The organism is Flavobacterium olei, assembly GCF_039749035.1.
Classification (GTDB): domain Bacteria; phylum Bacteroidota; class Bacteroidia; order Flavobacteriales; family Flavobacteriaceae; genus Flavobacterium; species Flavobacterium olei.
Map to the genome: position 1 here is coordinate 115,343 of NZ_JBDKWC010000003.1, position 57,671 is coordinate 173,013.

The 57,671-nt window shown below is 34.6% G+C and carries 57 protein-coding genes and 2 tRNA genes (2 of these 59 running past the window's edge); 21 read left to right on the forward strand and 38 right to left on the reverse strand.

The features are described 5' to 3' along the window. The 9 genes from ABEB31_RS08245 to ABEB31_RS08285 all read left to right on the forward strand — a co-directional run. A protein-coding gene (locus tag ABEB31_RS08245; RefSeq protein WP_347050916.1) for a hypothetical protein crosses the window boundary here: on the forward strand, positions 1 to 626 show its 3' portion. It extends 430 nt beyond the left edge of the window; the window shows 626 of its 1,056 coding nt (coding positions 431–1,056); its start codon lies off the left edge, out of view; the stop codon is at positions 624 to 626. 39 nt (positions 627 to 665) lie between these two features. Continuing rightward, on the forward strand, positions 666 to 1,385 hold the full coding sequence (gene rsmI, locus ABEB31_RS08250) for a 16S rRNA (cytidine(1402)-2'-O)-methyltransferase (protein WP_347050918.1): 720 nt from the start codon (positions 666 to 668) through the stop codon (positions 1,383 to 1,385). 144 nt (positions 1,386 to 1,529) lie between these two features. Further along, complete coding sequence (locus tag ABEB31_RS08255) at positions 1,530 to 1,874, forward strand: HopJ type III effector protein (RefSeq protein WP_347050919.1); 345 nt, start codon at positions 1,530 to 1,532, stop codon at positions 1,872 to 1,874. A gap of 217 nt (positions 1,875 to 2,091) precedes the next feature. Beyond that, on the forward strand, positions 2,092 to 3,810 hold the full coding sequence (gene recJ, locus ABEB31_RS08260; protein WP_347050921.1) for a single-stranded-DNA-specific exonuclease RecJ: 1,719 nt from the start codon (positions 2,092 to 2,094) through the stop codon (positions 3,808 to 3,810). After that, entirely contained in the window at positions 3,791 to 5,071 is a 1,281-nt protein-coding gene (locus ABEB31_RS08265; RefSeq protein ID WP_347050922.1) for an MFS transporter, read from the forward strand. Before recJ ends, ABEB31_RS08265 begins: the two co-directional genes overlap by 20 nt. 49 nt (positions 5,072 to 5,120) lie before the next feature. Then, positions 5,121 to 6,035 carry an alpha/beta fold hydrolase gene (locus ABEB31_RS08270; RefSeq protein WP_347050924.1) on the forward strand — a complete coding sequence of 305 codons (915 nt, stop codon included), beginning with the start codon at positions 5,121 to 5,123 and terminating at the stop codon, positions 6,033 to 6,035. A gap of 49 nt (positions 6,036 to 6,084) precedes the next feature. Beyond that, the gene (locus tag ABEB31_RS08275) at positions 6,085 to 6,948 is read left to right on the forward strand and encodes a carboxypeptidase-like regulatory domain-containing protein (protein WP_347050926.1); all 864 of its coding nucleotides are present in this window, start codon (positions 6,085 to 6,087) and stop codon (positions 6,946 to 6,948) included. Positions 6,949 to 7,178: 230 nt separating this feature from the next. Next, positions 7,179 to 7,535 (forward strand): hypothetical protein, encoded by a 357-nt coding sequence (locus tag ABEB31_RS08280; RefSeq protein ID WP_347050927.1) that lies wholly within the window; start codon positions 7,179 to 7,181, stop codon positions 7,533 to 7,535. Between the two features lie 81 nt (positions 7,536 to 7,616). Continuing rightward, complete coding sequence (locus ABEB31_RS08285) at positions 7,617 to 8,828, forward strand: cytochrome c3 family protein (protein ID WP_347050929.1); 1,212 nt, start codon at positions 7,617 to 7,619, stop codon at positions 8,826 to 8,828. Here the strand turns inward: ABEB31_RS08285 and ABEB31_RS08290 are convergent, their stop codons facing one another. The 5 genes from ABEB31_RS08290 to ABEB31_RS08310 all read right to left on the reverse strand — a co-directional run bounded on the left by ABEB31_RS08290 (position 8,829) and on the right by ABEB31_RS08310 (position 11,769). Then, a complete protein-coding gene (locus ABEB31_RS08290; protein WP_347050931.1) occupies positions 8,829 to 9,572 on the reverse strand; it encodes a UDP-2,3-diacylglucosamine diphosphatase in 744 nt (247 codons plus the stop codon). Positions 9,573 to 9,628: 56 nt separating this feature from the next. Then, positions 9,629 to 10,081, reverse strand: a complete 453-nt coding sequence (locus ABEB31_RS08295; RefSeq protein ID WP_347050933.1) for a 6-pyruvoyl trahydropterin synthase family protein — start codon at positions 10,079 to 10,081, stop codon at positions 9,629 to 9,631. A 32-nt stretch (positions 10,082 to 10,113) separates the two neighbouring features. After that, on the reverse strand, positions 10,114 to 10,290 hold the full coding sequence (locus ABEB31_RS08300; protein ID WP_347050934.1) for a hypothetical protein: 177 nt from the start codon (positions 10,288 to 10,290) through the stop codon (positions 10,114 to 10,116). A 196-nt stretch (positions 10,291 to 10,486) separates the two neighbouring features. After that, on the reverse strand, positions 10,487 to 10,678 hold the full coding sequence (locus ABEB31_RS08305) for a hypothetical protein (RefSeq protein WP_430408228.1): 192 nt from the start codon (positions 10,676 to 10,678) through the stop codon (positions 10,487 to 10,489). Positions 10,679 to 11,004: 326 nt separating this feature from the next. Next, a complete protein-coding gene (locus ABEB31_RS08310; RefSeq protein WP_347050935.1) occupies positions 11,005 to 11,769 on the reverse strand; it encodes an enoyl-CoA hydratase/isomerase family protein in 765 nt (254 codons plus the stop codon). A 104-nt stretch (positions 11,770 to 11,873) separates the two neighbouring features. On the opposite strand from ABEB31_RS08310, the gene ABEB31_RS08315 reads away from it, so the two are divergent. Both ABEB31_RS08315 and ABEB31_RS08320 read left to right on the forward strand, forming a co-directional pair. Continuing rightward, positions 11,874 to 11,947: transfer RNA gene (locus ABEB31_RS08315), tRNA-Ala, on the forward strand. Positions 11,948 to 12,311: 364 nt separating this feature from the next. Then, entirely contained in the window at positions 12,312 to 12,710 is a 399-nt protein-coding gene (locus ABEB31_RS08320; protein WP_347050937.1) for a hypothetical protein, read from the forward strand. Positions 12,711 to 12,788: 78 nt separating this feature from the next. On the opposite strand, the gene ABEB31_RS08325 is transcribed toward ABEB31_RS08320, so the two are convergent. Further along, on the reverse strand, positions 12,789 to 12,965 hold the full coding sequence (locus ABEB31_RS08325) for a hypothetical protein (protein ID WP_347050938.1): 177 nt from the start codon (positions 12,963 to 12,965) through the stop codon (positions 12,789 to 12,791). 278 nt (positions 12,966 to 13,243) lie between these two features. Here ABEB31_RS08325 and ABEB31_RS08330 point away from each other — a divergent pair, with 278 nt between their 5' ends. Both ABEB31_RS08330 and ABEB31_RS08335 read left to right on the forward strand, forming a co-directional pair. Then, on the forward strand, positions 13,244 to 13,615 hold the full coding sequence (locus ABEB31_RS08330) for a hypothetical protein (protein WP_347050939.1): 372 nt from the start codon (positions 13,244 to 13,246) through the stop codon (positions 13,613 to 13,615). A gap of 107 nt (positions 13,616 to 13,722) precedes the next feature. After that, the gene (locus tag ABEB31_RS08335) at positions 13,723 to 14,280 is read left to right on the forward strand and encodes a hypothetical protein (protein WP_347050940.1); all 558 of its coding nucleotides are present in this window, start codon (positions 13,723 to 13,725) and stop codon (positions 14,278 to 14,280) included. Between the two features lie 73 nt (positions 14,281 to 14,353). Here ABEB31_RS08335 and ABEB31_RS08340 read toward each other — a convergent pair whose 3' ends face one another. Both ABEB31_RS08340 and mtgA read right to left on the reverse strand, forming a co-directional pair. Next, positions 14,354 to 15,322 carry a lipid A deacylase LpxR family protein gene (locus ABEB31_RS08340; RefSeq protein WP_347050942.1) on the reverse strand — a complete coding sequence of 323 codons (969 nt, stop codon included), beginning with the start codon at positions 15,320 to 15,322 and terminating at the stop codon, positions 14,354 to 14,356. Next, a complete protein-coding gene (gene mtgA / locus ABEB31_RS08345) occupies positions 15,300 to 16,085 on the reverse strand; it encodes a monofunctional biosynthetic peptidoglycan transglycosylase (protein WP_347050943.1) in 786 nt (261 codons plus the stop codon). Before mtgA ends, ABEB31_RS08340 begins: the two co-directional genes overlap by 23 nt. 479 nt (positions 16,086 to 16,564) lie before the next feature. On the opposite strand from mtgA, the gene ABEB31_RS08350 reads away from it, so the two are divergent. Continuing rightward, positions 16,565 to 18,466, forward strand: a complete 1,902-nt coding sequence (locus ABEB31_RS08350; RefSeq protein WP_347050945.1) for a S9 family peptidase — start codon at positions 16,565 to 16,567, stop codon at positions 18,464 to 18,466. Positions 18,467 to 18,652: 186 nt separating this feature from the next. Then, a complete protein-coding gene (locus ABEB31_RS08355) occupies positions 18,653 to 21,094 on the forward strand; it encodes a hybrid sensor histidine kinase/response regulator (protein ID WP_347050946.1) in 2,442 nt (813 codons plus the stop codon). Here ABEB31_RS08355 and ABEB31_RS08360 read toward each other — a convergent pair whose 3' ends face one another. The 12 genes from ABEB31_RS08360 to pdxA form a co-directional block, all read right to left on the reverse strand. Further along, positions 21,095 to 22,450: a sigma-54-dependent transcriptional regulator gene (locus tag ABEB31_RS08360; protein ID WP_347050948.1), complete on the reverse strand. Its 1,356-nt coding sequence runs from the start codon at positions 22,448 to 22,450 to the stop codon at positions 21,095 to 21,097. It abuts the gene before it with no gap. Between the two features lie 129 nt (positions 22,451 to 22,579). Continuing rightward, positions 22,580 to 22,876, reverse strand: coding sequence for a hypothetical protein (locus tag ABEB31_RS08365; protein ID WP_347050950.1), 297 nt, complete (start codon positions 22,874 to 22,876; stop codon positions 22,580 to 22,582). Positions 22,877 to 22,891: 15 nt separating this feature from the next. Continuing rightward, positions 22,892 to 23,185, reverse strand: a complete 294-nt coding sequence (locus ABEB31_RS08370) for a PepSY-like domain-containing protein (RefSeq protein ID WP_347050952.1) — start codon at positions 23,183 to 23,185, stop codon at positions 22,892 to 22,894. A gap of 18 nt (positions 23,186 to 23,203) precedes the next feature. After that, positions 23,204 to 23,494: a hypothetical protein gene (locus tag ABEB31_RS08375; RefSeq protein ID WP_347050953.1), complete on the reverse strand. Its 291-nt coding sequence runs from the start codon at positions 23,492 to 23,494 to the stop codon at positions 23,204 to 23,206. 30 nt (positions 23,495 to 23,524) lie between these two features. Continuing rightward, positions 23,525 to 23,821 carry a hypothetical protein gene (locus tag ABEB31_RS08380; RefSeq protein ID WP_347050955.1) on the reverse strand — a complete coding sequence of 99 codons (297 nt, stop codon included), beginning with the start codon at positions 23,819 to 23,821 and terminating at the stop codon, positions 23,525 to 23,527. A gap of 82 nt (positions 23,822 to 23,903) precedes the next feature. Beyond that, complete coding sequence (locus tag ABEB31_RS08385; protein WP_347050956.1) at positions 23,904 to 24,206, reverse strand: hypothetical protein; 303 nt, start codon at positions 24,204 to 24,206, stop codon at positions 23,904 to 23,906. 358 nt (positions 24,207 to 24,564) lie between these two features. Next, entirely contained in the window at positions 24,565 to 25,914 is a 1,350-nt protein-coding gene (accC, locus tag ABEB31_RS08390; protein ID WP_347050958.1) for an acetyl-CoA carboxylase biotin carboxylase subunit, read from the reverse strand. 108 nt (positions 25,915 to 26,022) lie between these two features. Continuing rightward, complete coding sequence (gene accB / locus ABEB31_RS08395; RefSeq protein WP_347050960.1) at positions 26,023 to 26,508, reverse strand: acetyl-CoA carboxylase biotin carboxyl carrier protein; 486 nt, start codon at positions 26,506 to 26,508, stop codon at positions 26,023 to 26,025. A gap of 23 nt (positions 26,509 to 26,531) precedes the next feature. Beyond that, positions 26,532 to 27,530 carry a beta-ketoacyl-ACP synthase III gene (locus tag ABEB31_RS08400; RefSeq protein WP_347050962.1) on the reverse strand — a complete coding sequence of 333 codons (999 nt, stop codon included), beginning with the start codon at positions 27,528 to 27,530 and terminating at the stop codon, positions 26,532 to 26,534. A 173-nt stretch (positions 27,531 to 27,703) separates the two neighbouring features. Next, the gene (gene rpmF, locus ABEB31_RS08405; protein ID WP_031455170.1) at positions 27,704 to 27,898 is read right to left on the reverse strand and encodes a 50S ribosomal protein L32; all 195 of its coding nucleotides are present in this window, start codon (positions 27,896 to 27,898) and stop codon (positions 27,704 to 27,706) included. 9 nt (positions 27,899 to 27,907) lie between these two features. Then, on the reverse strand, positions 27,908 to 28,450 hold the full coding sequence (locus ABEB31_RS08410; protein WP_347050963.1) for a YceD family protein: 543 nt from the start codon (positions 28,448 to 28,450) through the stop codon (positions 27,908 to 27,910). A 105-nt stretch (positions 28,451 to 28,555) separates the two neighbouring features. After that, positions 28,556 to 29,605, reverse strand: a complete 1,050-nt coding sequence (gene pdxA / locus ABEB31_RS08415; protein WP_347050965.1) for a 4-hydroxythreonine-4-phosphate dehydrogenase PdxA — start codon at positions 29,603 to 29,605, stop codon at positions 28,556 to 28,558. Positions 29,606 to 29,662: 57 nt separating this feature from the next. Between pdxA and ABEB31_RS08420 the strand changes: the two genes are divergently transcribed. Continuing rightward, the gene (locus ABEB31_RS08420) at positions 29,663 to 30,253 is read left to right on the forward strand and encodes a riboflavin synthase (RefSeq protein ID WP_347050967.1); all 591 of its coding nucleotides are present in this window, start codon (positions 29,663 to 29,665) and stop codon (positions 30,251 to 30,253) included. A gap of 32 nt (positions 30,254 to 30,285) precedes the next feature. On the opposite strand, the gene ABEB31_RS08425 is transcribed toward ABEB31_RS08420, so the two are convergent. From ABEB31_RS08425 to ABEB31_RS08445, 5 genes are all read right to left on the reverse strand, one after another. Beyond that, positions 30,286 to 30,549 carry a hypothetical protein gene (locus ABEB31_RS08425; RefSeq protein ID WP_347050969.1) on the reverse strand — a complete coding sequence of 88 codons (264 nt, stop codon included), beginning with the start codon at positions 30,547 to 30,549 and terminating at the stop codon, positions 30,286 to 30,288. A gap of 471 nt (positions 30,550 to 31,020) precedes the next feature. Then, positions 31,021 to 31,094, reverse strand: a tRNA-Ile gene (locus ABEB31_RS08430). 146 nt (positions 31,095 to 31,240) lie between these two features. Further along, entirely contained in the window at positions 31,241 to 31,645 is a 405-nt protein-coding gene (gene mce, locus ABEB31_RS08435) for a methylmalonyl-CoA epimerase (RefSeq protein ID WP_347050970.1), read from the reverse strand. A 6-nt stretch (positions 31,646 to 31,651) separates the two neighbouring features. Further along, the gene (locus ABEB31_RS08440; RefSeq protein ID WP_347050971.1) at positions 31,652 to 34,009 is read right to left on the reverse strand and encodes a hypothetical protein; all 2,358 of its coding nucleotides are present in this window, start codon (positions 34,007 to 34,009) and stop codon (positions 31,652 to 31,654) included. Then, positions 33,969 to 34,973, reverse strand: coding sequence for a hypothetical protein (locus ABEB31_RS08445; RefSeq protein ID WP_347050972.1), 1,005 nt, complete (start codon positions 34,971 to 34,973; stop codon positions 33,969 to 33,971). The genes ABEB31_RS08440 and ABEB31_RS08445 overlap by 41 nt, the downstream gene beginning before the upstream one ends. 173 nt (positions 34,974 to 35,146) lie before the next feature. Here ABEB31_RS08445 and ABEB31_RS08450 point away from each other — a divergent pair, with 173 nt between their 5' ends. Continuing rightward, the gene (locus ABEB31_RS08450) at positions 35,147 to 36,835 is read left to right on the forward strand and encodes an Ig-like domain-containing domain (RefSeq protein WP_347050973.1); all 1,689 of its coding nucleotides are present in this window, start codon (positions 35,147 to 35,149) and stop codon (positions 36,833 to 36,835) included. Here ABEB31_RS08450 and ABEB31_RS08455 read toward each other — a convergent pair. The 5 genes from ABEB31_RS08455 to ABEB31_RS08475 form a co-directional block, all read right to left on the reverse strand. Next, the gene (locus ABEB31_RS08455; protein ID WP_347050974.1) at positions 36,832 to 37,599 is read right to left on the reverse strand and encodes an amidohydrolase; all 768 of its coding nucleotides are present in this window, start codon (positions 37,597 to 37,599) and stop codon (positions 36,832 to 36,834) included. The genes ABEB31_RS08450 and ABEB31_RS08455 overlap by 4 nt on opposite strands. A gap of 38 nt (positions 37,600 to 37,637) precedes the next feature. Then, the gene (locus ABEB31_RS08460; RefSeq protein WP_347050976.1) at positions 37,638 to 38,414 is read right to left on the reverse strand and encodes a DeoR/GlpR family DNA-binding transcription regulator; all 777 of its coding nucleotides are present in this window, start codon (positions 38,412 to 38,414) and stop codon (positions 37,638 to 37,640) included. 147 nt (positions 38,415 to 38,561) lie between these two features. Continuing rightward, positions 38,562 to 39,308, reverse strand: coding sequence for a succinate dehydrogenase/fumarate reductase iron-sulfur subunit (locus tag ABEB31_RS08465; protein WP_347050977.1), 747 nt, complete (start codon positions 39,306 to 39,308; stop codon positions 38,562 to 38,564). 92 nt (positions 39,309 to 39,400) lie between these two features. Further along, complete coding sequence (locus ABEB31_RS08470; RefSeq protein WP_347050979.1) at positions 39,401 to 41,401, reverse strand: fumarate reductase/succinate dehydrogenase flavoprotein subunit; 2,001 nt, start codon at positions 41,399 to 41,401, stop codon at positions 39,401 to 39,403. A gap of 11 nt (positions 41,402 to 41,412) precedes the next feature. Continuing rightward, positions 41,413 to 42,078 (reverse strand): succinate dehydrogenase cytochrome b subunit, encoded by a 666-nt coding sequence (locus tag ABEB31_RS08475; RefSeq protein WP_347050981.1) that lies wholly within the window; start codon positions 42,076 to 42,078, stop codon positions 41,413 to 41,415. Between the two features lie 357 nt (positions 42,079 to 42,435). Between ABEB31_RS08475 and ABEB31_RS08480 the strand changes: the two genes are divergently transcribed. The 3 genes from ABEB31_RS08480 to ABEB31_RS08490 all read left to right on the forward strand — a co-directional run bounded on the left by ABEB31_RS08480 (position 42,436) and on the right by ABEB31_RS08490 (position 46,665). Beyond that, complete coding sequence (locus ABEB31_RS08480) at positions 42,436 to 43,797, forward strand: hydroxymethylglutaryl-CoA synthase family protein (protein WP_347050982.1); 1,362 nt, start codon at positions 42,436 to 42,438, stop codon at positions 43,795 to 43,797. Positions 43,798 to 44,404: 607 nt separating this feature from the next. Continuing rightward, a complete protein-coding gene (locus tag ABEB31_RS08485; protein WP_347050983.1) occupies positions 44,405 to 45,697 on the forward strand; it encodes an aminopeptidase P family protein in 1,293 nt (430 codons plus the stop codon). Between the two features lie 191 nt (positions 45,698 to 45,888). Then, the gene (locus tag ABEB31_RS08490) at positions 45,889 to 46,665 is read left to right on the forward strand and encodes an alpha/beta fold hydrolase (RefSeq protein ID WP_347050984.1); all 777 of its coding nucleotides are present in this window, start codon (positions 45,889 to 45,891) and stop codon (positions 46,663 to 46,665) included. Positions 46,666 to 46,749: 84 nt separating this feature from the next. On the opposite strand, the gene ABEB31_RS08495 is transcribed toward ABEB31_RS08490, so the two are convergent. Together ABEB31_RS08495 and ABEB31_RS08500 are read right to left on the reverse strand one after the other, a co-directional pair. Further along, complete coding sequence (locus tag ABEB31_RS08495; RefSeq protein WP_347050985.1) at positions 46,750 to 47,124, reverse strand: hypothetical protein; 375 nt, start codon at positions 47,122 to 47,124, stop codon at positions 46,750 to 46,752. 22 nt (positions 47,125 to 47,146) lie between these two features. Beyond that, entirely contained in the window at positions 47,147 to 47,467 is a 321-nt protein-coding gene (locus tag ABEB31_RS08500) for a roadblock/LC7 domain-containing protein (protein ID WP_347050986.1), read from the reverse strand. A gap of 288 nt (positions 47,468 to 47,755) precedes the next feature. On the opposite strand from ABEB31_RS08500, the gene ABEB31_RS08505 reads away from it, so the two are divergent. Next, positions 47,756 to 47,899: a hypothetical protein gene (locus ABEB31_RS08505; protein ID WP_347050987.1), complete on the forward strand. Its 144-nt coding sequence runs from the start codon at positions 47,756 to 47,758 to the stop codon at positions 47,897 to 47,899. A 6-nt stretch (positions 47,900 to 47,905) separates the two neighbouring features. On the opposite strand, the gene ABEB31_RS08510 is transcribed toward ABEB31_RS08505, so the two are convergent. The 6 genes from ABEB31_RS08510 to ABEB31_RS08535 all read right to left on the reverse strand — a co-directional run. Then, entirely contained in the window at positions 47,906 to 48,100 is a 195-nt protein-coding gene (locus ABEB31_RS08510; protein ID WP_347050988.1) for a hypothetical protein, read from the reverse strand. 29 nt (positions 48,101 to 48,129) lie between these two features. Further along, positions 48,130 to 48,576: an ATP-binding cassette domain-containing protein gene (locus tag ABEB31_RS08515; protein WP_347050989.1), complete on the reverse strand. Its 447-nt coding sequence runs from the start codon at positions 48,574 to 48,576 to the stop codon at positions 48,130 to 48,132. Positions 48,577 to 48,871: 295 nt separating this feature from the next. Further along, positions 48,872 to 51,634 (reverse strand): PD-(D/E)XK nuclease family protein, encoded by a 2,763-nt coding sequence (locus ABEB31_RS08520; RefSeq protein WP_347050991.1) that lies wholly within the window; start codon positions 51,632 to 51,634, stop codon positions 48,872 to 48,874. Positions 51,635 to 51,697: 63 nt separating this feature from the next. Then, positions 51,698 to 53,161, reverse strand: coding sequence for an OmpA family protein (locus ABEB31_RS08525; RefSeq protein ID WP_347050993.1), 1,464 nt, complete (start codon positions 53,159 to 53,161; stop codon positions 51,698 to 51,700). A gap of 113 nt (positions 53,162 to 53,274) precedes the next feature. Next, the gene (gene kbl / locus ABEB31_RS08530; RefSeq protein WP_347050995.1) at positions 53,275 to 54,468 is read right to left on the reverse strand and encodes a glycine C-acetyltransferase; all 1,194 of its coding nucleotides are present in this window, start codon (positions 54,466 to 54,468) and stop codon (positions 53,275 to 53,277) included. Between the two features lie 81 nt (positions 54,469 to 54,549). Continuing rightward, positions 54,550 to 57,671 carry the 3' portion of a UvrD-helicase domain-containing protein gene (locus ABEB31_RS08535; protein WP_347050997.1) on the reverse strand. Its footprint extends 37 nt past the window's final position, so the window shows 3,122 of its 3,159 coding nt (coding positions 38–3,159); its start codon lies beyond the right edge, outside the window; the stop codon is at positions 54,550 to 54,552.

Genomic DNA, 57,671 nt, shown 5'->3' on the forward strand with positions numbered 1-57,671 from the left:
AACCTCAGCCCGAAGCAGAAGTTGAAAAGACAGAAGAAAAGAATATAGTTGAAGAACTTTCATTTACAACCGTGAACGACCTGAAACCAATTCCGGACTTTAAACCTGCTTTCGAATTAGAAGCTCCGGAAGTGAAAGAAGAAATTAAAGAAGAAATTAAGGAGGAACCAAAAATCGAATCTCCATCAAAACCAATTATTTCTCTACAGGATATTTTAGGGGTTAATTATGCAGATCCTCAATTTGTTAAAGTAGATAGTTTTGAGGCAATTCCTCCGGTAAAAGCCCCTTCAATCCACGATTTTAAAGAAGAAAAAGAGGAAGATAAAAAGTTGGAAACCGCCATTCTTGAAACTCCGTCAACATCAAAACCTGTGAGTTTAAATGATAAACTGGCAAAAGGTTTTCACATTGATCTGAATGACAGAATCGCATTTACAAAAAATCTTTTCGGAAACAGTACAGAAGATTACAGCCGTGTTTTAAATCAGCTTTTAACTTTTGATTCTTACAGCGAAGCCAAAGAATTTATAGAAAATATGGTAAAACCGGATTACAATAATTGGGAAGGAAAAGACGATTACGCAGAACGTTTTCTTGAAATTATTGAGAAGAAATTCTCATAATCCTTTTCACTATTCTCATTTCACATTTTACAAATAATTATGTCAAAATTATATATCGTTCCAACGCCAATTGGCAATCTTGAAGACATGACTTTTAGAGCCATTCGGATCTTAAAAGAAGTCGATTTGATTTTGGCGGAAGATACCAGAACGAGCGGAAAACTCTTAAAGCATTTTGAAATTGGCACGCACATGCACAGCCATCACATGCACAACGAGCATAAAACGACTGAAAATTTAATCGCGCGTTTAAAAGCTGGTGAAAACATCGCTTTGATCTCGGATGCGGGAACACCGGCGATTTCAGATCCTGGATTTTTATTGACTCGTGCCTGCGTTGAAAATAAAATCGAAGTAGAATGTCTTCCCGGTGCAACCGCTTTTGTTCCTGCTTTGGTAAACAGCGGACTGCCAAATGACCGCTTTATTTTTGAAGGGTTCCTTCCGGAGAAAAAAGGACGTCAGACCCGATTTTTGGCTTTAGCCGAAGAAACCCGAACAATGATTTTATACGTTTCTCCACATAAACTGGTTAAAACTTTAGTGGAGTTTATTCAGTATTTTGGCGAAGACAGACAAGTTTGTGTTTCACGCGAATTATCAAAATTACACGAAGAAAATGTACGCGGAACTGCAAAAGAAGTTTTAGCGCATTTTGAAAAAACAGCTCCAAGAGGCGAAATCGTTGTTGTCGTTGCCGGAAAAACAATAGAAAAAGAAGCTAAGAAAAGTAAGTATTCGAAAGACGAAGAGGAATAAATTATTATTTCAGTTACAGATTAAAAAAAAATGAACCACAAATTTCACAAATTTTCAGAAATTAAATTAGCGGAAATTTGTGAAATTTGCGGTTAGAAAAATCATCGATCATTTTAATCTGTGGCAAAAAAACAAACCCATATTATGAGCATACAAGCCTTTTTAGAAAAATTAAGACAAAACCCAACCGAAAATACTTTTCCGGAAACTATTGCAGTAATAGAAGAAAATTACAATTTTACTCCAACTGCTTTCCAAAACGGAACACAGCATAATGCGGCAGGCGAAAATTCTGGTTCCTGCAAATTGTTTTCTTTTGCAAAATTGCAAAATTTATCAAAAGAAGAAACATTAGCTTGTTTTGGTGCTTTTTATTTTGACGAAGTTTTGAGCGATCCAAACGGAACAAACCATCAAAATATTAGAAATTTCATCAACTTAGGCTGGGACGGAATTCAGTTTGAAGGAGATGCTTTGGAAGCGAAATAATTTTAGATTTTAGAGTGTAGATTTTAGATTTTGAAATTCTACATGTTAAACTCTTCAAACTTGCCGAAGTTAAAAACGAATATTCTACCACAAATTACACAAATTATCGCAAATTGAATTAGTGGAAATTTGTGCATTTGCGGTTCAAAAATAAATATCAGATTAAATATTTTTAGATTCCAACATCTAAAATTTAAATCTACAATCTAAAATTAAAATGCGCTGGACTTTAAAACCAAAGCCTTCCGAAGAAAAAATAAAACATTTGGCACAAGCTTTAAATGTAGAAGATTTTGTAGCCACACTTTTAATTCAGAGGGGAATTGAAACTTATGATCAGGCAAAAAATTTCTTTCGTCCGTCTTTAGACCATCTTCATGATCCATATCTGATGAAGGATATGGACAAAGCTGTGGAAAGAATAGAATTGGCGATTGCAAATGAAGAAAATATCATGGTATTCGGAGATTATGATGTCGACGGAACAACCGCCGTTTCCCTTGTCTCCTCCTACTTAAAATCGCATTATTCCAATATCGCTACTTATATTCCGGACCGTTACGACGAAGGTTACGGAATTTCGTATAAAGGAATTGATTACGCAGACGATAACGGGATTTCATTAATTATTGCTTTAGACTGCGGCATTAAATCGATTGATCACATCGCTTATGCGAAAGCCAAAAACATTGACTTTATTATCTGCGATCACCACCGTCCCGGAGAATTTCTGCCGGATGCGGTTGCTGTTTTAGATCCGAAAAGAGAAGACTGCTCCTATCCTTACGACGAATTATGCGGCTGTGGTGTTGGTTTTAAATTGATCCAGGCTTTGGGCAAAAACAGAAATGAAACAATTGAAGATTTAGTTCCGTATCTGGATTTGGTTGCTACAGCAATCGCTGCCGATATTGTTCCGATCACAGGAGAAAATCGTGTTTTGGCCTATTTCGGATTAAAAGTCATCAACAGCGAACCAAGACCCGGAATTAAAGCCTTAGTACATCAGGTAAAAAAGAAAGTACTTGATATTACCGATGTTGTTTTTATTATTTCGCCGCGAATTAATGCAGCAGGAAGAATCAAACACGGCAATCATGCGGTTGAATTATTAACGGAATTTGATTTCGGACAGGCACAGCAATTTGCGTCAGAAATAGAACTTTACAACGCCGACCGAAAGGATTTAGATAAAAGAATTACCAAGGAAGCGTTTCAGCAGATTTTAGAAAATAATGAACAGGAAAGATTTTCGACTGTTGTTTTTCAGGAAGACTGGCACAAAGGCGTAATCGGAATAGTAGCTTCAAGATTAATAGAAACGTATTATCGTCCGACTTTGGTTTTCACTAAAAGCGGAGATAAATATGCGGCGTCGGCACGATCTGTAAAAGGATTTGATGTTTATAATGCATTGGACGCCTGCGCAGAACATTTAGAACAATTTGGCGGCCATATGTATGCTGCCGGAATGACTTTAAAAGCAGAAAATTACAAACCATTTAAAGAAGCATTTGAAAAATGTGTAGAAAGCACTATTCTGCCCGAAATGCGAACGCCTGAAATAGAAATTGATGCCGAAATTAATTTCTCTGATATCACGCCAAAATTCATCCGGATTTTAAAGCAATTTGAGCCATTTGGCCCACAAAATATGACTCCGGTTTTTATGACCAGAGACGTTACAGATACTGGTTATGGCAAAACTTTGGGCGCAGAAGAAGAACATCTGAGACTTTTTGTAAAGCAATCCCGCAGCACGGAGACAAACGGAATTGCTGCCATAGGTTTTGGTCTCGGAAAAAAATTAGATATTACTAAAAATCAAAATAATTTTCACCTTGCCTATTGCATTGCTGAAAATGAGTGGAACGGAACCGTTTCTACTCAGCTTATGCTAAAAGACATTAGAACCAATGACAGCACAATCCAATAAGCCGGATCCATATCAGGCACTTCGCTACAGAGAATTCAACATATTTTTATTATTGCGTTTTGCAATGGTTTTTGCGTGGTCCATGCAGTTTATTGTTATTGAATGGGAAGTATATAGTCTGACCAAGAATCCGCTTTCTTTGGGAATAATTGGTTTAATGGAAGTTATTCCAGCGGTTTCAATGGCACTTTTTGCGGGACATATTGTCGATCAAAAAGAAAAAAAGGGACTTCTGGTAAAATGTATTTTAGGCTTTTCAGTAATTAGTTTCGGATTATTTTTACTAACCTGGCCCAAAATTGTCGGAGGATTTTCGCCAAATGTAATTCTGTATTCTATTTATGCCCTGGTCTTTTTTGGTGGTTTAGTGCGCGCTTTTCTTGGCCCTACCATCTTCTCGCTTTTATCCTTGATTATACCTAAAAAGGTGTATCCCAATGCGGCAACCTGGAGCAGTTCGGTCTGGCAGATCGGAGCTGTAATGGGCCCAGCAATAGCGGGGTTTTCAATCAACTGGATGGGTGTTCACTGGTCTATGTGTCTTGTATTCGGCTTTTCTATTCTTTCTTTAATTGCTTTATCACAAATCAGCAGCAAACCAATTATAAATCCGAAGATTGGAGAATCGATAAAAGACAGTCTAACCGAAGGGTTAACTTTTGTATTTAACAATAAAATTGTTTTAGGAGCCTTATCGCTGGACATGATTGCCGTACTTTTTGGAGGAGCTGTAGCATTACTACCGGTTTTTGCACAGGATATTTTAAAAGTTGGTTCTGAAGGTTTTGGAATTTTAAGGGCCGCTCCTGCCGTTGGAGCTTTTATAACTATGCTTGTCTCAGCTTACGTGCCTTTATATGAAAATGCAGGAAAAAAACTTTTAGTTGCCATATTTGTGTTTGGATTATCTATTATTTTATTCGGACTTTCAACGTCGTTCTGGCTTTCCGTTTTCGCTTTGTTTTTGAGCGGTCTGGCAGACGGAATTTCTGTTGTAATCCGTCAGACTATTTTACAGCTTAAAACTCCAGATCATATGCGCGGACGCGTTGGTGCGGTCAATTCGATTTTTGTAGGATCTTCTAATGAATTGGGTGCTTTTGAAAGCGGCGCAACTGCTAAATTAATGGGAGCTGTAACGTCTGTGGTTTTTGGCGGAAGTGTGACGCTTTTGACTGTCATCTTCACAGCATTGAAATCGCCAACTTTCAGAAATTTAGATCTAAAAAGAGATATGGATGAACATCAGAAACTAGAATAACTTTTTTGTAGAAACCATATAACTGATATAAGTTCATTAAAATGGCTAGATGAGATTAACAGTAACACTTTTATTTTTAGTATTTTCCTTTTTCGCTAAAGGACAAAATCTCTATATCAAAACGTACGGAAACGCAAAAAATAAAACTATAATTTTCATTCACGGAGGACCAGGTGGCAATGCAACTTTATTTGAAGGAACAACGGCTCAAAGCCTAGCCAAACAAGGTTTTTATGTTATTGCTTACGATCGAAGAGGCGAAGGAAGATCAGCAGATCCCAATGCTAAATTTACTTATGATGAAGCTTTTCAGGATTTAAATCTCATCTATAAAAAATATCATTTAAAAAAATCGATTCTACTTGGTCATAGTTTTGGCGGTTTAGTGGCAACACTTTATACCAATAAATATCCCCAAAATGTGAGCGCGTTGGTTTTGGCTGGCGCTTTGTTTTCGCAGCAGGAAACGTATGATCATATTTTAAATTCAATAAAGAAAATTCACGACGGCGATTCTAAAACACTACATAAGATAGCCTGCGTCGAAAAACTTGATAAAAATTCTGCAGTATACAGAAAACATTGTTTTGATTTTGCAAGTGACGAAAATTACTTTAAAATGCCTAAACCTACTAAAGCTTCAAAAAAATTATATGCTAATTATGAAGCGGGCGACTTTTATAAATCTAACATCAGAAATAAAAATGCTCCTTTACTTTTTTATCAAAATGAAAAACAAAATAATATTGACACCAAACCGATATTAAAAAAAATCAAAACTGCCGGAATTCCCATCTATGGGATTTATGGAAAACAGGACGGCATCTTTTCGTCGGCGCAAATTACTTCACTTACATCAATTACTGGAAAAAACAACTTTGCCATTCTGGACAATTGCTCGCATTATTTATTTGTAGATCAGCAAGATGAATTTATTTCTTATGTTAAAAATTGGCTAAAATAAATTTTAGTTTCATTCGTATTTCATTTCTTTATATGAAAAATAACTGCAAATGAAATACACCACTACTCTATTCTTTTTATTCTTTTTTACAAAAAATATTGCTCAGGAAAGAATCATTTCCGGAGAAATTAAAGATTCTAAAACAGGCTCAAATCTTGAATATGTCAATATCGGAATTTTAAATAAGAACAGTGGAACAGTTGCAAATTCTAAAGGAAATTTCAATCTAAAACTAGATCAAAAAGTAGAAGCAAATGATACAATTATCTTTTCTTGTATTGGTTTTGAAACTCAAAAACTAGTGATTAACCAGTTAAAATCTGAACACAATATTATCACAATGATACCTTCCGAAAATGTTTTAAAAGAAGTTGTCGTAAAATTTCAAAAACCAAAACCCAAACAATTTGGGAGAAGTGCAAAAGGATTGGGTTTAATGCATTTCAATTTTTTCTCAATACACGACAAAGATGCCGATGATCGTTTAAGCAGGGAAACTGGAATGAAATTTAAAATCTCAAAAGATTGTAAATTAAGTGATTTCAATATCAATATCACTGCAAACGAATTTAAATCTGTGAAGTTTAGACTAAACTTTTACAGTTTAGAAAACGGACTGCCATCAAAAATTATCGTTGAAAAAGATATTATTTTTGAAGTAAAAGATAATTTCAAAGGCTTGTATACATTGGATTTAAAACCATATAATATTTATTTAGACAAAGAAATTGGCGATATTGCAGTAACAATTCAATGGCTTGAAAGTATTAAAGCCGATGAAAAAAGTAAATTCTTTGCGATTTATACCGCGATGTCTGCAACTGAAACCAGTTTTTTCAGAGACAAAAATTTAAGTAATTGGTACAAAAGCGGTCAGAGTCTTACTTTCTACATTAATTCAATGTGCCAATAATTGTGTTATCATATAAGTCGTATAAGTTCATTTAATAAACTGAACTTTTATTTAAGCGCTAGTTTTCCTCAGCGTTTTTTATGCTCTCCTTTTAGCCTTCAACAAATAAGAAACATTAAATGAACATATATCACTTATATGGTTCCGAAAAATTTTCATTTTTTTTATGATTTTTTTATTTAGAATTAATTTAAATAATATTTATATTTGTTGAAATTAAAGTATTTACGATGAGAGAAATTGAGCAAATATATCATAATAACTTTGGAATAGCTTTTTACTGGAAAGATCACAACACAACAATTTCAGACAAAGTGCAACTGGTTTTTAAAGAAACCGGATTTTATTTTACCGTAGATGAATTAAATCGTTTTTGTGATTTAATTGAAGACAGTATGATTGAAAATGCCTGCTGCGAAGCTTGCGAAATGAAATATTCCTGCCATAAGTTTTTATTAAAAACGCCATGCAATTCTATAGATTTGGCCGTTAATATGACCGAATTAAAATCAATTAAGGATTTAGTTGAAGGTTCTCTATTTAAAATTGAACTTGATGAATATGTCTTTGGAGCGGGCATGAATTAGAAATTTCCACACATTTTAACAGCATCTTTTCATTATTAAAATATATTTTGATTCATTTCAAAAAAAAGTATATTTACAGCAATGAAAAAAGCTGTATTTCTACTTACCATTATTCTTTCGGCAATTTTATTGGCCAGCTGCTCCAATAAATCAGAAGAATATACGGATCCGCGCGGTACCGATTTTGCAGGATCTGAAAGTTGCGTTCAATGTCATAAAACGCAGTCTGAAATGGTATTCAACAGCTCACATTTTAAAGCCACAGCTCCGGCAATTTTAGGAAATGTCTCCGGAGATTTCGATTCTAAAAACCACACTTTCATTTACGACAAAACCACTAAAATAGTCATGGAAAAACATGGCGACAGTTTATATCAGGTTGTATATAAAAATGGAAAAGCCACAGAGAAATATAAATTTGAAATTGTATTCGGAACCAAACACGCTCAAACCTCGGTTTACTGGAAAAACAACAACACTTACGAATTACCGCTTTCTTTTTATCACTCTGTAAACAACTGGGCAACAAGTCCGGGTTTTCCGGCCGACAAACCGTATTTTGATCGTATGGTCGTAAAAGATTGTTATGCCTGCCACAGCTCAAATGTGAGTTCGAGGGTTGTGAACCAAAGTTCTGATGAAAAGAATTTTATGTCGATGGATGTAGAAGACATTATCAATAAAAAAACAATCGTTTACGGAATTGACTGTGAACGTTGTCACGGTCCGGCAAAAAAACACGTTAATTTTCATTTGAAAAATCCGAATGTAAAAGTCGCCAACAGCATTACAAGTTTTAAAACACTAAATCGTCAGCAAAAATTAGATGCCTGCGCATTGTGTCACGCCGGAAATGACGGAATGAAATTAAAATCCCGTTTTGAATTTAAGCCCGGGGATAATTTATTAGAATATTTTCGTGAGACCAGAAGTATTAACGATACGGCAAAATTTGACGTTCATGGAAATCAATATCGTTTAATGGCGCAAAGCAAATGTTTTATAAAAAGCGAAAAAATGGATTGTATTACGTGTCACAATCCGCATGAAAATGCTTCTAAAAACCTGGCGTCTTATTCTAAAATCTGCATGACTTGTCATCAGGGTCTCAAACACAATGAAACGACATTAAAAACAATGCCTGAAAAGTTATTGGCCAATAATTGTGTAGAATGCCACATGCCGAAAAAAGCTTCAAACGCAATTAGTTTTCAGCTTTCGAACAACAAACAATTGTCGAATTATATTTTGAGAACACACAAAATCGGGATTTATCCGAGTACAAAAAAGTAATTATTTTTTGAATTCCTTCAATTCAAATTTTTCGCCGTCAAAAACACCATAAGTAAAATAGCCAATCCAGTCGCCCAGATTTACATATTCGGCATTTTCTCCAACAGTGCGGATCATGGGTAGATGGCGATGTCCAAAAACAAAATAATTATAATGTTTCGCTTCCAGCTTTCGCTTCGCGTATAAAATAAGCCACTCTTTCTCTTCGCCCAGGAATTTAATATCCTCATCGCCGGAAATCAGTTTGTTTTTAACCGATAAATATTGCGCCAGACTTACGCCAACATCAGGATGCAGCCATCGGAAAAGCCATTTTGAAAACGGATTTGTAAATACCTTTTTCATTCTTTTATAACCTTTATCGCCGGGACCTTTTCCATCGCCGTGACCAATTAAAAAAGTTTTTCCGTTAAAAGTAAATTCTTTATTATCATGATAAACCGGAATATTCAGTTCGGTTTCAAAATAATCATTCATCCATAAATCATGGTTTCCAACAAAGAAATAAATAGGAATGCCGCTGTCGCGAATTTCTGCCAGTTTTCCTAAAACGCGAACAAAACCTTTTGGCACAACGGTTTTATATTCAAACCAAAAATCGAATAAATCCCCAAGCAAAAAAATAGCTTCGGCATCTTCTTTAACCTCATCCAGCCAGGCCACAAATTTCTTTTCACGCGGCAAACTCAATTCGGGAGTTGGTGCACCAAAATGCTGGTCTGAAGCAAAATATATTTTTTTCATTATTGGGAGATGTGAGATGTGAAATGTTTTTACATTTCACATTTAACTTTTACAAATTACAAATTATCGCTTGCGTACCATTCTGCAAACGAAGATTCTGTTTCCTGAAGTTTAAGTGAAAAAAGTGAAATTCCCTGCGGAAGGCGCGCCACGATTCTTTCAGCAAAATCAACTACCATGTTTTCACTTGTAGGCTGATAGTCAACTAAAATTACATGATGTCCGCGGTTTTTCAACTCATTTGCCAATTCAATATGTGGTGTTGTCTCGTTAAAAACAGTAGCATGATCAAACTGATCGACGATTTCTTCTTTTACAATTTTCTTTAGATCAGAAAAGTCAATCACCATTCCATATTTCACATTCGAACGGTCTGTAATTGGCGAACCTATAACCGTTACCGATAATTTATAACTGTGTCCGTGAACGTTCTTGCATTTTCCGTCGTAACCGTACAAGGCGTGTCCGGTTTCGAAGCTAAATTGTTTTGTAATTCTGATTTTACTCATCGATGTTTATTTTAAGCTTGCAAAATTACAAATTAATAACCGTTTTTGTCTCTTTTTTTAGCGCTGTTATACATCCAAAAAGCAATTGCGATTAAAAACAAAAACGGAATAAAAGATCCAATCACAACGCCAATTTGATAACTGCTGTCTGGTGCGTCTTTAATTTTCTCTGCAACATCGATATTTTGGAATAAGGAAATTAGTTTCATTGCAAACTATTTTATGATTACTAAAGCTGACAATCTTTGTCAAAGTTTTAAACTTTTACAAAGATGCATAAACGTAAAGCGCAATAATATGATATTTGTTAGCAACAAAGATGAAATTAAACACATAGTATGGGTATTGACGCATATTAGAACGGCTTTTTTTGTTTCAAAGACCTCTTTCATGTGGTTCAATTTTTTATTTTTTAAACTGTGTCAATGCATTTCTGGTAAAATCTGACAAAACCAATTTTCCTGTTATTGCGGCACGTTCAAAAAGCAATGATTCCCAGATTTCTGTTCCTTCCCATATCATTTTTTTCATCTCGTATAAAGCTTCCGGATTATAAGCACTTAATCTTTTTGCAAAACTTTCGACTTCAGTATCCAAATTGACAGCTTCGCATAAAACAGAGAAAAGTCCTTTTTGATCACAACGCCAATTTGATAACTGCTGTCTGGTGCGTCTTTAATTTTCTCTGCAACATCGATATTTTGGAATAAGGAAATTAGTTTCATTGCAAACTATTTTATGATTACTAAAGCTGACAATCTTTGTCAAAGTTTTAAACTTTTACAAAGATGCATAAACGTAAAGCGCAATAATATGATATTTGTTAGCAACAAAGATGAAATTAAACACATAGTATGGGTATTGACGCATATTAGAACGGCTTTTTTTGTTTCAAAGACCTCTTTCCTATGTGGTTCAATTTTTTATTTTTTAAACTGTGTCAATGCATTTCTGGTAAAATCAGACAAAACCAATTTTCCTGTTATTGCGGCACGTTCAAAAAGCAATGATTCCCAGATTTCTGTTCCTTCCCATATCATTTTTTTCATCTCGTATAAAGCTTCCGGATTATAAGCACTTAATCTTTTTGCAAAACTTTCGACTTCAGTATCCAAATTGACAGCTTCGCATAAAACAGAGAAAAGTCCTTTTTGAAAAGCCCAATTGGCCGATTTCCATTCGTGTCCTGCCAAAGTCATTTCGGTCATTGCCGTTTTGCCAATTTTACGCGAAACTGCAGGCTCAATTACAAAAGGACCGATTCCAATGGCCAATTCAGACAATTTAATATCGCTTTGCGGAGTTGCAAAAACGTAATCACAGGCGGCAATAATTCCGACACCGCCGCCAACTGCTTTTCCCTGCACGCGGCCCAGTATAATTTTATTGCAATTTCGCATCGCATTAAGTAAATGGGCAAAACCAGAAAAAAATTCTACGCCTTGCTCCTCGTTTTCAACTTGTAAAAGTTCATCAAAAGAAGCGCCTGAACAGAACGTTTTTTCGCCTTCACTTTTTAAGATAATCACTGAAACTGCTTCATTTCGACTTAACTCATTAATTTCGGCAGTCAGCTGGTTTAACAATTCACGCGGAAAAGAATTACTAGCCGGATGCCCAAACTGAACCGTTGCAATTGTATTTTGAAAAGAAGTTTCTAAGCTTCCATTTGCATTTTCTAAACTCATAAAATAAGATTTAAAGGTAAAGTTACACTTTTGAAAAATATTTCTCTTACAACTTCATGAAATTTGCTTTTTGAAAATTAATTGACTTTATTTGCAGTCACTTTGGGGGATTAGCTCATTTGGCTAGAGTACTTGCCTGGCAGGCAAGGGGTGACCGGTTCGAATCCGGTATTCTCCACAATATGAAAACCGGTTCTCCCGAAGTCTCGGGACGGTATTCTCCACAATATGAAAACCGGTTCTCCCGAAGTCTCGGGACGGTATTCTCCACAATAATAAGACCGGTTCTCCCGAAGTCTCGGGACGGTTTCTCCACAATATGAAAACCGGTTCTCCCGAAATCTCGGGACGGTATTCTCCACAATATGAAGACCGGTTCTCCCGAAGTCTCGGGACGGTATTCTCCACTTAAACCGTATCATTTATCTGATGTGTTTTTTTTATATCCAATTCTTATATAAAAAGTCGTAATCTGCAACATTTTAGACTTTAAGAGCCAATTAAAGAATGTCTATCATCGCAATTTTGCAGAAAAATTAATGATGAAAAAGATAGTCCTGCTACTTAGCTTGCTTTTTATTTATTCGTGTACTTCTGAAGAAGAGGAACAAGAAGAACAAGGAAGTCATTTCCAAACAACAATTAGTCCTCCTGAGTGGATTCAGGGCAAATGGAATAACGGACAAGGAACCGAATTTGAGTGTACCAAATCGAATATAATTTGGGATTCCAGCGGAAACATTTACAAAGTCACAGGAGAAATTTGGTATTATACCATACAGGATATAGATCCCGAAATCGTAGAAAAACAAACAGACACCACTTATACATTGCAATATAAGGTTTCTGCTTCCGAAATAAGAAAATTTAATTTTTATAAAATTTCAGATAATAAAATTGAATCGAAAAACTTTTTTAAAGGAATTTACACCAGAAAATAAGGTTTTCTTTTTAAAATAAAACACTAATTAATAACAAACCCGTTTTGCTTGTGCAGGATGGGTTTTGTTATCTGGTAACTATCTTTCATTTACATCATTGTCAGAATCCGGTTCTTCTTCGTCCTGCTTTGTAAAATCATTATTTAACAAATCAGTCAGCTTCTTTTTTTCTCTTTGATTTTTTCGAATTGTAAGTATAACAATTACCAAAACAACCAAAGCTACAATCCCAATTATTACCCAATTGACTTCCATATCATTAATTTTAATTAAAAATAAAGTTTTTCAGTTTTAAACACATTATTAAAAGGTTAAGAGTAATCATTGTTTTTTTTAGAAGCATCCCTTAGTTTTTCAAAAAGACCAGCTGTCCCGCTGTCCTCTAAATCTTTTAGCTGCTAAAGAAGCAGCAAAAAGGATATCGCTCCCATCGGGGCTATTAGAGAACTTTTTATTTTCAAAAGAAGAATTAATTAAGTAAGTTTATACATCATGTCTGGCGGCATCGTTACTTCATAATTAAAATAATTGCTATGAAATTTTCTTTTTGGGTGTATTCTTCCAATCTCCAACAATCATTTGATTATTATCGAAAAGCATTTAATCTCGAAAACCAAATTATAACAAACCAGACAAAAACTTTCTTTGTCAGAATGGATGATACTGTCGAATTAAAAATAAGCAATTTACAGCAACCTCTCAATCAGTTGAATATCGAAGTCAACGAAGCTCCGATTGATAAAATATATGACATCTTTAAAACCAATCAACTAAACCAAACTGAAGAATCGGATCCCATGCAAATGGCTTGCGGAACCTTCTCCGGTCCTTGGGAATATCCCGGTGGACAAGCATTATTTCTAAAAGATCCTGATGATCATGTGATCATTTTCACAGAATGGTAAATTTAGAACAACAAACAATATATCAGTTAATTACAATTATTTTCCATAAGAAAACAAATACCTGCAATTCCCTGTCATCAAAATAATAATTAAAAGGTAAACAAATTATGTCTGAATTAAGCTCGTTATATCTTAAAGTTAAAATTGGAAAATCACAATTAGAAAAGTTTTTAAACAGTAAGTTTGAGAAACCTGCCTTAAACCAAAACTGGATTGACTGGTGGGAAAGCCGTAGAATGTATTCTAAAATGGAACTGAGTTCAGAATTGTTTTGCATACCCGGCCAAAGCAATCAGCAATTTATAAATAGCTGGCTCGAATATCCGCAGGCAATGGCTTTTTCTGATTATAATGAAGTCCTTGAAGAATGGCATTTCGGAATGTTATTTTTTAGCGAAAATTACGAAGAAATGCTTTCCATGTTCGCTTTTATCACCAGTCTGGAAAAATATGTAAACAATGACAGTGAAAATTTCGCTGTGGTTTTTCCTTTCTTTTGGGGCGATGATGACGTTCAGGCTTATATCTATTTTGAAAACGAAAAAGCAATTTTAAGTCCGCAAGTGCAAACCACAGAAGATTTAAATTCTGAAATACTCATGAAAACGCAGCACTATCTCAATACTAAATGGGAAGAACTCTCTAAAAACATGGATGTGGATTAAAATTATTTATTCAAAACATCTAATAAGAGAATAACTTCCAATTAAAACTTGATTTTCGCTTTTATGATTTAAATTATTTCAACAAAAACCCCAACCGAATCGATCCATAAAAATAACCGCGATTGGTATCATTCACATCGCCTTCTAATTCTCTTCCTCGGTAAATGAAAGAATAGGAAATATTAAAATTGTTATAACGGTATTTTAATCCGGCTTCACCATTAAAACGAAGCGGAACCAAATCAAAAGTAACCGGACTTGTATCATTAAACATACTTCCTTCAATAGTGGCGTCATAAAATTGGTAATTGACAATTGGCATCGCGTAAAAATAAAACTCCCTGATATTGGTCTGCAATTCTGAACTTACCGAGGCATCATGAAGATTCGAATCGTAAACAGGAAGAAGCTTTTTAAAACCAATTCTTGCCATAAATCCGGTTGAAACGCCTGTGAAAATAGTTCCCAAATTGGCTTCCGATTGAAAATGCAAATCAACAAAATCATTAGGTTTTGAGGCAAACATTTTTTTTGAATACATGATATGCGCCTGAAATCCCAGCGCATTATGAATCTGGTTTTCCCAACCGTATACTTTTTTGTAACCGATAATCTTATGAAATCCTTCCTGCAATTCCTCTCCTAACGCATTAGGACCTAAAAAACCAAATTGAAAATCTGTTTTTAAAACCGATTCGCTTTGATAAAAAAAGCTTTTTCCTGCCTCGGCAAAAAGATAACCCGCAAAAGGACGATCGTTAATGTCTACCGCTTCCTTATTGATAAATCTTGGATTATAAAGATATTGCCCAACTCTGAATTCAGTTATTTCTTTATTGATTTTCGGATTTTCATTTTTAGATAAAAAACGATAAAAAAGCTCTAAACCGTTCGTATAATACATATCATTTTTCGATGACGTGTATAGATCATTATCCGATATAAATCCTATTTCTGTAGTTTTTCCTTGTCCAAAAGTGAGCGTAACAGTCAATATCAGAAAAGCAAAAAGTGCTTTTTTACTTCTCTTTTTCTTTTCCATTATAATTAATTTTTCCAACGTAGCGCATTTCGCGTACGATTCGTTCTTTTCTTCTGTTGATATAACTTGAAGATCCAGTCGCTTTAAATTTTCTCGGATTAGGAAGTATAGCTGCAATTCCAGCTGCCTGCATAGGTGTTAAACTCGAAGCGTCTCTTCGGTACCAGTGCTCTGTTGCCGCATAGGCACCATAAACGCCGTCGCCCATTTCGATACTATTTAGGTAAACTTCCATTATTCTTTCTTTGCCCCAGATAATTTCTATTAAAACTGTAAAATAAGCTTCCAGACCTTTTCTGAAATAACTTTTTCCCTGCCATAGAAAGACATTTTTGGCAGTTTGCTGCGAGATCGTACTTCCACCACGAATTCTTCGTCCGCGCTCATTACTTTTATAAGCTTTTTGTAGTGCCTTGAAATCGAACCCGTTATGAATTAAAAAAGTTCCGTCTTCACTAGCGATCACGGCTTTTTGCAGATTCATCGAAATTTTATCAATTGGCTCCCAATCGTGATCAAAGTAAACCTCTTTTCCTGCCCATTTATTTTCGATAGCACGAATGAGCATTAAAGGTGTAAAAGGCACCGGAACATATTTAAAAAATATTACAGAACCAATCGAGATTCCGAAAAACCATAGAGCTGCTTTAATAAAAAACCATTTTACTTTTTCTCCAAAAGTACGGTTTGCTTTCTTTTTTGCTGTTGGTTTTGGCTTACTAGCCGGTGCTTTTTTTGGTATGGGTTTCTTGGGTGCTGCCATTCTATTCTTTTAAATCTGCTAATTCTTTGCTATTAAACTTCCAATTGCTACGCTTATCCCGCCCAAACGTACTCTGCAGAATACATTTTCAGACAGTTGCGCAATTACAGGATTCTTGTTATATCCTACTCCCACTATGTTATTTCATCGATATGGAATCTGAAAATACTGGTTTGGTAAAATTACATTTTTCAGTAAATCTTCCAATTTATTTTGAATAATTTTCGTGTTACTAATTTGGTTGTGGTTTCACCTTCAAAATCCAGATTCCGGCCTCAGTCAAATATAACAAATACTAATTCGATTGAACATACGTCACTTATGTCGTTTAACGTTTTTTCTTAATTTCTGTATGGTTACATTTAAAAATACTTAATTTAAATGAACTTACATTACTTACATGGTTTAATATTTTTTAACATTTTGTTGCAAAATTATATTCGTATTTTAGGCGCCACAAAAAAATAGAATTTTTTATTATGAAAAAAGTAGTATTAACAACCTTAATAATGATGAGTTTAAACGCTATCGGGCAGAATGTAATGTCACCGGAATTGTTATGGAAATTAGGCAGAGTAACACCTCTTGGCATTTCTAAAGATGCAAAAAATATTGTTTTTAAAGTTTCTACACCGTCTGTAGAAGAAAACAAATCAAGTTCAAAGTTGTATACTATTCCCGTAAACGGAGGAAATGCGACAGAAATTAAAGAGACCAGCGCTATACTGGCAGACAAAAATATTTCGCCAGACGGAAAATATATTGTTTATAATGAAGAAGTAAAAATCGATAAGGTTTTAGGAAAAGATTTTTATCCGAATCTTACTAAATCTGATGTTCAAATTTATGATGGTCTAGATTACCGTCATTGGGATACCTGGAACGAAGGGAAATTCAATCATGTTTTTTATAAGGAAAACAAAGACGGCGCAAAAGGAATTGATATTTTAAAGGGCGAAACTTTCGATTCTCCGCAAAAACCTTTTGGCGGTGACGAAGATTACATCTGGTCTCCGGACAGTAAAAGTATTTTGTATGTCTGCAAGAAGAAAGCCGGAACTGCTTATGCAATTTCTACGAACACCGATATTTATGAGTACAACGTAGAAACCCAGAAAACGACAAACAGAACCGAAGGAAACCTGGGTTACGACACAGCGCCACAATTTTCGCCAACGGGAAATTTATCCTGGCTGCAAATGAAACGCGACGGTTATGAGTCGGATAAAAATGATATTATTGTAGAGTTTAAAGGCATCAAAACCAATTTGACAGCAAACTGGGACGGAACGGTAGATAACTTCATCTGGAGCAAAGATGGAAAAACAGTGTTTTTTGTAGCGCCAATTGACGGAACAAAACAAATTTTCTCAGTAAATTTTCCGGGGTTAACCAAAATTGCAATCCATGTTCGTCAATTGACAAACGGTGATTTTGATGTAAATGAGTTAGTTGGATTTTCAGGTGATGATCTTATTGTGACCAGAACCGATATGAATCATGCGGCAGAAATATATGCTTTCAATTTAGAGAAAAATAGCTGGAAACAATTATCAAATGTAAATACAGAAACTTACAAAACCTTAGCATTAAGCAAAACAGAAAAACGTTATGTTACCACAACCGATGGTAAAAAAATGTTGGTTTGGGTAATTTTACCTCCAAATTTTGATACTTCAAAAAAATATCCAACGTTATTGTTTTGTCAGGGCGGACCACAATCTGCATTGACACAATCATATTCTTACCGTTGGAATTTTTCTCTAATGGCTGCTAAAGGCTATATTGTAGTGGCACCAAACCGTCGTGGAATGCCGGGACACGGTGTAGAATGGAATGAAAAAATAAGTAAAGACTGGGGCGGACAGGTAATGGACGACTACCTTTCTGCTATTGATGATGTTGCAGAAGAATCTTATGTAGACAAAAGCCGTTTAGGTTGCGTAGGCGCAAGTTATGGAGGATATTCTGTTTTTTACTTAGCGGGAATTCATAAAAACCGTTTCAAAACTTTTATTGCTCATGATGGTGTTTTTAATACGGTTAGTATGCTTGGCACAACAGAAGAAGTTTTCTTTAACAACTGGGATTTTGGCGGCGCTTATTGGGAAAAAGACAATGCTGTCGCTCAAAAAGCATACACTACTTTTAACCCTGCAACTTTGGTACAAAACTGGAATAAACCGATTTTAATTTTTCAGGGCGGAAAAGATTTCCGTGTGCCGATCGGACAAGGACAGGAAGCTTTTCAGGCTGCACAATTACGTGGCATAAAAAGTAGATTTGTTTACTTTCCTGAGGAAAATCACTGGGTTTTAAAACCGCAAAATGCACAGGTTTGGCAAGGTGAATTCTTTAAATGGTTAGAAGAGACTTTGTAACCTTATTAAACTATATTTTCAGCCGTAGATTTACATAATTTACGGCTGTTTTATTTAAAAAACATTGCAATTATGTAAGATTTGACTAAATCGTTTCTTTTGCAAACAGATTTTTTTAGATAAATTGCACCGATTTAACTGTCCCAAAGTTTGCAATGGGATTAAATTCCCAATAGTAACAGCAAAATGGAAACCAAAAGAAGTTATACCGCCCTCAAAGTTTTAATTAGTTACGTTGCATTACTGGCTTTAGTGGTTACTGTTGGATGGTTTTTGTATGCTGAATATATGGTTTACAATAAACTGGAAGACAAAATTGCTTTAGAAAAAACCAAAATCTTACGCGTAAGCAGACTTTTTTCTAATGTCTACAAAACAGAAGGTTTGGCAAGAAAAACGATCCAGACCAATTCTGAAAAAGATTTTAAAAGTTATCTTATCGAAAGTGACTCACTTGGTTTTCGGCTTGACAGTTTAAGACAAACTGCTTCCAGCGAATATCAAAGAAAACTACTGGATAGTGTATCTTTTCTTTTATCTGAAAAAATTGAAAACATCAGGCAATTACGAGAAATTAAAAACAAAGCCGATGACGAAACCTCTGTAAACAACGCCATTGATGAAATCACAAAGATGGAGTTTAACCTGAGAAAACTCGAATTACAGGATTTTACTAAAAACCCAAATCAATTAGGAAGTTATCAGCGTGGCGTCTTGCAACGTTATGTGGATTATTTAAACCAGAATATACCGGACGACAGTACCAATACGCTGAGCAAAAAAGCGTCGGATTCTATTTTGGCAAATTCTAAAAAGCTGTTGAGTTCGGTGAAAATAAAAGCCGAAAAAAAGAAGGAATCCTTAAATTTTGAGGAGAATAAATTGCTTCAGAATGAAATTGCGATTTCTGATCAGTTGAGAAAAGTACTTCGAATTATAGAAAGAGAAATCATTAATATCTCTATTAAAAACAATTCATTAAAGGAAAAATCTTTAAAAAGAATTAACGAAATTGTAACTGCTTCGGCAGTAATTGGTTTATTGCTGACTATTTTCTTTTCTATCTTAATTGTAAGCGATTATACAAAATCACATTTATATAAGAAACAGCTCGAAATTGCCAATTTTAAGACCAAAAATCTTTTAAAAAGCCGTGAACAGTTAATTTCGACTGTAAGTCATGACTTAAAAACGCCTTTAAGCACGATCGTGGGCTATTCTGAACTTTTAGGAAATTCAGATGTTAACACAAAACAGTCTTATTTCATAAAAAATATTAAAAATTCGTCTGAATATATTTCGCAGCTTGTTCAGGATTTATTGGACTTTTCGCAGATTGAAGCAGGTAAAATTTCAATAGAAAAAGTACCTTTTTCCCTGCCCGAAATAATCGACGATGTTGCCAAAAATATACAAACAGTATACAAACAAAAAGATATTGATCTCATCATCAATGTAGACGAACAATTTGACAAACGAATTGTTGGTGATCCCTTCAGATTAAAGCAAATCCTTAGTAATCTTATCGGAAATGCGTACAAATTTACAGAACAGGGACATATCAGGATTGCCGCTTATGCGAACGAAGATCAGTTTTTTACGATTTCAATTCAGGACACGGGTATCGGAATTGAAAAAGAAAATCAAAAGTTGGTTTTTGAAGAATTTGCACAGGCGAATGAAGGCATCGAAAAGAAATATGGCGGCACAGGCCTTGGTTTATCGATCTGCCAGAAGATTATTTCTATTCTGGGCGGAAGTTTGAGTCTGGAAAGTATTTTTGGTAAAGGAAGCACTTTTAAAATCCAATTACCGTTATTGTTTGACACCAGTGAAAACAATATTAAAACGGAAAGCATTACGAAAGTAAGCACAAAATCTAAAAAACAGACTTTTATAGTTGTAGATGACGACATAAATCTTTTAAACCTTACAAGTGGCGTTTTGAAACAGGAACAACATGAGGTTTTCTCTTTTACTCATCCGGCGAGAGCATTGGAAGTAATTCAAAATACATCTTTCGATTTTGTGATTACAGATATACAGATGCCTGAAATTGATGGATTTATATTTCTGGAAAAACTTCAGGAACTTCCCGAATCAATATTTAAAAACCAGCCTGTTATCGCCTTAACAGGAAGAACAGATCTGGATCTTTCAGTTTATAAAAATGCCGGTTTTACAACGGTAGTTAAAAAACCATACTCACCAAAAATCTTGCTCGAAACAATTCAGCATATTTTAGACCATGAAGAATTGCCCAATATAGAAATTGCAGAGAGTGATGAAACAGAGTCTTCGCAAATTTATTCATTAGACACATTACGCGATTTTCTCGGTTTTGATGAAGATGCCTTAAAAGAAGTGATCAGGTCATTTATTGAAAGCAGCATTGAGAATCTGGAACTTCTGGAACAGGCAATTACAGACAAAAATATAGAGGAAATTAAATCAATCGCACATAGAATTGCCCCAATGTTTAAACAAATTCAAGCAAATGAAATTGGCGAAATACTTAAAAAGATTGAAAAGGATCTTTATCCTGTCAGCGATTTGAGAAACGTCTACCAGGATTTAATTACAAAAACGGCTATTTTATTCGAGTCTTTAAAACAAGAAATCCTTTAATTACTGTTCAATATTATATTGTTTCAGTTTATTGTAAAGGGTTTTTCTGGTAATTTTAAGCAATTTTGCCGCTTCAGATTTATTATTTCTGGCTTTTGAAAGTGCATGGATAATAGCATCTTTTTCGTTATCCGACAAAGAAAAACTGGTGTTTCCCGATTGTTCCTGTTTTTGAATCTGAAAGAACTCTACAGGAAGAACATCACTTTCAATAAAATCCCCGCGCGTTAAAAGAGTGGCGCGCTTTACACAATTTTGCAATTCACGTAAATTTCCAGGCCAGCTGTAATTTTGAAAAATCGAGACCACTTCCGGAGAAAATCCTATGATTTCTTTATTTAATTGTTGATTGGCTTTTTCCAGAAAATAATCGGCAAAAACCATTAAATCTTCTCCCCTGTCTTTTAAAGATGGTGACTGAATCGAAAATTCGTTGATTCTATGGTATAAATCTTCCCTGAAATCGCCGTTTTTTACTGCTTCACGTAAATCCTCATTTGTGGCGGTAATAATTCGGATATCGACGTTAATTTCTTTATTACTTCCTACAGGTTTGATTTTCCTTTCCTGAAGCGCCCTTAAAAGCTGAATTTGATTTTCGTATGAAAGATTTCCAATTTCATCCAAAAAAATCGTTCCGCCATTTGCAGCTTCAAAATATCCCATTTTATCGCTGATTGCTCCTGTGAAAGAACCTTTTAAGTGACCGAAAAATTCGCTGGCAGCGAGTTCTTTTGGAATCGCTCCACAATCAACTGCAATAAAATTATTGTTCTTTCTGTTACTTTGCTGATGAATACTTTTGGCTATAATTTCTTTTCCAGTTCCGCTTTCACCAATAATTAAAACAGACATATCTGTCGGACTTACCAGCTGTATATGATCCAGTAATTTTTTTGAAGCAACAGAAATTCCTTTTACAAATTCATTTTCACCAGACGCTGGCTGTTTTTTGACCGCTTTCTTTTCTTTTACAGGAGTTTCTTCTTCTATATTAGGAGCTTGTAAAGCATTGGTAATTACAAGCAAAACTTCATCTGGATTAAAAGGCTTCGAAATATAATCTGCAGCACCATTTTTAATGGCTTTTACCGCAGTATTAACATCAGAATAGCCAGTCATTAAAATAACAGGAATATCCGGATAAGCATTTTTAAATTCAGACATTAGACCTATACCGTCAGAATCAGGCAGACGAAGATCTGTCAAAATCAAATCGAAAGATTCGTTTTTAACTGCTTCGCGTGCTTCAGTGGCAGAGAAAGCAATAGTTACATCGTATGCTTTTTTCGAAAGAAATTTTTCTAACAATTTGCAAAATGCAATGTCATCTTCTATCAGTAATATCTTGGGCATTTGTTTGAAGGGTCTTTTTCTGCTAAATTAATACTATTAAACTTGTAATTTCATAAATTTATGTAAAAAAAAAGAGATTGCATGTCGCAATCTCTTTTTCACCAAAAACATAAATCTAAATTCACCTAATTATATTTTCAACCAGTTACCATTGACATCTGAGTACACAGTAGCCTTTTGGTCTCCAACTGATATTTCGAGTTTATACTCTTTTTTTTCGTTTACAAATGCCTTTACCAGTTTTGAACCCGGATAAGCGGTCTGCAAAGCTGTTTTTACAGCTGCAGGTACAGCATCTACAGCAACTTCTGTATATTCTGACTGAACAATTACAGTGGGATGGGCATCTTTAGAAACAGTTGAAACATTTGCCTGAATCGACATTGCTCCTAAAAGAATTAGCGCTGATAAGATTGGTTTTTTCATGATGCTGATTTTTAATTATTTTTTGATGATGTTACCAGAAGCATCTGTAAAAATTGTATACTTCTTGTCTCCATTTGAAATTTCGAGTTTATACTCGTTTTTCCCGTTTTTGTAAGCTTTATCCAGCTTTGTTTTTGGGAAAGATTTTTCGACTGTAGACTTCACTGCTGCCGGAATGGCATCTGCAGCTACTTCAGTATATTCATCCTGAACAATTACTGATTGAGAGATCGAAATTGCCGGAAGCACTGCAGCATTTGCTGTCAGACCTCCTAAAACAATTGCCGCTGATAAGATTAACTTCTTCATAATATTGTAGTTTAATAGTTATTTTTTAATAATTTTACCAGTTGCGTCTGTGTAAACAATTGATTTTTCACCTCTTACAGTGATCTCAATTTTGTATTCTTTTTGATCATTTACCCACGCTTTTTCAAGAACTACTCCAGGATAAGACTCATCTAACGATTTTTTTACCGCTGCGGGAACACCGTCTACTTCTTTGTATCCATCCTGATCATTAATTGTTTTTACAATTTCATTTGTAAAAACTGTGGTTTCTGCATGCATCGACAAACTGCCTAAAACAATTGCTGCCGATAAGATTAACTTTTTCATAGTAATAGTTTTTAAGGGTTAGTTTATAGATTATTTTTTAATCCAGGTTCCGTCTGCGTTTGCAAAAAGGTTTCCTGTTTTATCGCCAACAGTAACTTCTAATTTATATTCTGACTTTTCATTTTTAAATGCTTTTGTCAAAACTGCATCCGGATATGCTTTTTTAAGAGCATCAGTTACAGCAGTTGGAAGTTCTACTACTTTAATTTCAGTATATTCGTCCTGAATAGAAATTGTTTTAACGATTGTATTTGAAATTGGTGAAGTTGAAGCAAATGATGTTAAACCTCCCAAAACGATTGCGGCTGATAGAAATAAATTTTTCATAACGTGTATATTTTAATGTAGTTAATTTAATTTTAGTATTCTTAATTTGAATTTTCATATTTGGAATACTTTAGAATGCTAATTATTTTTGAATCCAGGTTCCGTCTGCATTAGCGAAAAGGTTTCCTACTTTGTCACCTACTGTAACATCAAGTTTATATTCTGACTTTTCGTTTTTATATGCTTTTGTAATTACTGCATCCGGATATGCTTTTTTCAAAGACTCGGTAATTGCTGCCGGTAATTCTTCTAATTTAATTTCAGTGTATTCGTCTTCAAGAGAAATCGTTTTTACGATTGTGTTTGTATTAGTAACTTGTGTATTTGAAGCGAATGAAGTTAAACCTCCTAAGACAATTGCGGCTGATAGAAATAAATTTTTCATAACGTGTATATTTAAATTAATAGTTGTTTACGCTTTAGATAATGAAATTATTGTGCCGCAAAAGAAAAGAACTGTGCCAAACCTGTTAATCTCCTGTATTTAAAGGACCTGAAGACAATTTGACATAAAGTGGGAAAAACAAAAAAGTGTGTAACAGGCAGATAAAGTGTGTAAAAAGTACACACATGAAGTGTAACCTTTGAAAAAATTCCCGATTTGAAAGTTTAAATTAAAAGCAAAAAAATTAAGAAATAATAGAATTGTATTCTTTCGTATTGAATTACTTCTGAGATTTCCTTTCTAATTTAACTTCTGAGTATTGAAAAAAGAAAGGCTGTCAAAATTGACAGCCTTTATATTATTCCTCTATTGGATTCATTTTGAAAGTATCCATAAATGCAGTTGTATAATCTCCTGCAATATATTTCGGATCATCCATTAATTGTCTGTGGAAAGGTATTGTAGTTTTCACTCCTTCGATTACAAACTCATCCAAGGCTCTTCGCATTTTGCTGATAGCTTCTTCACGGGATTGCGCCGTCGTAATTAACTTGGCAATCATAGAATCGTAGTTTGGCGGAATACTATAACCTGAATACACATGAGTATCTAAACGAACACCATGTCCTCCTGGCATATGAAGCGTAGTAATTTTTCCTGGTGAAGGACGAAAATCATTATAAGGATCTTCGGCATTAATACGACATTCGATAGCATGTAATTCCGGTAAGTAATTTTTTCCCGAAATTGGAATTCCGGCCGCAACCATAATCTGCTCACGGATCAAATCATAATCAATAACTTGTTCTGTAATTGGGTGCTCTACCTGAATACGGGTATTCATTTCCATGAAATAGAAATTTCTGTGTTTGTCAACCAAAAATTCCACAGTTCCTGCTCCTTCGTATTTAATGAATTCTGCAGCTTTTACAGCAGCTTCTCCCATTTTTGCACGAAGTTCATCTGTCATGAATGGTGAAGGTGTTTCCTCCGTTAGTTTTTGGTGACGACGTTGCACTGAGCAATCTCTTTCAGAAAGGTGACATGCTTTTCCGTAAGCATCTCCTACAACCTGGATTTCGATATGACGTGGTTCTTCGATAAGTTTCTCCATGTACATTCCGTCATTTCCAAACGCAGCAGCAGCTTCCTGACGTGCACTTTCCCAAGCTTTTAAAAGCTCATCTTCTTTCCAAATAGCACGCATTCCTTTTCCACCACCACCGGCAGTCGCCTTCATCATAACTGGATAACCAATTTCTTTAGCAGTTTTTTGTGCGTGTTCGAAAGATTCTAATAATCCGTCTGAACCTGGCACACAAGGAACTCCTGCAGCTTTCATGGTCGCTTTTGCAGAAGCTTTATCTCCCATTCGGTCAATCATTTCAGGAGCAGCACCAATAAATTTGATTCCGTGTTCCTGACAAATTTTTGAGAATTTAGCATTCTCAGAAAGAAATCCATAACCTGGATGTATTGCATCTGCATTTGTAATTTCGGCAGCTGCAATAATATTTGACATTTTCAAATACGATAAGTTACTCGGAGGAGGACCAATACAAACCGCTTCATCTGCAAATTTAACGTGCAAACTTTCTGCATCGGCTGTAGAGTAAACTGCAACAGTTTTGATTCCCATTTCCTTACATGTACGAATTACACGTAGTGCAATTTCTCCTCTATTCGCAATTAATATTTTTTTAAACATCTTATTTTAATTAGATAATTAGACAATTCGATAATTAGATAATTTTAGATGATTAACAAAATTTCCGGTAATCTATTCTAAAATCTAAAATCTAAAATCTAAATTTATTTATGATGGATCTACTAAGAATAAAGGTTGGTCAAATTCTACAGGAGACATATCGTCTACCAGAATTTTTACAATTTTACCTGAAACTTCAGATTCGATTTCGTTGAATAATTTCATTGCTTCAATTACGCAAAGAACATCTCCTTTTGATATTGTGCTTCCCACTTCTGTAAAAACAGGTTTGTCCGGAGATGGTTTTCTATAGAATGTTCCAATAATTGGAGATTTTATAGTGATATATTTAGAATCGTTAGCAGCTGGCGCTTCCGGAGTTACACTTACAACTGTCGGAGCGGTAACTTGTGGAGCTGTAGCTTGTGGTAAAGCTGCCTGCGCAGGTAATTGCTGTACGTAAGTAGCTTCTGTTACATTTGTTTCCAGAGTTGTTCTGATAGTGATTTTTACATCGTCCATTTCTAACTTCACTTCTGCAACACCCGAATTTGCAACAAATTTGATTAGGTTTTGAATTTCTTTTAAATCCATAATGATTCGTTTTTAGTTTTAATTTATTTTTTATCGTAAGCCCATTTTAAATAGATAGATCCCCAAGTGAATCCTCCACCAAAAGCGGCAAAAATAACATTATCTCCTTTTTTAAGCTTATCTTCAAAATCAGCTAGTACTAAAGGCAAAGTTCCGGAAGTAGTATTTCCGTATCTTTCGATGTTTACCAAAACTTTAGAATCATCTAATTCCAGTCTTCCTGCGGTAGCATCTATAATACGCTTGTTAGCCTGGTGTGGTACTAACCAGTCTACATCCTGATTTGTCAAATTATTTCTTTGTAAAATCAATTCGCTGGCATCTGCCATGTTGGTAACTGCATATTTAAAAACAGTTTTACCATCCTGCATAATATTGTGCTGTCTGTTTTTTACAGTTTCTTCTGAAGGCGGTATTAAAGAACCACCTGCAGGAATTTTAAGAAAATCGCGGCCTACACCATCACTTCTTAAATATTCATCCTGTAAACCAAGACCTTCATAATTTGGTTCAAAAAGAACCGCACCGGCTCCGTCACCAAAAATAATACAGGTTGCCCTGTCTGTATAATCTACAATTGACGACATTTTATCGGCACCAATTAATAGTACTTTTTTATAGCGCCCTGACTGCACATAAGCTGCAGCGGTAGACATTCCGTATAAAAAACTTGAACATGCAGCCTGCAAATCGTAAGCAAATGCGTTTGTTGCCCCAATTTCTGTTGCAACAAAAACTCCTGTAGAAGCCACCATCATATCTGGTGTTGCTGTTGCCATGATAATCATATCGATCTCAAGGGGATCAATATTTGCCTTTGCAATTAAATCCTGTGCGGCTTTTATAGCAAGGTAAGATGTTCCTTTATCAGCATCTTTAAGAATTCTTCTTTCTTTAATACCTGTGCGGGTGGTAATCCACTCATCATTGGTATCAACCATTGTTTCTAATACTTTGTTTGAAAGCACAAAGTCAGGAACGTATCCTCCGACAGCGGTAATTGCGGCTGTGATTGTATTCATTATATTCTATTATTTCCTTTCAAATACAGCGTATTCGAAAAATTTTTAAAAGACTTGAAAATTACAAAAAAAAACGAAGCGAATTTGTCTATATTTTCCTAAAAAACGAAAATTATAACCAACAAAAAAAACTCTCACTATGTGAGAGTTCCAGTATAATTTACAAAAACGTATTAAGCAACCGCTTCAGATTTATCGATAACAACTTGTCCTCTGTAATACATTTTACCTTCATGCCAGTAAGCTCTGTGGTATAAATGTGCTTCTCCAGTAATTGGACATGTAGCGATCTGAGCTACAGTAGCTTTATAATGTGTTCTTCTCTTATCTCTTCTAGTTTTCGAGATTTTTCTCTTAGGATGTGCCATTTTACTATATTATTTATCCGTTAATAGTTTCTTTAATTTTTCCCAACGCGGGTCAATATCTTCTTCTTTTTTACTCTCTTCCTTTTGTTCTTTTACACTTAGTTCATTCAGTTTTGTTAAAGCTTCTGTTTGCAGACTTCCATCTTTAACTCCCGGATGAATCCTTTTATGAGGTACAGAAAGTGCAATCATTTCATAAATGTACTGCGCAACATCCAACTCATGTTCACCATGTGGTAAAATCAACAATTCTTCATTATCATCGTTAAATTCATCTCCAAAACGAACAATTAATTTCATTTTCCCTTTTATAGGCAAATCAAAATCTTCGCCGGTCAGATCACAAGGTACATTTACGGTTCCTTTGTGTTTGAATTCTAATTCCAACATATTACTTTTTTTATCAAAAAGTAAATTGACTTTAATATCAGAACTTTGGAACTCATCGTAGTCAAAGTCCTTAAAGAACGTGTTATTTATTTGATACTCAAAATGGTGTTTTCCTAGTTTTAATCCTACGAAAGGAATTAAAAATTCTTTTGTTTTGCTCATTTCAACATCAATTTGATCCATTCAGATCTAAAACTAGATATCTGAATTGGGGTGCAAAGATATAAAATTATTATAAATCTAATAATCTTATTCACCTTTTTTTGTTTATAACTGTTTTTCTTTTATTTTAAGAGGTTTTTGGCTAATCTCCTCATACTGATTACGCGAACGAAATATATCGATTGCCAGATAAACTGCCTCTTTAAATGAATTGTAATCTGCCATGTCTTTTCCGGCAATGTCATATGCTGTACCGTGATCCGGCGATGTTCTTACCTTGTTTAAACCTGCTGTATAATTGACTCCTTTTCCAAAAGACAATGTTTTAAACGGAATTAAACCCTGATCGTGATACATAGCCACAATAGCATCGTATTTTTCATATTGGCCGCTTCCAAAAAATCCATCTCCGGGGAACGGACCAAAAACCATTGTTCCGGCTTCAAATATTTTTTTCAGAACAGGTTTTAAGATTAGATCATCTTCCTTTCCAATTACCCCGCCGTCTCCACAATGCGGATTTAAACCCAAAACAGCAATTTTTGGTTTTACAATACTAAAATCCTGAATTAAAGATTTTCTGATCGTCTCAATTTTCTTTGTTATCAATTCTTCTGTTAAATGAGATGCAACTTCATTTAAAGGGACATGATCGGTAATTAGGCCAACGCGCAAATTATCCTGAACCATCATCATAAGGGCATTTCCTTCCAGCTGCTGATCCAGATAATCGGTATGTCCCGGAAATTTGAAATCATCAGATTGTATATTGTATTTATTGATTGGCGCTGTAACTAAAACATCAACTTCACCGTCTTTTAATGCTTTTGTCGCGGCTGTAAATGACTTTATTGCGTACTCGCCTATTTTTTCATCGTTAACACCAAAATTAACATCAACCCCTTCTTTCCACAAATTCAATACATTCACTTTACCAATTACAATTTGATCAAGTTTGTCTATTCCATGAAACTGAATTGTTGATGTAACACTTTTTTTAACGAAGGAAAGAATTTTAGCATTTGCAAAAATAACCGGCGTACATAATTCTAACATACGAGAATCTTCGAATGTTTTTAGTATAACTTCGCTTCCAATACCGTTTAAATCTCCTACTGAAATTCCAACAATTATATTTTCTGCTTTTTTATTCATGAGCTCAGTTTATTTATTACTAATTTTGATGTGCAAATTTAGTAAAATAAAACCACAATGTTCACAGGAATTATAGAAACACTCGGGAGGATTCATGAAATACAAAAAGATCAAAACAATCTTCATATAACAGTTGACTCTTCGATTACTCACGAATTAAAAATTGATCAAAGCGTTTCCCATAACGGAATATGCCTTACTGTTGTAGGAATTAAAGACTCTCTTTACACTGTAACGGCAATCGACGAAACTATTTTAAAAACCAACATTGGAGACTGGAAAACAGGCGACATTGTTAATCTGGAAAGAGGGATGAAGCTGGGTGATCGCCTGGACGGACATATCGTCCAGGGTCACGTAGACCAAACAGGAACCTGCATTAAAATTGACGAAGCAAACGGCAGCTGGAATTATACTTTTGAGTATGATAGAAATTTAAACAATATAACGATAGAAAAAGGCTCCATTACGGTAAACGGAGTTAGTCTGACCGTTGTAAACTCGAAACCAAACGAGTTTAGCGTTTCTATAATTCCATATACTTACGAACACACTAATTTTAGTGACTTTAAAGTTGGAACAAAAATCAATCTTGAATTTGATGTGGTTGGAAAATACATCTCAAGATTATATGCTATTAATAAATAGAAAAACTATTCTCATATAAAAAAAGCTTCAGTTTAAACTGAAGCTTTTTTTATATGATTTTTATAAATTACGGTAGCACCTAAAGCTAAACCACCAATTGCTAAAAAAATAATATTGTTATTTATTGGGAAATCTGGTGGACATATTGGATCACAGTCTCTTACTTCATCCAAAGTAGATGTTGTGCTCGTAGCTGTTAATGTTGGAGGAGGCGGATTTTGAGATCCGGCAATTGCGAATGACACAGCAAAAAATATTAAAATAACTGCTAAAGTGAGGGCTCTAAGATTCTTCATAAATTCAAGCTGTAAAAAACAACAAGTCTACTAATTATTAACAAATATTGTCTAATAGAAATTTCGCACAAATAGATTTTTCCCTGCAAAATTCTGGACAAATGTATAAGTTTTTTGCACAAAACCAAGTTTTAAAATAAAAAAGAAGAAACAAATTTTAACACTTTTTCAGCCTAATTTCATTTATCCTTTACTGAAAACGTTGTAGTACATAAAAAACTAATTTTCAACCTTTAATTACTCTAATTAAACCGTATAAGAATTTCCTGAGTTTTGATTTTAAACACCTCATTCTTAAAACTTCTACAAAAATAAATACGAAAAAATAGGGGAATGGGTTTTTCCTATTCAATATTTTAACTAAACCTTTTTACAAATTAAATTTGCTGTCTAAATAATTACATGAAGTATCAGATATACTCAACAAAAAAAGCCTCTACATTACTGTAAAGGCTTTCTATTCTAAAAATGTGGTCCCACCTGGGCTCGAACCAGGGACCACCTGATTATGAGTCAGGTGCTCTAACCAGCTGAGCTATAGGACCGGTTTAGAGGATGCAATATTACTACTATTTTTCATTCACTCCAAATATTTTAAGACATCATTTGTATTTAATTTTTAAATACTGACCCTAATCTTCAAAACGAAATTGATTTTCAAGCTATTATTCAAAAATAAAAAACAACTTTTTTATTTTATTTCCTGACAAAGCTCCACCAAAACACCATTTGTGTTCTTTGGATGCAGGAAAACCACCAGTTTATTGTCGGCGCCTTTCTTCGGAACTTCATTTATCAGCACAAAACCTTCTTTATTCAGACGAATAATTTCAGCTTCGATATCATCGACATCAAAAGCAATGTGATGAATCCCTTCTCCTTTCTTTTCCAAAAATTTTGCTATCGGACTTTCTGGATTTGTCGCTACTAAAAGCTCGATTTTATTATTTCCGGTTTGAAAAAAAGAGGTCAGAACGCCTTCACTTTCTACAGCTTCCATTTTATACGAAGGCACACCAAGCATTTTTTCGAACAAAACATTCGCATCTTCCATGTTCTTTACTGCAATTCCGATATGTTCAATTTTATTTACCATTGCTTCTTATTGGTTTATGTACGTATTAAAATAACCGCATTCTGCAATTACATCCTGATAATATTTAGTATCGGAATACTCTTTTTTGAGAATTTTAAAAGAATTCCACGCAATAAAATTAACTTTGTCATCCTGAATTTCCCAATAGTTATTTATAGTATTGTATTTTTTATTGTAGTAATCGTTGCGTTCACATTTGGAAATCAGGTACAAACATTTTGCTTTTTGTTCTTTGTTAGAAGCCGCTTCAAGAGCTTTTTGGTAATACATTTTTGAAACCGAATTGTCTGTAATCATCTCTTTCATTTTATTTCTAAAAGAATACGGACTTGAACCATAACCCACAATATTGATTTCATAGAAAGTTCTTCCGTTCCCGAAATGAGAAATATTATAAAAAGCATTTCCCAACAAAAGACTATTGGTGTAAACATCTTCTTTCTGAGCCAATTTTTCCTGCATCGATTTTACAGTAGTCAGAAAATCCATGTAAGTGTATTTTCTTTTTTGATAAGCCGCGTGATCACAATCGTGACAATCTTTTATACTTCCGTTAAACGGATTTCCTAAAAACTTATAATGCTGTACCGAATCTGTTTTTTGCATAAATGCAATTGCCTCGGGAATTTTGTTTTTAAATGTTGCCTGAACTGCCTGAAAATTATTAATATCTTTTAGTTTCAAACTATAAATGTCCGCTCCAATTTTCTCTATCTCCGTTTTATTGGATTTTTCTAAAAAAGCCTTCATTGCCAATAATTCTTTTTGATTATCATAAAAAGAATTTCCGTCATTCCAATAACTGTAACGCGATTCATTAAACAGTTCCGCCATTACTGTATTAGATTTCGATTTATACAAAGAAGACAAATAATTTTTACTCCATTGCGCCGCATTCTGGTAACGAAACTCACTCCCTTTATAGGTCTTCGGCAATTCAAAATAAAGCCAGTTCAAATCTGTCAAAACTGTTTTTACATTCGTATCGTCCAGTTTTTCTATTTTGCTTAAATTATTTACAAAACGCAGTAACCGAATTTGAAATCCTGCCAATTCTGTTTTTGGAAGCGTCTTCGCTGCCTTATTGTAATTCTTATCTGCGCTGGCATAATCGCCTTTTAGCGTTTGAAGATATCCAATCGCAATATCCCATAAATAAGGATTTTCGGTGTTTCCGGCAGCAGAAATTTTAGCAATTAATTCCACCGCAGCATTATCAATTTTCGCTTTGTTTTCTGTTTTATTTTCTGCAACGGTCTGCGGTTTTACGGGTTGATTTTCACCTGCATTTTGCTGAAAAGAATTATTAATTTTCTGCTCAAGCGAATTAACCAGTCGGGTTGCGAGATAATTTAAATGTTCGCTTTTTGGATCTAATTCGTAGATTTTTTCAATCGCCTGTTTTTCATCTTTATAATAACCGTGAATTGCCCAAAGTGCTGCTTTTTCTTTATTGTTTTTTGCCATTGCCAAAGCTTTGGTCCAATCCGATTCATTTTTTGGATGAAAACTATAAGCCGTTACCACGCGAAGTTCCGGGCATTTATCAAAAACCTGAGCATATAAATAATTGGAAACAGCATATTTTTTCTGCTTATAATTAATTCCCGCCACATATGCCAATGCACGGTAATACAAGGTGTTTTTTGCAACCGAACTTTCTGTTTTATTAAAAAAATCAACCGCTTTTTGTTTATCATTACTATAAAAACGTGCTTTCATGGCCAGGAACCAATATCTGTTTTTCAAAAAAGGGTCAGACAAAGTGTTGTACACATTTTCAATTGACTGAATCATTTTTGTATCGTTAAAGGTCTTAGCCACAACAGGATCGTAACTCCAATAATCTTCTCCAATAGAAACCGTTTCTATTTTTTGTGCTAAATACAGAAATTCAATAAAGCTTTTAACTTTTTCATCTTTCAAATTGAGCTTTTTGCTCCATTTCTGAGAACTTTTATTTTCCTTTTTAGATTTATAATAAAGATGCAGATCGGAAATTTCTTCTTTGTTTTTAATCTCATTTTTTTCATCAGAATAATATCTTGGTTTATCATCTCCAATTAAAAAATAAGTCACTGTTGCTTCATCTGCTTTTCCTTTTAAGTAAGTAGCCCAATCCGATTTAATGTTTTCGTTGAAACGGGAATTGTGCTGGGTATCAAAACCGATTCCATAAAAAATACCTCCTGACAGAAAAAGTGGCGAATACGATTTGTCGGCAAAAGTTTCGGGCGTAAAATTAGAATTGTAACCAAAGAAATCCCAGTCGTCTCCTCCGGCGCAGGCATATATAATTCCGTAAGCAGAAAGCAAAACGGCACTAGAAACAAGAAATAATCTGCTTAAAAGTATTCTTTTCATAATTGTTTAAATTGAATTCGTCTAAATCGTAAAATATAATTTCATTTGGTTTGTCGACAAGATTTTCCTGCAAATCTTCTGCCATTTCTTTTAAATCTTCTGTCTTAATTTCTTCTATTTCCAAAAGATCATTTTCTTCGTAAAAAACTCCATTATTATAATTGGAATGCTTCGCCCTGAAAAAAATCCGACTTATTTTTTCAAAATTCGAATTTTGCCCGAGTTCTTTAATATTTATTTTCGAACGAAGCCCGATCACTTTATTATCTCTAATGTGGACTCCCCAGGAGTAAACCGGAAAAGCAAGATCCAGATGAAGCGGATATTTCTTTAAACTTTCAAGATATCTTTTGGCCACTTTCTGATCATAAATAGAATTAAGAGAATCCGGCGCAATCGATCCCATATTGTAATACATCAAAACTCCGGAATCCACATTTGGAATTTTTGTTTTTTTGAAATATTTAACCTGATGCAACCGAATTGTGGCCGAAAGTTTCTTATTCCAAAGCTTTTTAAAACTTTTTACAAACTCCAAATAATTACTTTTACTGTCTAATGTCCAGTCACAATCAATTTGAATTTCAGGTGAAATAATTTTATTTTTTGAATTGATTTGTTCTATAAAATCCAAAGTTTTCTGAGCCAGATCATCGACATTCAGATTTGGCTGCAACATTACCTTGTTCTGAATAAAAACAACCGGAACTATCTGATAATCTTTGGGATTTTCGTCAAACCGAACCGGACTAATGGGAATTGGAATTTTGGATTCCGGATGAAGTCCAATGTCAAAATACCTTACATATAATTTTTGGACATTATTATCCTCCAGAACTTCTTTTTCTATTTGAGAAAATTTGAATACCGTTTTCCAGTAATAAAAAGAGATAACAGGCTTTTGGCTTTTACTGCATGAAAACAGCAAAAACAGAAGTAAAATTGGGAAAAATCGCTTTAACAAAACCTGGAAAATTATAATTGGAAATCAAAAGTAAGAAATTATAGCTCTTTAAAATAGTTGAAATGATAAAAAATCGCAGAAATTGACCAGTTATAAATCCTAATAAATGGATAAAAAACTTCGATTAAAGCAAATTTAATTGTTATTTTGTGCAATCAAATTGAAAAACCACTATGTTGAAAAACGCGCTTAAATATATAGCATTTATAATTTTAATTTCAATGATAAGCTGTGCAAAAAGGGGCAGTATTACCGGCGGTTTAAAAGACACACTTGCTCCTGTTTTGGTATCAAGCGATCCTGAAAATTACAGCACTAACTTTAAAGGGAGTACGATAACGCTGAATTTTGACGAATATGTCAAACTAAAGAATGCAAACAAACAGCTGATTATTTCTCCGCCTTTAAAAAGTGAGCCTTTGATCACACCATCAACGGCCAGCAGATTTATTAAGCTTGAAATTCGCGATACTTTACAACCCAATACGACCTATAGTTTCAATTTTGGACAGGCTATTACAGATAATAATGAAGGAAATGCTTTAAACCAGTTTAAATATGTTTTCTCAACAGGTGATCATATCGATTCGCTAAAACTAAACGGGAGAATTAAAGACGCACATGAAAAATATGTCGATAATTTTGTTTCTGTAATGTTGTACGAAATCAACGATAAATTTACAGATTCTACTATTTACAAACAATTTCCTCGTTACATTACCAATACTTTGGACAGTATGAGAACTTTCCAATTTGAGAATCTTAAGGAAGGAAAATATCTTTTGGTTGCTTTAAAAGACAAAGGTTCAAATAATAAATTCAACCCAAAAGATGATAAAATCGGATTTTTAAAAAACTACATCACCATTCCGACAGATACAGTTTATGAATTAGAATTATTTAAAGAGGTATTACCATTAAAGACATTTAAACCAATTCAGGCTTCCGGAAACAGATTATTGCTTCCGTACGAAGGGAAACAGGATTTTAAGAACTCAAAACCAAAAATCGTTCTCAAAAATGGTAATGAAGTCTTAGAAACCATCGTAACACAATTCCCAAAAAAAGATTCATTGCAGGTTTGGTACAAGCCAATAAAAGCGGATTCTTTGTCAATGGAAGTCGAAAAAGACCAATACCGCAAAAAGTTTTCTTTTAAGATTAAATCCCTTAAAAAAGATACGCTTAATATAAAAGCGGTGCAAAATGGCCAAATTGATTTTAGAGAACGTTTTACATTAGAAACCGAAACTCCTTTGGTTAAATTCGACAAATCTAAAATCAGACTGGTTAATAAGGATTCTGTAGCGGTTGAATACACAACCGAATATGATGAATTTGACCAAAAATTATATATTGATTTTAAAAGAGAACCTTTAAGCAAATACAACTTTACTTTCTTACCAGGCGCTTTGACCGATTTTTATGAAAAAACAAATGACACATTATCCTATAAACTTTCCACAAAAGAATATGAAGATTACGGGAATATGGTCCTGAATTTACAAAATGTAAAACGCTTTCCAATCATTGTAGAAATAACAAATAAAAAAGGAGACAATGTCCTTGCAAGTGAATATTCTACAGGTGAAACCACTATTAAATTTAATCTGCTGGTTCCGGAAGAATTTACCGTCCGAATAATTTACGACGATAACAAAAACAAAGTCTACGATACGGGAAGTTTCATAAACAAAACCTACTCCGAAGAAGTCTTTTATTACCAGAAAGGTATTGATGTCCGGGCCAACTGGGATGTTGATCAAACTATAGATTTAAGTGTACCTTTTAACCCGGAAGTCGAGAAAAAACAAGATGACCAAAAGAAAAAAGAAGCAGAAAAGAAAAGGAAAGCGTTCTAGATTTTGATTTCAAAATAATCTCTGTCACCCAGAAAGTTTAATTTTTTTCGGGTTTCCAACATACTATTTTTATCCAGTTCAGCCACAAAAACACCTGCTGTTTCTTGTGGCTGAATTATATAATTACCCCAACAATCAATTAATTGCGTGTGACCACTGTGTTCAAAATTATTAGCATCCAAACCTATTCTGTTGACACCGGCAACATAACATAAATTCTCTATAGCCCGAGCGATTAGCAGAGAATCCCATGCATTTGTTCGCACTTTTGGCCAATTGGCAACATATAAAATGAGGTCGTAATTTTCGACATTTCGAACAAAAACCGGAAAGCGCAAATCGTAACAAATCTGAAGACAGATTTTCCAGCCTAAATATTCCACGATTATTTTCTCAGTTCCTGGGGTATAAAACTGATCTTCTCCTCCGAGCGAAAACAAATGTCTTTTATCGTAATACTGAAAATCTCCTGACGGAAATATAAAGAACATGCGATTGTAGAATGCTCCATTTTCGGTAATAATTATACTTCCTGTTATGGCCGCATCTTTCTCTTTTGCTTTGGATTTCATCCATTGAATGGTTTCACCCTGCATGGTTTCTGCAACTTCAGAAGCATTCATAGTAAATCCAGTCGAAAACATTTCCGGAAGGACAATCAAATTTACTTCTGAATCAGTTTCATCGATTTTCAAATCAAAGTTCTGTCTGTTTTTAGAGACATCTTCCCAGATTAAATCAGTTTGGATTAAAGCAATTTTCATCTCTTTTATTTTTAAGGACAGATTATAAATTTGCCGGTTTAGATTATTACCAACTCGGGAACTTCTTTTTTATAAGGCTGTAGTTTGGTATGCGTTGGTTCTACTTCTGTAATCACATAATTGATATCAGACAAATTAGCAATTTTCATTTTGAGAACAGTATTTAGTTTTTCGGAAATAGTTAAAACAGCTGTTTTTTTAGAAGCCTGAATCATTGCTTTTTTTACCTGAACGGTTTCCCAATCCGAATCAGAATAACCTCCGACAACATCTAAAGCATTTGTACCCAAAACCAAAAGATCTGCCTTTATATTAGCCAATTGCTGAAAAACTTCACCGCTTACACACATCTGACTGTAGGAAGAAATACTTCCGCCAATCATAATTGTTTTGATATTAGGTTTATCTAAAAGCTGAACAGCCGTCAGAGCAGTAATGGTGAAGACGGTAAGATTTAAATCGTTAGGAATTAAACGGATGAATTCGCGAATGGTAGTTCCGCCATCAACGACTAAAACCATTCCGTCATGAAGCAAACTCACTGCTTTTTGTGCAATTACTTGTTTGGATTCAACCGCATACGTCTGATTGGAAGAAGAATAGTGATAACCTTTGGTCATGGCTCCGCCTTTTACTTTAATCAAAAGTGCGTCGGCATCCAATTCGTTAATATCACGGCGTATTGTATCTTCTGAAACGCCAAGTTTGGCCGAAAGAGTTTCAAAACTGACACGCGTATGCAAGTTGATCTCTTTTAGAATATGATTTTTACGTTCTTCCTTCGTATAATTTAAAACTTCATTTTCTGTGCTCATGCCAATTGTTTTAGTATATACAAAAATAAACAATTCAATATAATTATAAGAGAAACGAAATACAGTTGTGTATTTCAATGATCATTTGATATAAAACAAAAAAGCATCTGCCGTAACAGATGCTTTTTTAATATATTTTTCGGAGTATTATCCTTTTAAGCTTGCCGCTAAATATTCACGGTTCATACGTGCTATATTTTCAAGAGAAATTCCTTTTGGACATTCTACTTCACAAGCTCCGGTATTGGTACAGTTTCCAAAACCTTCCAAATCCATTTGGTGAACCATATTTAAAACACGGTCAGTTGCTTCAACTTTACCTTGTGGCAATAATGCATATTGAGAAACTTTTGCTGCAACAAATAGCATTGCAGATGAGTTTTTACAAGTTGCAACACAAGCTCCGCAACCAATACATGCTGCAGCATCAAAAGATTTGTCTGCATCGTCTTTGTTTACCGGAATTGTATTTGCATCAATTGTATTCCCAGAAGTATTTACAGAAATAAATCCTCCTGCGTGCTGCACTCTGTCAAAAGAACTTCTGTCTACAACTAAATCTTTAATAACAGGGAAAGCTTTTGCTCTAAATGGCTCGATAAAAATCGTGTCTCCATCTTTAAACATACGCATGTGTAATTGGCAGGTTGTAACTCCTCTGTCTGGTCCGTGTGCTTCTCCGTTAATGAATAAAGAACACATACCACAGATTCCTTCACGACAATCGTGGTCAAATGCAACCGGCTCTTCTCCTCTATTGATTAATTGTTCGTTAAGAACATCAAGCATTTCAAGGAAAGACATATCTGGTTCAATTCCGTCAATAGGATATTCAACAATCCCTCCTTTATCTTGGGCGTTTTTCTGACGCCATATTTTTAATGTAAGTTTCATACCGTTTTAGTTTGAAGTCATCAAGTCGAAAGTCGAAAGTCGCCTGACACATTGCCTTTGGACTTTAAGACTTTGGACTTTCGACCTAATTCTTATTTATAACTACGTTGTACCAATTTAATATTTTCGTAATTCAGAGGTTCTTTGTGTAATACAGCATCACTTGGTTTCCCTTTGTACTCCCAGGCTGCAACGTATGCAAAGTTTTCGTCATCACGAAGTGCTTCTCCCTCTTCTGTCTGGTATTCCTCACGGAAGTGACCTCCACAAGATTCATTACGGTGTAAAGCATCTTTTGCAAACAATTCTCCCAGTTCTAAGAAATCGGCAACACGTGTTGCTTTTTCTAATTCCTGATTAAATTCATTAGCACTTCCCGGCACTTTTACATCTCTATAAAACTCTTCACGTAAAGCGGCAATTTCTTCGATAGCTTCAGTTAAACCTTTAGCATTACGAGCCATACCTACTTTATCCCACATGATTTTTCCTAATTTTTTGTGGAAATAATCTACAGAATGTTTACCGTTGTTATTGATAAATCTGTCAATTTGATCTTTTACATTTTTCTCAGCTTCAATAAATTCAGGCAAGTCTGTAGAGATTGGTCCCATTTTAATATCCGGAGCTAAATAATCTCCGATAGTATATGGCAACACAAAATATCCATCAGCCAAACCTTGCATTAAAGCAGAAGCTCCAAGTCTGTTTGCTCCGTGATCTGAGAAGTTAGATTCTCCGATTGAGAAACATCCCGGAATGGTCGTCATTAAATTATAATCAACCCAGGTTCCTCCCATTGTATAGTGAACTGCAGGGTAAATCATCATTGGAGTTACATAAGGATCTTCGTCTACAATTTTAAGGTACATCTGGAATAAGTTTCCGTACTTACTTTTTACAATTGCAGTTCCTAATTTAGTTACTAAAGCAGCATCATTTGCATCTAAACCTTTTACATAAGCTTCTTCAGTTCCGTAACGTTTGATCGCTGCTGCGAAATCTAAGTAAACTGCTTCTCCCGTTTTGTTAACTCCAAACCCAGCATCACATCTTTCTTTAGCCGCACGAGACGCAACGTCACGAGGCACAAGGTTACCAAAAGCAGGATATCTTCTTTCTAAGAAATAATCTCTTTCTGCTTCGGATAAATCTGTTGCTTTTTTCTTTCCTTCACGAATTGCCTCTGCATCTTCTAATTTTGCAGGAACCCAAATACGACCGTCATTACGTAACGATTCAGACATCAAAGTCAGTTTTGACTGATGATCTCCAGAAACCGGAATACAAGTTGGGTGAATTTGTGTGTAGCAAGGATTTGCGAAGAAAGCTCCTTTTTTATGAATTTTCCATGCTGCTGTTGCGTTAGATCCCATAGCATTGGTAGAAAGGAAAAATACGTTTCCGTATCCTCCTGAACCAATTACTACCGCGTGAGCAGAATGTCTTTCTATTTCTCCTGTAATAAGGTTACGGGCGATAATACCTCGCGCTTTTCCATCAACGATTACAATGTCTAACATTTCGTGACGGTTGTACATTTTTATTTTTCCACGACCAATCTGACGGTTCATTGCAGAATAAGCTCCTAACAATAATTGTTGTCCGGTTTGTCCTTGCGCATAAAATGTACGGGAAACCAAAGTTCCTCCAAAAGAACGGTTATCTAAAAGTCCTCCATATTCACGAGCCAACGGAACTCCCTGAGCCACACACTGGTCAATAATATTAGAAGAAACTTCAGCTAAACGGTGTACGTTTGCCTCACGGGCGCGGTAATCTCCACCTTTTACAGTATCATAAAATAATCTGTAAACCGAGTCACCATCACCTTTATAGTTTTTTGCTGCATTGATACCACCTTGTGCTGCAATAGAGTGCGCACGACGAGGTGAATCCTGAAAGCAAAATGCTTTTACGTTATATCCTAATTCTGCTAAAGTAGCCGCAGCAGAACCTCCAGCCAAACCTGTACCAACTACAATAATATCTAAATTACGTTTGTTAGCAGGGTTTACTAAATTAATATGATCTTTATAATTTGTCCATTTGTCCGCTATAGGACCATTTGGAATTTTTGAATCTAATGCCATTATAATTGATATTAATTATTGAAATGATGAAAAAGTGCGATAATTACAAAAGCAGCAGGAACAACAACTGCGAACCAGTATCCTACTTTTGCCAAGAATCTTGAATATTTATTGTGCATCCCCATTGACTGAAGAGATGAACCGAATCCGTGCCAAAGGTGAAATCCTAAAAGGACGAAAGAAATACAATACAATCCTGTACGGATCGGGTCATGAAATTTATGAACTAACTCTCCATAATATCTTGTGGCATCAGGAGCTGTTCCTGCTATATATTTATAGCTTACTTCAGGAAACCAGAAATCATAAAAGTGCAATCCTAAGAATGCCAGAATAACCAATCCAGAAATTATCATATTTCTTGAAGACCATGATGCATTTGCAGCGCCATTGTACCTGGAATATGAAATTGGTCTCGCTGCGCTATTTTGAGCTGTCAGTACAAATCCCATTACAAAATGGAAAATCACACCAAATGCCAAAACAGGCTGCATCACATATTGTATTAGCGGATTGTACCCCATAAAGTGAGAAGCTTCGTTGAAAACATCTTCACTCAAAATAGAAATGAAATTTAAGGTAACATGCAGCGCTAAAAACGTAATTAAGAATATTCCCGAAAGTGCCATAGCCGCTTTCTTTAAGATGGAAGAATTCAATTGTGCAGATTGTGCCATAAGAATTTAAGTAGTTTGTTTTAAAAAATTAGACAAAAATAACTCAATTACAAAAGAACTACAACCATTTCGCTCTTATTTATAATGATTTTAAAATAGACTACGTATACGTATTTTTACTTATGAAATTATTTTTCATAACGAATAATTTAGTATAAAAATCTCCAACAAACAATTACACAGCGCTTTTGAAGCAGAATTCAGGGCTTTTAGATTTCAAAAATTTTATCATATTATTATTTTATTCAAAGTTTTAATTTATTTTCTTCAAAAGTGAATCGCTGAATACATTTTATTATGTCAAAAAATTGCCATTCCATCACATAGTTTTACCTTTATCGGCTCAAAAAATTAAGAATGAAAACAGGAATTGATGCTATTTCTTTTGATGTAGCCAACATACATTTACCCATAAAAACTTTGGCGACTGCCAGAAATATAGAACCCGAAAAACTGGAAAAAGGTCTTGGATTACTAAAAATGACTTTCCCGGATGTTCATCAGGATGCCGTGGTGTTTGGTGCGAATGCCTTAACCAAACTAATTCAGAACAATCAAATAAACTTAAACGAAATTAGCCGTATTTACGTTGGTACAGAAAGCGGAATCGACAGTTCTAAACCCATTGCTTCTTATTTAATAAGTTTAATGGAACAAAAATTTGGAGAAGATTCCCTTGCAGAATGTGATGTTGTCGATTTTACTTTTGCCTGCATTGGAGGCGTAGATGCGATGCAAAACTGTATCGATTTTGTGAAATTGAATCCAACAAAAAAAGCAATTGTCGTAACAAGCGATTTTGCAAAATACGATTTGAATTCCGGCGGCGAATACACACAAGGTGCCGGTGCGGTTGCGATGTTGATTACGGCAGATCCAAAAATTATTGCTTTTGATGATAATTGGGCAACTAGTACCAAAGGTGTTTTCGACTTTTTTAAACCTTACAGAACTATCTCGAAAGAGGCAATTTTACAAAATAAAAGCAACGATCCTTGGTTTGATAATTTAGAAGCAGAGATCGAAATTCATAAAGACCAGCCGGTTTTTGACGGTCAGTATTCGAATCAATGTTATATGGATCGTACGCGCAATGCGTACTTTTCATTTAAAAAATTAAAAAACGAAAGCACAACATTATACAATACCTGGCATAGTATCGTGATGCATTTACCTTATTCTTTTCAGGGTCGCAGAATGTTATCTGAAATTTATGCTTTGGACAGTGCTGAAAAAATAATAGCTGATGATCTTGCCACCGCAGATTATCAGACTAAAATTAAAGAAGTAGCAAAATCGGAGGATTACAGAAATTTTGTAACAGAGAAATTACAGCCTGCTGAATTGGCTTCTTCCTTAATTGGAAACCTTTATACAGGTTCTATTTTTATGGGATTATTATCGACTTTGGCTCATTTTTACGATACTAAAAAAGAAGTCGCTGGAGAAAAATTTGGTTTCTTAGCTTACGGAAGCGGTTCAAAATCGAAAGTTTTTGAAGGAACCATTCAGCCGGAATGGAAATCAGCTTTGGAAAATGTAAAGCTTTTTGAAAACCTGGAAGAAAGCGTAGAAATTGATTTCAATACTTATGAAAGTCTTCATAAAAAAGAACAAAAAGAAAGTGTAAGAACTCCAAAACAAGAATGGGTTTTAGATCGAATTGAGAAAGAAATCCCAGTTTTAGTTGGAGCTAGATATTATAAATGGATTGATTGAATTGCAATTTTTGAAATTCCAAATTCCAATAAAAACCGAAGCAAATGTTTCGGTTTTGATTTTTTACACACGTTTGTCATTTCGACTGCAATAAGAAATTGCACTCGCTAATCGACAAAGATTGAGGATTTACTTTGCGGAGTTCCAGTAGGATTTCTCCTCCGTCGAAATTGACAAAAGTATCATTAAAATATAGCCAATGGTTTCAACCATTGGGACGTAAAGTATTTGACCTAACATACACATATCCCGATTTGCAATGCGTCCCCAAGGTTGAAACCTTGCGCTATGTTTGATAACCTTTGTCAAATCCCGCGTGCGATTTCTCGTTCCTCGAAATGACAAGATTGAGGAAAAACTTTGCGTCTTTGCGACTTTGCGAGATTATAATTTTCCAACTCATGAAAAATAATTTGCATTGATCTTTCGACTCCGCTCAGGAAGACAACGAGACGTAAAATTCGCCGGTTAAAAAAACTTCGTGCTAGTGTCTTCTTAGCAAAAACATTAAAACTTCCAACAAATAAGAAAACTTTAATAAACCAATTTCCTGCTTTTTGTTTAAAATATGTAATTTTGAAATTCGAAGTTCAAAAACGAAATAATTATGAAATATCATCAAATAAACAGCGGACTTTTTGTAAAAAACCGCAGAAAGTTCATGGCAGAAATGAACCCTAATTCTGTTGCTGTGTTTAACTCCAATGACATTTACCCAATTAGTGCCGACAGTACTTTGCCGTTTGCTCAGCACAGAGATATTTTTTATCTGAGTGGTGTTGACCAGGAAGAAAGTGTATTGCTTTTGTTTCCGGATGCACCGTATGAAAGTCAGAGAGAAATTCTTTTTTTAAGAGAGACCAACGATCATATTGCAGTTTGGGAAGGTGAAAAACTGACAAAAGAACGTGCTTTTCAGGTTTCGGGAATCAGAACGGTTTATTGGTTACAGGATTTTCATAAAGTTTTGAACGAAATGATGACGTATGCCGATACGATGTACATTAATACAAACGAACATTACCGGGCAAGTGTGGAAACAGAAACACGAGAAGCTCGTTTCGTTAAATGGTGGAAAGAACGTTATCCGGCACACAATGTGGCAAAAAGCAACCCAATTTTACAACGCATTCGTTCTGTAAAAGAGAGCGAAGAAATCGATTTGATTCAGCACGCTTGTGATATTACAGAAAAAGGTTTCCGCAGATTGTTAGGATTTGTAAAACCAAATGTTACCGAATACGAAATCGAAGCCGAACTGGCTCACGAATTTATCCGTAACCGCTCTAAAGGTTTTGCTTATACGCCAATTATCGCTTCCGGAAACAACGCTAATGTTTTGCATTACATTGAAAACAATCAGCAATGTAACGCGGGAGATTTAATTTTGCTGGATGTTGCAGCAGAATACGCCAATTATTCCAGCGATATGACAAGAACTATTCCGGTTTCGGGAAAATTTACAGATCGTCAAAAAGCAGTTTATAATGCGGTTTTGAGAGTAAAAAATGAAGCTACAAAAATGCTGATTCCTGGAACGCTTTGGAAACAATATCATGTAGAAGTAGGAAAAATAATGACTTCAGAATTACTTGGTTTAGGTCTACTGGATAAAGCGGATGTTCAGAACGAAAATCCGGAATGGCCGGCTTACAAGAAATATTTCATGCACGGAACTTCTCACCATATGGGATTGGACACACACGATTATGGTTTGCTGCACGAACCAATGAAAGCCAATATGGTTTTTACTGTTGAACCTGGAATCTACATTCCGGCAGAAAAATTCGGAATTCGTCTGGAAGATAATGTTGTCGTTCAGGAAAAAGGCGCTCCTTTTAATCTAATGCGTAATATTCCGGTTGAAGTTGATGAAATTGAAACTTTGATGAATGAATAGTTTTAGAATTAAAACAAGAAAATAGAATTTATACGGCTTTCAGAAATGAAAGCCGTTGTTTTTTAACTTCCAAAATCTGTTATTACTTAATTTGAACCCGATTACAATTATTTTTTGACTGTAATAAACTTATATATTTTATATGATTTGTCAATTACTAAATTTGTATGCTAAAATTTAAACTCATTATTTTGAAAAACATCCTATATAAAAACACCAAAATATCTTTTACTGATTCGGGCGAAGGAAATGCAATTGTTTTGCTTCATGGCTTTCTTGAAAACAAAAAAATGTGGCAGGAATATGTCGATTTGTTTTCACAAAAAAATCGCGTTATTACAATCGATTTATTAGGTCACGGCGAATCTGATTGTCTGGGTTATGTCCATTCTATGGAAGAAAATGCAAATGCCGTAAATGAAGTACTGGAACATCTGGAAATAAAAAAGGCTACTATTCTCGGACATTCCATGGGTGGTTATGTAGCATTGGCTTTCGCCGAATTATATCCGGATAAAATTCAAAAAATAGTTTTGCAGAATTCTACTTCAAAAGAAGACAGCGAAGAAAAAAAACTTAATAGAACCCGCGCCATCAAAGCGGTGAAGCAAAATTATGTCAGCTTTGTTAGTTTAGCAGTTGCAAATCTCTTTAGCGAAAATAACAGAACCAGATTAGCAGCTGAAATTGAAAAGGTAAAAGATGAAGCTTTAAAAACACCTTTACAGGGAATTGTTGCGTCTTTAGAAGGCATGAAAATCAGGAAAGACAGAGAAGAATTAATTCGCAAGAATTTGTTTCCGCTTTTATTGATTTTAGGAAAAAAAGATCCTGTTTTAAATTACGAAGAAAATCTTGTTCAAATCGAAGACACAACAGCACAATTGGTTACTTTTGAAGACGGACATATGAGCCACATTGAAAACAAAGAAGCTTTAAAATCTGTTTTATTACAGTTTTTCGAATAAAACAAAAAACCATAAAAATCAAAAAAGGCCATTTCGAAACTTATTTGAAATAGCCTTTTTCTTCATTTTGGAGGCAAAATATTGTTATAATTTTGAGATAATATCTTTTTTGTATTTACCCAAAGTCGCTCTTGTTAAACCAAGATTAGCTTTTGTAGAATCTACTGCTAAATAAATAAAATATCTTCCGTCTTCAGAAACATCAATAATATGAAGCTGATCTGTTAGCGAAATTAAAATATCATTTATTTTCTGGTTTAATCCTAAAGCTTTAATAGCATTTATTTTAGCTTTTACTACTTCTAAATTGTAAGCCGAAGCCAATTCCGGATCGAAATCTGGATTTACGGTAAGTGAACAGTAAGACATTCCTGTTTCTACCTCAGTTACAGATACAGCAATGAATCCGTTGATATTTTCTCTTAAATCGTTTTGAAAATTTTGTAAAAAATCTGACATGTTATAAAATTTTGGTTTTAAATTAGTTGTTAAATACGGTGTCCATTCTTCTCAGCAACAGACCCATTTTACTTAAATCTTTAGAAAGCAACGCAATACAGTTATCGTCTTCGTCTTTAATCGCAACAACGATTCCGTCATTGTTCTTAATCATAACTTGTTTCAGATCGCCATTATTTACGTCTTCCGACATTTCCAGGCACATCTTTAAGATCATTCCGATCATTGCAGCGACATTTCCGTCGTATTCTAAATTAACAGACTCGTTTAAAATTCCATCAATGTTAAAACTCAGTCCAGATTCTGCTCCAGTCTCTTCTACCAGTGTTTGTAAATCAATCATATTCTTGTATTTGTCATGTTTTGGAGCGTCAAAGATATTTTAATAAAGATTACAAGCACAATGAACACTTGTTAAAAAAAACTGTAGTATAACGTACTGATGCACTTTTATTTATCAACTAATCAATCGTATTTATTTCCATAAAAACTGCAAAAAAAATTAACATAAAAAGAAGATAATACTAAAATCGTAACAATTCTTATGATTTAATTCATTTCTAAAATTAACATTTAGAGTTTATTGCATTTGCCAGAAGTTTTTCTATAGCTTTGTAAAAAATTTAGTAAAATGAAAACTGCTGACGAATTACGCTTTGACTTAAATGTAAAACTGGAGAAGTTTAGAAGATTTCGTATCCAAAACGGAAACATTAATAATACAAGCTCTGAAGAAAAAGCTAAAAAAGGTTTTTTTAAAAAAATATTTAGTTAAAAGCACTCAAAAAGAAGCCGGATTTTTAAGATAGTTACTTTCGGAAAGTTCGGCTTTATCTTTGATTTTATGCAATTTACCTTCTTTTAAGAGCACTAAATCGGTGGAAATTTCCAAGACATTTTCGTAATTATGATCGGTGAGAATAATTCCTTTTTCCTCGGAATTTTCCTGAATTAATTGCTTCACTACTTCGGACATCTTAGGAGATAATCCGCTAAAAGGTTCGTCTAAAATAACAAATGAGAAGAATTAAAAAGAACCAATTTTACTTCTAAATACCGAAGTTCGCCGTATGATAAATGCCGTATTCTTGTTTTTAAAATCGACTCTACAAATTTATCATCACAAAAACGATTTACTTTTTGTTTATCTATAGACAACAAAATACTTTGTTTAACCGATAAATGATTCGGAATAAATTGATTCTGATGCAGATAACTGATCTGATTAAGCACTGAAGAATTGTTTTTGCAAATACCATCAATAAAAATGCTTTTTTCCGAAGCAGCTTCTATTCCGAAAATAATTTTAAATAAAGTGGATTTCCCGGATCCATTTCTGCCAAATAAACCGATTATATTACCGGTTTCAACTTTCAGATAAACATCTGAAAGTAGTGATAGAGAATTATATTGTTTTCGAACGCCGCTTATTTCCAGAATATGTTTTTTCAAAATAGTTTCGAACTAATGATTATTAACGCCGTTATAAGCAAAACTATCAAGCTGTTGACAAGAAAAGAATATATCAAAAGTTTGATTTTAGCTACTCCATTGTTGGCATAAAACAGATATTGGTGTTTGCTGTAATATTCTTTAAAAATAAGACTGCCCATAAAACCAATCGTAGAAAAGAGAAACAGGAAGTAATTTATACTCACGAATAATAGACCTAAAACTGAAATGATCAAATTTACGGTTAACGTAGTTTTATAAAAGTCGAATATGTTTAAAATTTTTCTAATGCTATTTAAATTTTTTCTTCAAAAGGTATATTCATATCAAAAATTTCACTCAGCAAATTAGCAATTTCATCCAGATAGGAATTCAAAATTTCAGGGGTTACAATAACCTTTAAATCTTTATCTTCTTTAAAACCAAAAGGCAGAAATCCTGATTTTAAATTTTTAAAGGAAATAATACCAACTTCAATTGGTAAGTTCCCAGCATGCTCTTCAAACATATATGCATAAGCTAATACTTGAATAATTTTATCGTTTTTAAGCTCCTGTGTCAGTCCGTTCCATGTTTTCAGCACTACATTTGCTTTATCCACTTTTCCGGTCTTATAATCGATAATTCTAATTTTTCCGTCACGACGCTCAATGCGATCGACATTTCCTTTAATCAAAACTGGAAAAGGAAGTTTCGGATGATTAAATTCGCGTTCAAAAGTTTGCTCCAAAGCCACAATCTGAATCGCTTGATTATTTCTTACAGATTCCAATTCCATTCTTAAAAAGTTGGACACATTTCGCTTTGCTACTTCAAACGCTAAAAGATTTCTTCCTTTTTTAATTTCCCCCTCTTTATATACCAGTTTAAATTGCTTTAAAACTTCGTCGTCTAATAATTTGAAACAATTGAGAAGATCATTTTCAGAAATAAATTTTCCGATAAAGGGTTCGTAAAGTGCCTTTAAAGTTTCATGAATAATAGTACCAAGAGTATTTAGAGCAATATTTTCTTCCACCTCTTCCACTTCACGAATCCGAAGTATTTTTTGAAAATAAAATTCAATCGGATTTCGAATATAACTCGTCAAAGCAGAAGGAGAAAAACCGACTGCTGCAATTTCTCTTAAACGCTCCATCACCAATTCAGATTTCGCAACAGAAATTGGCTCATAAGCGGTCGTCGGAAGCTCCGGATTATAAATATCGAAAGTGATATTGTGTCTTAATTTTTTCTCGACTTCCAACTGCGTTATAAAGCGGCTCCTTTCACCTGCATCCAATCCATCATTTTCAGTATTATATATTAGATAAATATTTTTCGCTCTCTGAAGCAAATGATAAAAGTGGTAGGTATAAATGGCATCTTTTTCTTTAAAAGTCGGAAGCCCTAATTCGCGTTTCACATCATAAGGAATAAATGAGTTTTGCGATTTACCGGCAGGAAATTTACCTTCATTCATAGAAGTTATTATGACCGTTTCGAAATCTAAAACACGACTTTCCAGTACACCCATAATCTGCAAGCCTCGTAAAGGTTCTCCCTCAAAAGAAACTTCTGCCAAATCTATAATTTGTTTATAAATTGCATGCAAAGTATCTATATTATCAATATGATGATGTTTTGCATAGTAATTAATAAGCTTATTAATTACTTTAAAAACCCCATATACAAAAGCTTTTGCAATTTTTTCTTCCTCATTGTCATTGCTAAAGTGGTCTTTAATTGCAATTAACAAAGCTGAGATATTTCTCAAAACTGCTATAGAACCATTCTCCCATTTTTCAAATAATAAATTAAAAAATGCAGACGATTCCGGGTGAAGCTCAAAAATCTTATGGTGCGTGATAAAGGTATAATTATTTTCTTTTATAATTTGTACCAGCTTGTGAGCATTCGCGTAAGGTTCAACGAGAGGATGGGTCAAAATATCCAGTACATCTTTGTAGTAAAAAAAATAACTGCTGCCTTTGCGGGAAAGAGCATTGGTGTGCATCTTAAACAGTTTAGCTACAAAAATCTGCGACGGATTATTCTTTCCGGAATATCCCATTGTAATATTTAATGCTCCCACAGAAGATGGAAGAGAATATAAAACCGGAACCAATAAATTTTCTTCCCCTAGCACAACTGCTACTTTATCCAGCGAAGCAGTAGGATTTTCATCAATCAATTTTTCAATGATACTGCCCGCGAGCTTAGCCTGTCCAATTGTTTTAGGAGTTCCAATTACCTGAATATTCTTGGATTGGGAGAAGTCATCTACAATCCATTCAAAAACATTGGATTTATAATATTTCCAGCTTTCTTTGAAACGTCTTAAAAAAAGACCCGCATCATGATAGGGATCATTTAAAAAACTCTGATCCGAATCCCAGTAAATTTTTGCCTGATCCAGAGCCAATAAATGCTGTACAATTTTTTCTTCAGCGGCATTTAAGGCATTAAAACCTGCAAAAATGAAGACTCGTTTTCCGATTGTATTCGAAAAGTGATTCAGATTATTTACCGCTTCTCTGTAAACCAAACCCTGGTACCCAATAGATTTGAACAATAAATGATTGTATAAGGAATCGTAATACAATGGAAGCAATTTCCAAAAATCAATATAGTTTTCTAAAAGCTTAGTTTTCTGATCGACTTCTAAACCCCACTTCTTTATATCTTCAATATCCTTTAGATAAGATAATACATGCGAGGGATCAAGCAGGTATCTGTCGATTTCATTAAAATCCTGCAAAAGAGTTTTTGCCCAATTAGCAAAAAGTTCAAATGATTGCTGATTTTTCTTTTCGGTAATGGATAAATATACTTCATAGAATTCAAACAGAAGCTCAATCGAATCGACTGAACGGATTGATGCCACGTCCTGAACAAAATCCTCAATACTGGTAATTTCAGGTGCAATAATAGTTTTAGAAGTTTCATTTTTAAGGGCTTCAATCAGGAAGACTTTAGCTCTTTTATTAGGAAGTATTATAGTTAATGCGGAAAGTTTTCCGGCATAATCCTGAATTACGACAGAAGCAATTTTTTGAAGAAAAGAAGTATTTACCATAGTATAAAAATAAAAAAAGCCATTCAATTAAGAATGGCTTTTCATTTTTATTTAAACTGTAAATTATAGTTTACCTTGGTATTTAGAACCAATGTGTTTAATTTCAGTTCTTCTGTTTTGTGCTTTACCTGCAGCAGTTTTGTTGCTTGCAACTGGTTGAGACTCACCAAAACCTTTAGATACTAAGTTGTCAGCGTTAACTCCTCTTTCGATCAAAGCGTTCATTACAGCAGCAGCTCTGTCTTCAGAAAGTTTTTGATTCAATTTGTCAGAACCATCGCTATCCGTGTGACCTTCGATAGAGAATTTCGCGTTTGGATAGTTTTTAAGGATTTCTTTAATTGCATCTAATCTAGCTTGAGTTTCTTTATCTCCAGTTTTGAAAGTAGCTTTTCCTGAGTTAAAGTATACAGCTCTAGCTTGAACTTTAAGATCTTCTAATGCCTCAGAAGTTACTTCTGGACAACCTCTGTTACTAGCAGGACCAGCAACTGTAGGACAATCATCATCTTTATCTGCAACACCGTCTTTGTCAGCGTCTAAGAAAGGACAACCACCATTTTCTTTAGGACCAGCAACTGTAGGACATTTATCGTCTTTATCAGCGATTCCGTCACCGTCAGTATCAGGACAACCTTTTAAAGCAGCTAAACCAGCAACATCTGGACAAGCATCATCTTTATCAGCAATTCCGTCTCCGTCAGTATCAGGACATCCGTTTAAAGCAGCTAAACCAAATACATCTGGACAAGCGTCAGAAGCATCAACGATTCCGTCACCGTCAGTATCAGGACATCCGTTGAATTGTTTTAAACCAGCAACATCTGGACAAGCATCGTCTTTGTCATAGATTCCGTCTCCGTCAGTATCTTTACCTCCGAATTTGAATACTAGACCAGCAGTGTGTTGGAAGTGAGATGGAGCATCTGGAGCTCCAGAAGCATCTTCTCTATCTCCGCTTACTGACCACTTGTATCTTGTAGCAAGCTCAAGACCAATAGCATCTGTAAACCAAAAAGTAACACCAGCACCTGGGTTAACTGTTCCGTAGCTGCTATCTCCGAAGAAAGTGTAACCACCACCAACAGATAACGAAGGATCAACCACTTTAGATTTAATCAATTCCTGGAAGCTGTATTTGATAGTAGCATCAATTCCGTAGTACATTAAGTCACCAGGATTAGACACAACGTTTCCTCTGTTATCATGCCCAGGAGCAGTTGGATCAAAAGTAACATATTTATCAATTTTGTTTACAGAACCCTGCAAACCAACAGAGAAACCACTTCCAACATATCTACTTACACCAATGTAAGATAGGGAAGGAAGAATATTCCAGTTGTCTTTTACTGCGAATGGTTGAGAGAAGTGCTGATCGAAAAATCCACTTCCTGAACCCGAACTTGTTCTAGTATCCACAGCATTAACCCCGAAAGAGATCGCCCATGGATTGTTACTGTCTTGCGCGTGAGAACTTAAACCCATCGCCATCAATACAGCAACTAAAAGTTTGTTAAGATGTTTCATACTTAATTTTTTTAATTACAATTTAGTTAATTACAAGCAAAAGTAACACCAAATTTTTTAAATACAAAATGAAATGTTAAAAAAAACCTACAAAAATTTAACCAAAGTGGTAATTATATAACTTTTAACATTTTACCGACAACTGTGAATGCATTTATAGCTTTGTCAAGGTGTTCTTTTTCATGCGCGGCAGAAAGCTGAACACGTATTCTGGCTCTATCCTTAGGCACAACTGGGAAGAAAAACCCAATAACATATATGCCTTGTTTTAAAAGTTCATTTGCCATTGTCTGCGATAATTTTGCATCGTATAACATAACCGGAACGATAGCAGAATCGCCATCAATTATATCAAATCCGGCACTTTTCATGCCTTCTTTAAAGTAGTTGGTATTCCACTCTAATTTATCACGGAGTGTCGTATCTTTTTCTAATAATTCAAACACTTTTATGGAGGCTCCAACAATTGCAGGTGCCAGCGAATTTGAAAATAAATACGGCCTTGATCTCTGACGCAACAGCTCAATTATTTCTTTTTTTGCCGTCGTATAACCTCCCATTGCCCCGCCCAGAGCTTTACCAAGAGTTCCGGTAATTATATCCACTCTTCCCATTACTCCTTTTGCCTCAAGAGTTCCTTTTCCTGTTGCACCTATGAAACCCGCCGCATGACATTCGTCTACCATAACCATGGCATCGTATTTATCAGCAAGGTCACAAATCTTATCTAAAGGCGCTACAAGTCCATCCATCGAGAATACACCATCAGTAACAATTAATTTGAAACGCGCTCCAGCTTCATTTGCCTTAATAAGCTGTTGCTCCAAATCTTCCATATTACTATTTTCGTAACGATAGCGCGCTGCTTTACAAAGACGTACACCATCTATAATAGAGGCATGATTTAAACTATCAGAAATAATAGCATCATGCTCACCAAGCAAAGGTTCAAAAACTCCTCCGTTAGCATCAAATGCTGCTGCGTACAAAATTGTGTCTTCAGTACCATAAAAGTCAGCAATTTGTTTTTCTAATGTTTTATGAATATCCTGTGTTCCGCATATGAAGCGAACAGACGACATTCCGAAACCGTGTGTATCCATAGCATCCTTAGCTGCCTGCACCACTTCCGGATGAGACGATAGCCCCAGGTAATTATTTGCACAGAAATTTAAAACTGTTTCTCCCGTCGAAATTTGTATTTCTGCACCTTGTGGAGATGTAATAATTCGCTCTTTCTTAAAAATTCCATTTTCTTCGATTGTCTGCAGCTCACTTTGCAGATGTTCTTTAATTTTACCGTACATTTTTATTTATTTAAAATGTTAAATATTAACAGCTTAACCATAATTAAGCTTCGTTATTACATTAACATCTGATTAATTTTTTCACAAATTTACCACTTCAATTTCTTCTCCGATATATACCAGTGCCTTTTTTAACACTTTATATCCTAAGTCCTCAATAGCATCCTGATATTCCTGAATTTGCTTTTGATATTTGGCATTAATAGCACCGGTTTTATAATCCAAGAGATAAGCTTCTTTATTTTCTAAAAAAACAACCCTGTCTGGCTTCAAAATTCTTCCTTCTTTCTGAACGATTGTCTGCTCATTTAAAACAGTATGATTTCCATCAAAACAAACACTTAATTCAGGATGATTGACAATTTCTTTCAAGGTTAACAACACAGGATCGACCTGATCGTAAGTGATCAGCCCATTTTCCAATGATTTTGTTACAGCGAGATCGATATCTGATTTATCCTTAACAAATGCTAAAATCTCATGCACAATATTTCCGTACGAGATAGCCTCTTGTTGATGTGTCCCCCACATCAAAGCTTCACGTTGTGCTATTTTAATATTTTTTGGATTTAAAATTTCGCTGACAACCGGAATTGATTTTACTAAATCAGTTGCTTTTGAAGTTTTCGAAAGTCTTTCATTATTTCCAAATTCATATTCCAGTTTATCTTCATCATAAACTCCTTCGTTAATTAAAAATTTAATAAAAAAAGAGGCCATGTTATTGGCATATTCGCCATCATTTTTAGCTTTTAAAGATTGCGAAATTACATAAAGCTGTTCCTCTGCGCGCGTTAACGCTACATAAAGCACATTGATATTATCCAGAAGTTCTTCCTGTTTTTTCAGGTTAAAAACTGCCGAAGCACTCTCACCAAAACTTTCAACGGCGCTGCTATTATCTACCAAAGCTTTCGGAATTCCCAAATCTATTTCTTCGGTATCGAGCCACAATTTATCTTTTGGTTTCCGACTGTAATCTTCATCGGCAAATGGCATAATTACAACAGGAAACTCTAATCCTTTGGACTTATGAATGGTCATAATACGCACGGCGTTATTTCCTTCCGGAGACGGAATACTGAATTTCTCTGCATTCTTATCCCAAAAACTAAGAAAATCTGAGACACCCGACTGATTTCTTATATCTCTTTCTAAAACAATATCCAAAAAGAACTGGACATAAGCATTTCCTTCGGAAGGAAGAATAAATTTAGAAATGATAATTTCTACTGCTTCATACAAAGATTTTTTCCGAACATCTTCAAAAGAAAATAAAACATCAAAAGTCAATAGCCATTCTTCAAATTCCTTTTCAAATCTATGACTCATACCCATTGCAATAAAATCATGAACGGGCATTGAAAGATCTTTATTTGAAGCTAAAAAATGCAGAAAATTTGCTTTTGATTCCAAATCTGCACTATTGTTTAAATACCTTAAAAGATGAATTATTAAACGAACTTCTGATGCATTCTGAATCATTAAAGTCTCTGAAGACAATAATGGAATTCCTTGTTCGGTTAGGTAATTCGCAACAGAAATTCCCTGACCTCGCTTTCTGGTCAGAATTACAATATCTTTATACTCAAAACCTTGTTTTACTACTTTTTGAATGGTACTTAAAGTCGCCAGCACATACAAATCAGCTTTCTCAACCACTTCTTCTTCATCAATAAACTCATTCTTTTCTGTTACAGGGAGAAAAGATAAATTGACATAACCGCCCTTTTTTGAGTTTGAATTCTGGAAACTATGGTTTTCATATAAATCCTTGTAATCTTCATTTGAAAATTCGGTTGAAATCAATTTAAAAAAAGCATTGTTAAAATCAATTATCTGACTATAGCTTCGGTAATTGGTATCCAGATGCTTAATTTGTTTATCGGGATTATTAAACGGGTTTACATCTTTACTTAATTCGATAAACTGCTCAGCTTTTCCTCCGCGCCAGCGATAAATAGATTGTTTCGGATCTCCTACAATCATCAAAGTTCCCTTATTTCCTAAATCATCTAATCCGGAAAGCGAATTATCTATTAACGGAATTAAATTTTGCCATTGCATTTCTGAAGTATCCTGAAATTCATCAATAAAAAAATTACGATAACGTTCGCCCAACCGTTCATAAATGAAAGGCGCCGGTTGATTTTGAATTTCCCTGTGAATAATCGCATTGAATTCTGAAATCGATAAGATATTTTGTTCGGACTGAATTTTTGCCAATTCATTGCTTACAGTGTTCAGAAGCGACAATGGTGTTATATTTTTTAAAAAAGCTTTATAAAAATCTCGTTTTTCAAAATTTTGATATACCTCTTTTAATATCTGAAGTAATTCCGGAATAATATTTTCAATTAATGCGCGGTCTTTTGCCGTTTTATTAATCGCAATATCTTCAAACTCATGGAACGTTTTATTTTTTGGATTGAATTTTCCGCTTCGGATACTTTCTAAATGATTCGGAAATGTTCCTCTAGAAAATGATTTGGGATCAATTCCGTTTCTGTCTATTAATTCTATCGCTGTTGTGGCAAAGTCTTCATTACAACCTTCCAAATCTTTGCAAAGCGACTGCATTTTTGATTTTATTTCAACAAATTCGGTAATCGTTTTATCCTGAAAATGCAGAATTTCGTTCCGGTTATTTTCATTGAGCACCAACCTTCCGGTATCAAGAATTTCGCGCGAGATATCCCAGCTTTTATCATCATCGGTTTTTTCCATTGTAAAATCGATGAGAAGCCTGGTCAGCGTTTCGTCTTCTCCGGCTTGGGCAATTATAGCATCAACAGCTTCAATCAATAAATTTTCTGTATCCAACGTAACTTCAAAAGTCATCGGAAGATTAAGATCGTGTGCAAATGCACGAATAACTTTATGGGTAAATTTATCGATAGTAGAAATATCAAAAGCAGCATAATTATGAATTAAATGCTTTATGATCTGCTGCGATTTGGTTTTAATTTTGATAATAGAAAGACCGGTTTCCCTGGAAAGATCTTCCATTAAATCGACAGCTTTTGACGAGGGTTCGTCTTTTGCAAATTCAGACAAACTTCCAACTATACGGCTTTTCATCTCGTGAACCGCTTTGTTGGTAAAAGTTATAGCCAGAATATTTCGATAAGCATCATTTTTGGGTGATGAAAGAATAATTTTCAAATATTCCTTAACCAAAGTATACGTCTTTCCAGATCCAG

Bases quoted from the DNA above. Each gene is read 5' to 3' on its own strand.
- rsmI (WP_347050918.1), top strand. From the start codon at position 666: ATGTCAAAATTATATATCGTTCCAACGCCAATTGGCAATCTTGAAGAC.
- ABEB31_RS08255 (WP_347050919.1), top strand. From the start codon at position 1,530: ATGAGCATACAAGCCTTTTTAGAAAAATTAAGACAAAACCCAACCGAA.
- recJ (WP_347050921.1), top strand. From the start codon at position 2,092: ATGCGCTGGACTTTAAAACCAAAGCCTTCCGAAGAAAAAATAAAACAT.
- ABEB31_RS08265 (WP_347050922.1), top strand. From the start codon at position 3,791: ATGACAGCACAATCCAATAAGCCGGATCCATATCAGGCACTTCGCTAC.
- ABEB31_RS08270 (WP_347050924.1), top strand. From the start codon at position 5,121: ATGAGATTAACAGTAACACTTTTATTTTTAGTATTTTCCTTTTTCGCT.
- ABEB31_RS08275 (WP_347050926.1), top strand. From the start codon at position 6,085: ATGAAATACACCACTACTCTATTCTTTTTATTCTTTTTTACAAAAAAT.
- ABEB31_RS08280 (WP_347050927.1), top strand. From the start codon at position 7,179: ATGAGAGAAATTGAGCAAATATATCATAATAACTTTGGAATAGCTTTT.
- ABEB31_RS08285 (WP_347050929.1), top strand. From the start codon at position 7,617: ATGAAAAAAGCTGTATTTCTACTTACCATTATTCTTTCGGCAATTTTA.
- ABEB31_RS08290 (WP_347050931.1), bottom strand. From the start codon at position 9,572: ATGAAAAAAATATATTTTGCTTCAGACCAGCATTTTGGTGCACCAACT.
- ABEB31_RS08295 (WP_347050933.1), bottom strand. From the start codon at position 10,081: ATGAGTAAAATCAGAATTACAAAACAATTTAGCTTCGAAACCGGACAC.
- ABEB31_RS08300 (WP_347050934.1), bottom strand. From the start codon at position 10,290: ATGAAACTAATTTCCTTATTCCAAAATATCGATGTTGCAGAGAAAATT.
- ABEB31_RS08310 (WP_347050935.1), bottom strand. From the start codon at position 11,769: ATGAGTTTAGAAAATGCAAATGGAAGCTTAGAAACTTCTTTTCAAAAT.
- ABEB31_RS08320 (WP_347050937.1), top strand. From the start codon at position 12,312: ATGAAAAAGATAGTCCTGCTACTTAGCTTGCTTTTTATTTATTCGTGT.
- ABEB31_RS08325 (WP_347050938.1), bottom strand. From the start codon at position 12,965: ATGGAAGTCAATTGGGTAATAATTGGGATTGTAGCTTTGGTTGTTTTG.
- ABEB31_RS08330 (WP_347050939.1), top strand. From the start codon at position 13,244: ATGAAATTTTCTTTTTGGGTGTATTCTTCCAATCTCCAACAATCATTT.
- ABEB31_RS08335 (WP_347050940.1), top strand. From the start codon at position 13,723: ATGTCTGAATTAAGCTCGTTATATCTTAAAGTTAAAATTGGAAAATCA.
- ABEB31_RS08340 (WP_347050942.1), bottom strand. From the start codon at position 15,322: ATGGAAAAGAAAAAGAGAAGTAAAAAAGCACTTTTTGCTTTTCTGATA.
- mtgA (WP_347050943.1), bottom strand. From the start codon at position 16,085: ATGGCAGCACCCAAGAAACCCATACCAAAAAAAGCACCGGCTAGTAAG.
- ABEB31_RS08350 (WP_347050945.1), top strand. From the start codon at position 16,565: ATGAAAAAAGTAGTATTAACAACCTTAATAATGATGAGTTTAAACGCT.
- ABEB31_RS08355 (WP_347050946.1), top strand. From the start codon at position 18,653: ATGGAAACCAAAAGAAGTTATACCGCCCTCAAAGTTTTAATTAGTTAC.
- ABEB31_RS08360 (WP_347050948.1), bottom strand. From the start codon at position 22,450: ATGCCCAAGATATTACTGATAGAAGATGACATTGCATTTTGCAAATTG.
- ABEB31_RS08365 (WP_347050950.1), bottom strand. From the start codon at position 22,876: ATGAAAAAACCAATCTTATCAGCGCTAATTCTTTTAGGAGCAATGTCG.
- ABEB31_RS08370 (WP_347050952.1), bottom strand. From the start codon at position 23,185: ATGAAGAAGTTAATCTTATCAGCGGCAATTGTTTTAGGAGGTCTGACA.
- ABEB31_RS08375 (WP_347050953.1), bottom strand. From the start codon at position 23,494: ATGAAAAAGTTAATCTTATCGGCAGCAATTGTTTTAGGCAGTTTGTCG.
- ABEB31_RS08380 (WP_347050955.1), bottom strand. From the start codon at position 23,821: ATGAAAAATTTATTTCTATCAGCCGCAATCGTTTTGGGAGGTTTAACA.
- ABEB31_RS08385 (WP_347050956.1), bottom strand. From the start codon at position 24,206: ATGAAAAATTTATTTCTATCAGCCGCAATTGTCTTAGGAGGTTTAACT.
- accC (WP_347050958.1), bottom strand. From the start codon at position 25,914: ATGTTTAAAAAAATATTAATTGCGAATAGAGGAGAAATTGCACTACGT.
- accB (WP_347050960.1), bottom strand. From the start codon at position 26,508: ATGGATTTAAAAGAAATTCAAAACCTAATCAAATTTGTTGCAAATTCG.
- ABEB31_RS08400 (WP_347050962.1), bottom strand. From the start codon at position 27,530: ATGAATACAATCACAGCCGCAATTACCGCTGTCGGAGGATACGTTCCT.
- rpmF (WP_031455170.1), bottom strand. From the start codon at position 27,898: ATGGCACATCCTAAGAGAAAAATCTCGAAAACTAGAAGAGATAAGAGA.
- ABEB31_RS08410 (WP_347050963.1), bottom strand. From the start codon at position 28,450: ATGAGCAAAACAAAAGAATTTTTAATTCCTTTCGTAGGATTAAAACTA.
- pdxA (WP_347050965.1), bottom strand. From the start codon at position 29,605: ATGAATAAAAAAGCAGAAAATATAATTGTTGGAATTTCAGTAGGAGAT.
- ABEB31_RS08420 (WP_347050967.1), top strand. From the start codon at position 29,663: ATGTTCACAGGAATTATAGAAACACTCGGGAGGATTCATGAAATACAA.
- ABEB31_RS08425 (WP_347050969.1), bottom strand. From the start codon at position 30,549: ATGAAGAATCTTAGAGCCCTCACTTTAGCAGTTATTTTAATATTTTTT.
- mce (WP_347050970.1), bottom strand. From the start codon at position 31,645: ATGGTAAATAAAATTGAACATATCGGAATTGCAGTAAAGAACATGGAA.
- ABEB31_RS08440 (WP_347050971.1), bottom strand. From the start codon at position 34,009: ATGAAAAGAATACTTTTAAGCAGATTATTTCTTGTTTCTAGTGCCGTT.
- ABEB31_RS08450 (WP_347050973.1), top strand. From the start codon at position 35,147: ATGTTGAAAAACGCGCTTAAATATATAGCATTTATAATTTTAATTTCA.
- ABEB31_RS08455 (WP_347050974.1), bottom strand. From the start codon at position 37,599: ATGAAAATTGCTTTAATCCAAACTGATTTAATCTGGGAAGATGTCTCT.
- ABEB31_RS08460 (WP_347050976.1), bottom strand. From the start codon at position 38,414: ATGAGCACAGAAAATGAAGTTTTAAATTATACGAAGGAAGAACGTAAA.
- ABEB31_RS08465 (WP_347050977.1), bottom strand. From the start codon at position 39,308: ATGAAACTTACATTAAAAATATGGCGTCAGAAAAACGCCCAAGATAAA.
- ABEB31_RS08470 (WP_347050979.1), bottom strand. From the start codon at position 41,401: ATGGCATTAGATTCAAAAATTCCAAATGGTCCTATAGCGGACAAATGG.
- ABEB31_RS08475 (WP_347050981.1), bottom strand. From the start codon at position 42,078: ATGGCACAATCTGCACAATTGAATTCTTCCATCTTAAAGAAAGCGGCT.
- ABEB31_RS08480 (WP_347050982.1), top strand. From the start codon at position 42,436: ATGAAAACAGGAATTGATGCTATTTCTTTTGATGTAGCCAACATACAT.
- ABEB31_RS08485 (WP_347050983.1), top strand. From the start codon at position 44,405: ATGAAATATCATCAAATAAACAGCGGACTTTTTGTAAAAAACCGCAGA.
- ABEB31_RS08495 (WP_347050985.1), bottom strand. From the start codon at position 47,124: ATGTCAGATTTTTTACAAAATTTTCAAAACGATTTAAGAGAAAATATC.
- ABEB31_RS08500 (WP_347050986.1), bottom strand. From the start codon at position 47,467: ATGATTGATTTACAAACACTGGTAGAAGAGACTGGAGCAGAATCTGGA.
- ABEB31_RS08505 (WP_347050987.1), top strand. From the start codon at position 47,756: ATGAAAACTGCTGACGAATTACGCTTTGACTTAAATGTAAAACTGGAG.
- ABEB31_RS08510 (WP_347050988.1), bottom strand. From the start codon at position 48,100: ATGTCCGAAGTAGTGAAGCAATTAATTCAGGAAAATTCCGAGGAAAAA.
- ABEB31_RS08520 (WP_347050991.1), bottom strand. From the start codon at position 51,634: ATGGTAAATACTTCTTTTCTTCAAAAAATTGCTTCTGTCGTAATTCAG.
- ABEB31_RS08525 (WP_347050993.1), bottom strand. From the start codon at position 53,161: ATGAAACATCTTAACAAACTTTTAGTTGCTGTATTGATGGCGATGGGT.
- kbl (WP_347050995.1), bottom strand. From the start codon at position 54,468: ATGTACGGTAAAATTAAAGAACATCTGCAAAGTGAGCTGCAGACAATC.